Origin of the sequence: Klebsiella sp. MISC125 (assembly GCF_051131775.1) — a bacterium.
Taxonomy (GTDB): Bacteria; Pseudomonadota; Gammaproteobacteria; order Enterobacterales; family Enterobacteriaceae; genus Klebsiella.
The window spans coordinates 5,045,747-5,102,961 of record NZ_CP180448.1 but is presented as its reverse complement, the minus strand read 5'-3'; the positions used below and the strand labels follow the sequence as shown (position 1 = coordinate 5,102,961).

Sequence of the window (57,215 nt, the reverse complement as noted above, 5' to 3'; positions counted from 1 at the left end):
CTGCTGCGGCTCCGGCGAAAGCGGAAGCTGCTCCGGCAGCGGCTGCACCGGCGGCTTCCGGGTCTAAAGAAGTTAACGTACCGGATATCGGCGGCGACGAAGTTGAAGTCACTGAAGTGATGGTTAAAGTGGGCGATAAAATTGCCGCTGAGCAGTCACTGATCACCGTTGAAGGCGACAAAGCTTCGATGGAAGTTCCGGCACCGTTCGCGGGCACCGTGAAAGAGATCAAAATCAGCACTGGCGACAAAGTGTCTACCGGCTCCCTGATCATGGTCTTCGAAGTAGAAGGCGCAGCGCCTGCTGCTGCTCCGGCGGCTGCTGCTGCTCCAGCACCTGCTGCTGCACCGGCTCAGGCTGCTAAACCTGTTGCAGCTCCTGCGGCTAAAGCAGAAGGCAAATCTGAGTTTGCTGAAAACGACGCTTACGTTCACGCAACTCCGCTGATTCGCCGCCTGGCGCGCGAATTTGGCGTTAACCTGGCGAAAGTGAAAGGTTCTGGTCGTAAAGGCCGTATCCTGCGCGAAGACGTTCAGGCTTACGTGAAAGAAGCGGTTAAACGCGCTGAAGCGGCACCGGCTGCTGCCACCGGCGGCGGTATCCCGGGCATGCTGCCATGGCCGAAAGTGGACTTCAGCAAGTTTGGTGAAATCGAAGAAGTGGAACTGGGTCGCATCCAGAAAATCTCAGGCGCTAACCTGAGCCGTAACTGGGTGATGATCCCGCACGTTACCCACTTCGACAAAACCGATATCACCGATCTGGAAGCGTTCCGTAAACAGCAGAACGCCGAAGCTGAGAAGCGTAAACTGGATGTGAAATTCACTCCAGTAGTCTTCATCATGAAAGCCGTTGCCGCTGCGCTTGAGCAGATGCCGCGCTTCAACAGCTCGCTGTCTGAAGATGCACAGCGCCTGACGCTGAAGAAATACATCAACATCGGTGTGGCGGTTGATACCCCGAATGGTCTGGTTGTTCCGGTCTTTAAAGACGTGAACAAGAAGAGCATTACCGAGCTGTCTCGCGAACTGACTGTGATCTCCAAGAAAGCGCGTGATGGTAAGCTGACTGCTGGTGAAATGCAGGGCGGTTGCTTCACTATCTCCAGCATCGGCGGCCTGGGTACCACCCATTTCGCACCGATTGTGAACGCGCCGGAAGTGGCCATCCTTGGTGTGTCTAAGTCCGCGATGGAACCGGTGTGGAATGGTAAAGAGTTTGTTCCGCGTCTGATGATGCCGATCTCTCTGTCCTTCGACCACCGCGTTATCGACGGTGCTGATGGTGCGCGCTTTATTACCATCATCAACAACACCCTGAGCGATATTCGCCGCCTGGTGATGTAAGCGAAAAGCCGGCCTGACGGCCGGCTTTTTTCTGGTAATCTCTTCTGCGTTTTGAAGTTACCAGCAATAAAGGACAAAATCGTTTGCCGTTTGTTGTTTCAAAATTGTTAACAATTTTGTAAAATGCTTGCGGATAGAACGTCCCGGTGGACATGGGCGTAAAAACAATAGCGTCAGACCCGCCGGAAATAAATTACAGAGGTCATGATGAGTACTGAAATCAAAACTCAGGTCGTGGTACTTGGGGCAGGCCCCGCAGGTTATTCTGCTGCCTTCCGTTGCGCTGATTTAGGTCTGGAAACCGTAATCGTAGAACGTTACAACACCCTGGGCGGTGTTTGTCTGAACGTCGGCTGTATCCCTTCTAAAGCACTGCTGCACGTTGCGAAAGTTATCGAAGAAGCGAAAGCGCTGGCCGAACACGGCATCGTTTTTGGTGAGCCGAAAACTGACATCGATAAAATTCGTACCTGGAAAGAAAAAGTTATCACTCAGCTGACCGGTGGTCTGGCTGGTATGGCCAAAGGCCGTAAAGTAAAAGTGGTTAACGGTCTGGGTAAATTTACTGGTGCTAACACCCTGGAAGTCGAAGGCGAAAACGGCAAAACCGTGATCAACTTTGACAACGCGATCATCGCGGCGGGTTCCCGTCCGATTGAATTGCCGTTCATTCCGCATGAAGACCCGCGCGTATGGGATTCCACCGACGCTCTGGAACTGAAAACCGTACCAAAACGCCTGCTGGTTATGGGGGGCGGTATTATCGGTCTGGAAATGGGTACCGTGTACCATGCGCTGGGTTCAGAGATTGACGTGGTTGAAATGTTCGACCAGGTGATCCCGGCTGCCGACAAAGACGTGGTAAAAGTCTTTACCAAACGCATTAGCAAGAAGTTCAACCTGATGCTGGAAACCAAAGTTACTGCCGTTGAAGCGAAAGAAGACGGTATCTACGTTTCCATGGAAGGCAAAAAAGCGCCGGCTGAAGCGCAGCGTTACGACGCCGTACTGGTGGCTATCGGTCGCGTGCCGAACGGTAAAAACCTCGATGCCGGCCAGGCAGGCGTTGAAGTTGACGAGCGTGGCTTTATCCGCGTTGACAAACAGTTGCGTACCAACGTGCCGCACATCTTTGCTATCGGCGATATCGTTGGTCAGCCGATGCTGGCGCACAAAGGTGTTCACGAAGGCCACGTTGCCGCCGAAGTTATCTCCGGCATGAAGCACTACTTCGATCCGAAAGTGATCCCGTCCATCGCCTACACTGAGCCAGAAGTTGCCTGGGTTGGTCTGACTGAGAAAGAAGCGAAAGAGAAAGGCATCAGCTACGAAACCGCCACCTTCCCGTGGGCTGCTTCTGGCCGTGCTATCGCTTCCGATTGCGCAGACGGTATGACCAAACTGATTTTCGACAAAGAATCTCACCGCGTTATCGGCGGGGCGATTGTCGGTACCAACGGCGGCGAGCTGCTGGGTGAAATCGGTCTGGCTATCGAAATGGGTTGCGACGCTGAAGACATCGCACTGACCATCCATGCTCACCCGACTCTGCATGAGTCCGTTGGCCTGGCGGCAGAAGTCTTCGAAGGTAGCATCACCGACCTGCCGAACGCGAAAGCGAAGAAAAAGTAAGTTTTTCTTTCAGGCAAAAAGTAGAAGCGGCTCTGTGAGCCGCTTTTTTTATGCCTGATGTTTAGAACTGTGTCGTCGGCAATGAAATTGCATACCTTATTAATAATTGAAAAATAATCACGATATAAACTTATAGGTAGTTAACTATATGTGAGGTGTGTGATGAAACGACTTTTAACGACGACGCTGTTGGCCGCAACCCTGGTTTCCGGTATGGCTTGTGCAGCAGATGCTTCTATCCCATGGGCAGATAACAGCGGCGGCACGGAAAGCACCCATATTGCGGCCATGGGCCAAAATCTGAATATGCAGCATCAGCAGGTGACAAAAACCAGCGAAGGAGTATGGGCGACGAATTCCGGTAGCATCAGCTCCGATGAAGCCGATCTGACCAGCAACAAACCTCCGTTTGCTGGAGATCCGTCGCTGATGCCTCATCAGGGCTAAGTAAAAGATGGTAATGCCCGGCAGCGTAATCGCGTGCCGGGCATTTTTTTATTGATTGACGACCTGCCAGGCTGAATCAGGAGAAAATGCGGTGATTGCCTGTGCTTTGCTTTGCGTTTCCTCACCTAAGTTAGCCTGCCAGACCTGGTCATTTTGGTTAACCATAAAGCTCATTACACCAGTTTGCCCCCATTCTACAGGCCATGCCAGTAGGGCAACTTCCTGATTTTCACCATCTTTAATAATGCGGAAACGGTAGCCGTGATAGCCTTCTCCGGGTTCTATCGGGCTAAAAGCTGGCCCTAACGGACTGGGCGCTTCTCCAGGAGTCGCAGGCCAGTAGAGGCCATCTTTCTTGCCATCACTGCTGATAATCTTCTGCGCCCAGACGTGATTTAACTGATAGAAATCCTGTTGGGCATCAACATAAGCATGCATCGCCTGAATCGCTGAGAGCTCATTGCGGCCAATAGCGCGGGTGAGAATTTCATCTTCTGCGGCAGCCATATCAAAATGCCAGCCATCATCTCCCTTGATGATGGGAATGGGCAGTCGCCACTCTTCCTGGCCGACGTCCAGCCACGCGCTATTGTCCTGGCGAACGATATTATGTTTGACTTGCCAGTCGCGCTGAAAACGGTCTACCGCATCAGGCGCAATGCCGTCCGGCGGTAAGAACTGCTGCCAATTGTCACCGAGCAGCGTATCCAGCGCAGATTCATCATGCCGACTGATTGCTTCAGCCAGCGCGCTTGCAGCTTGCTCAGGCGTGGAGAATTGTTGCTGTGCCAGAGCCATCATCGGTGTCATGATCAGCGCCAGCAGCGTCATTTGTAGGTGCTTTTTCATCTTCTTATCCTCAGCGGCGACGCAATTCACGATGTTCGGAAAGATGTTCTCTGGCCGCGCTGCGCTGCTCGCTGTTTAAACCTGAGATATGACGACTCTGTTGCCCTCGCTCTTGTTGAGATTGCCAGGAGGGGGAGCGGCTGTCGTTACCGCTTAGCGCATTGGCATGCAGGTTACCGAGCTTCTGCTGACGCTGTTCAGGCGTTGCCGACTGGAACTGTTCACGGCGCTGTTGTTGCTGCGCAGTGGGGTGCTGAACCTGCGCTTTCACCGTATCCCGATGCTGCTGCTGTTGGGCTGTCGGGTGTTGAAGCTGGTTTTTGGCTGCTTCCCGACGCTGCTGCGTGGCGCTATTTTTTACCGCAGGCGTATTGTCATAGCCACGATAGTTATTACGCTGGGTGACCTGGTGTAGCTGCTGTGAGGCGGCCTGGCGCTGCGCGTCGCGGGAAGGGGAGTGCGTTGCCAGATTACCCGCCGTTGCCGTGGTACCAGTGCGCTGCTGCAACTGGGTCATTGCCGCCTGACGCTGCTCATTACGATCGACCGGTGGATGCTGGGTGGCGCTAAGCCCGCTTGGAACACTGGTCTGATGGAAATGCTGCGTGACGGTGTTATTCGGGTAAGGAATATTGCCGCGATAGGCCGGGTTATGCTGCCAGTTGGCATTATTACCCGGCAAGTTTTGTCCCGTTATGTGATTGAAGTTGTTTACATTGATGTTGATGTTATCACCGTTATGTGAGTAGCCGTCATGATGGTCATCATCGTGATGGTGATAGTCATCGTCATGGTGGTGATCGTCATCATCCCAATCGATGTTGCTGAATAGCGCGTACGTTGTGGCAACGCCAAGGCTGTAACCAAAACCTTTGACGAAGCTATCGGCGAACTGCTCCCCCGGAGGCGGCGGTAAATAGACCGGTGGATAGGCGGTGTTGGCCCAGGTACCGTAAACGACGGCTGGATTGTAGTTGGGAACATAGACAACCTGCGGATCGGCGGATTCTATTTTGATGACCGTCGGAGCCGGTGGAGCCGTCGAAACGACCGTTACCCCATTCTTGGTTTGGGCGCGCGGTGGTGGGACATTTTTCACGCTGGTACTGACTTTCTGCTGCGGTGTCGATTTCAACGTTCCGGTTTGCTGGGCGATAGCGCGCAAGCGCTGTACCGAATCCATCACATCCTGCGGTTGGGCGAGAAACGCGTTACCCAGATTCTCCACCCATGGCGGGTTTTCTCCCATTAACGCTAGCAGCGATGGGAAGGCGACCAGCGATTTTACGCTGGGATCCCAGGGTTGATTGGCCACCGCCTGTACCGCCGGATCGCCTTTCATGGTGGGATTATCCTGCGACCACTGCACCGCCTGTATTACGTTGCCTGGGTAGGTGGAGGCCATCAGCACCTGTGACAATAGGTTGTCCGGATACAGCGCGATTGGCGCCACCCACTGATCGATCTGCGCTGGGGTATAAGTGGTCGTCACTGGTTGAGCAGCGGCTGGCACAGGCGCGGCCTGCGCCACGACCGGAGGTTCGGGAACGGATTGTGGTTCCCGGCTTTTAATATAGAGCGTACCCGCGGCGGCTAATAACCCGGCGCTGCAAAGCAGTGCGAGCACATGGGGTTTGAAAGGCAGCGTCATGATGACTCCTGGCACAGAAGTTGGCCCGTTTCGACATAGTATTGTCGAAATACGGGGGATTGCCTGAGTATAAAGAGACCCTATTTGCGTTTTTGATTTTTGTTGGGATTTTGGTCAGCGATGTGTAACAGAATTAATTTTATATTCCAGTAAACTGACAGAAAACCTGCAATATTCTGCCCTTAACGATTCAGCTAATTTTTAATGTTGCTTTTTTGTAAACAGATTAACACCTCCCTAAAATCCTGCTATGCTGCCGACGCGGTATCGGGCATTTACCCTACAAACTGCTGTCTCACAGGAGCGTGAAGAGATCGCCGACCGCATATGACAATGAGAGCGAGGAGATACCGTCGTGCTAAAAGAATATCGTGAGCACGTAGCTGAGCGTGCCGCCGAAGGGATTGTTGCAAAACCCTTAGATGCAACCCAAATGGCCGGCTTGGTTGAGCTGCTGAAGAATCCGCCTGCTGGCGAAGAAGAATTCCTGTTAGATCTGTTAATTAACCGCGTACCGCCGGGCGTCGACGAAGCCGCCTATGTTAAAGCCGGATTCCTTGCCGCCATCGCCAAAGGCGAAGCGACTTCCCCGCTGGTTACCCCTGAAAAAGCCATCGAACTGCTGGGCACCATGCAGGGCGGTTACAACATTCATCCGCTGATTGACGCGCTGGACGACGCAAAGCTGGCGCCGATTGCCGCGAAAGCGCTGTCCCATACCCTGCTGATGTTCGATAACTTCTACGACGTAGAAGAGAAAGCCAAAGCGGGCAATGAATATGCACAGCAGGTCATGCAATCCTGGGCCGACGCCGAGTGGTTCCTGAACCGCCCGCAGCTGGCTGACAAAATCACCGTCACCGTTTTTAAAGTCACCGGCGAAACCAACACTGATGACCTGTCTCCGGCCCCTGATGCCTGGTCCCGCCCGGATATCCCGCTGCACGCTCTGGCGATGCTGAAAAACGCCCGTGAAGGAATCGACCCGGATCAGCCGGGCGTTGTTGGTCCGATCAAACAGATCGAAGCGTTACAGCAGAAAGGTTTTCCGCTGGCCTACGTTGGCGACGTGGTGGGGACCGGTTCTTCCCGCAAATCGGCCACCAACTCGGTGCTGTGGTTTATGGGCGATGACATTCCGAACGTGCCGAACAAGCGCGGCGGCGGTCTGTGCCTCGGTGGTAAAATTGCCCCTATCTTCTTCAACACCATGGAAGATGCGGGCGCGCTGCCGATTGAAGTGGACGTCAACAAACTGAACATGGGTGACGTGATTGACGTTTATCCGTTCAAAGGTGAAGTGCGTAACCACGAAACCAACGAACTGCTGGCTAACTTCGAACTGAAAACCGACGTGCTGGTCGACGAAGTGCGTGCCGGTGGCCGTATTCCGCTGATTATCGGTCGCGGCCTGACCACTAAAGCGCGTGAGGCGCTGGGCCTGCCGCACAGCGACGTTTTCCGTCAGGCGAAAGACGTTGCGGAAAGTAGCCGTGGTTACTCTCTGGCGCAGAAAATGGTCGGTCGTGCCTGCGGCGTGGCCGGTATTCGTCCGGGTGCTTACTGCGAGCCGAAGATGACCTCCGTCGGTTCTCAGGACACCACCGGTCCAATGACCCGTGATGAACTGAAAGATCTGGCGTGCCTGGGCTTCTCGTCTGACCTGGTGATGCAGTCCTTCTGCCACACGGCGGCGTATCCGAAGCCGGTTGATGTCACCACACACCACACGCTGCCGGACTTCATCATGAACCGTGGCGGCGTATCGCTGCGTCCGGGCGATGGCGTTATCCACTCCTGGCTGAACCGTATGCTGCTGCCGGATACCGTGGGTACCGGTGGTGACTCCCATACCCGTTTCCCGATTGGCATTTCCTTCCCGGCGGGCTCGGGTCTGGTGGCGTTTGCTGCCGCGACCGGCGTGATGCCGCTGGATATGCCGGAATCCGTTTTAGTTCGTTTCAAAGGCAAGATGCAGCCGGGTATCACCCTGCGTGACCTCGTTCATGCGATCCCGCTGTACGCGATTCTCCAGGGCCTGCTGACCGTTGAGAAGAAAGGTAAGAAAAACATCTTCTCCGGCCGCATCCTGGAAATCGAGGGTCTGCCGGATCTGAAAGTCGAGCAGGCGTTTGAACTGACCGATGCTTCCGCCGAACGTTCTGCTGCCGGTTGTACCATCAAACTGAACAAAGAGCCGATCGTTGAGTACCTGACCTCCAACATCGTGCTGCTGAAGTGGATGATCGCAGAAGGCTACGGCGATCGTCGTACCCTGGAACGTCGCGTGCAGGGCATGGAAAAATGGCTGGCGGAACCTGAACTGCTGGAAGGTGATGCGGATGCTGAATATGCGGCAGTGATCGACATCGATCTGGCTGATATTAAAGAGCCCATCCTGTGCGCGCCTAACGATCCGGACGATGCGCGTCTGCTGTCTGACGTGCAGGGCGAGAAGATCGACGAAGTGTTTATCGGCTCCTGCATGACCAACATCGGCCACTTCCGCGCTGCCGGTAAGCTGCTGGACAGCCACAAAGGGCAGCTGCCAACCCGCCTGTGGGTGGCACCGCCAACCCGTATGGACGCAGCGCAGCTGACCGAAGAAGGCTACTACAGCGTGTTTGGTAAGAGCGGTGCGCGTATTGAAATCCCGGGTTGTTCCCTGTGTATGGGTAACCAGGCGCGGGTAGCGGACGGTGCGACGGTGGTTTCCACCTCAACCCGTAACTTCCCGAACCGTTTAGGTACCGGTGCGAACGTCTTCCTGGCTTCTGCGGAGCTGGCGGCAGTGGCGGCGCTTATCGGTAAGCTGCCGACGCCGGAAGAGTACCAGACCTATGTTGCGCAGGTAGAGAAGACGGCGGCAGACACCTACCGCTATCTGAACTTCGATCAGTTGGGTCAGTACACGGAAAAAGCGGACGGCGTGATTTTCCAGACAGCGGTGTAATGCGATAAGTCTATTTCGTACATAAACCCTTCAATGCCCGGTGAACTTTGCATCACCGGGCATTTTTATTTCCAATCCCTCCGCTCGCTACGCTTTTTTTCTCTCTTACTGCTGCGATAATTACCTTATGGGTACAGTGCAGCGGTGACGCATTGCCCTTGCAGAGGAAAAGACTATGGATTACGAATTTCTGCGCGATATTACCGGAGTGGTAAAGGTGCGAATGTCGATGGACCATGAAGTGATAGGCCACTGGTTCAATGAAGAGGTTAAAGATAACCTCGCCCTGCTGGATGAAGTGGAGCAGGCCGCGCGCACCGTCAAAGGCAGTGAACGATCCTGGCAACGTACTGGTCATGAATACACATTATGGCTGGATGGTGAAGAAGTGATGATCCGCGCTAATCAGCTGGATTTTTCTGGCGATGAGATGGAGGAGGGGATGAGCTATTATGACGAAGAAAGCCTCTCTCTGTGCGGCGTTGAGGATTTTTTACAGGTCGTTGCCGCATACCGTGAGTTCATGCAGCAGCGTTGATGACCGCCTCCCAATCGGGAGGCGGTTTTCGTTTAGTGGGTGAAGGTAAGATGAAACAGCCTGGCGGTCAGTTTCTCCGGTAGTGAAATCATCAATTCATGTTTGTTGAATTCAGGCAGACAGAGCGCTTTGGCAAAGCGCGGGTAAACGCAGCTGGCTTGTGAGACGTCATCAAGCGGCAGCGTGATTGAGCCCTGTTCACTTTCCATTCGCCAGACCGCCAGCCAGGCTTCATTTTCGTTACGCAGGCCGAATGCCAGCCATGGTGAAGCGAAAGAGGGCATTCCTAGCGGCCAAAAAGGCTCCAGGTGGGGGATTTGCTGGCGAAACGATTTATACAGTGCGATTCCTTCCTGAACCAATGTGAAACGCTCTTCGCTCAGTTCCGCCAGATGCCCGCTTTGATGAACCCGCAGCAGCATGCTGTTAACCATGTTCATCACCACTTCTTCACGGTCGCCTTCACGTAAGGGATAAGACCAAATGGCGGCCTGTTCAGGCGTGACCGCCGAGGCTGCCGCGGCGGCGATAGATGCCATTAAGCGGTAATCAGTCTGATCGGTTACGGATTGAATGCTGTGCTGCTGCAAAAGCGCGTAATCCATGCGCAATCCGCCGCTGCCGCAGTTTTCAATCACCAGTTGCGGGTAGCGAGCCATGGTGTTTTTCAGCCAGCTAAGATAAGCCCTATTGTGCTGTAGCAATCCGTCGCCGGGGCTATCGGCGGCGTAGTCGGTCCCGCTGCCCGCATTGATGTTGTAATCCATTTTGATATAGCTGATGCCATACTCCTCGACCAGGCGGAAAATAACCCGGTCGGCATGCTCCAGCACTAAAGGGTGGCGAAAATCCAGCTGATAGCGCTGGTGATCAATGACCCGTTTGCCGTGGCGCAGGAAAAAACACTCATCAGGTAAGGATTGCGCCAGCGGACAGGCAATTCCCATCACTTCCAGTTCCAGCCACAACCCTGATTTCATGCCTTTGGCGGTAATATAATCGAGCGGTTCGCGGATCCCTCCAGGGAAGCGCATTGGTGCGGGGAGCCATTCGCCGACACCATCCCACCATTCACCGTCAGAGTACCAGCCGCAGTCGATACAAAAGTATTCACATCCCGCCTTCGCGGCGGCATCAATCAACGGCAGCAGTTTCGCGGTAGTCGGATCGCCGGACAGACAGTTCATGTAGTCATTGAATATCACCGGGAGCCGCTGGTTATCCGCCGACGGGCGCACTATTTTTCGCCGATAACGAGTGATTTCCTGTAGCGCTTCTTGTAATCCCCCCCGGACCAGCGCAACGGCGATCGGCACGGAAGTGAAGGTTTCCCCCGGTGCAAGATTTTTCCACCAGTGGCTTTCATTCTCGGTTGGTCCGCTGACCTGCAAATAGAGTCGATCGCGGAAATCGCCAATTTCCCACTGCCATGAGCCGCTATGTTCAATCTGCCACAGTAGCGTGGTGCCTGCTGAGGTATCCTCAAAAGCGGCGCAGGGTAAATAACCGATGCTGGACCAGGTGCCGGTGTTTTCTATCGAGAGACGATCGAGTGAAAAATGGTTTACCTTATCCAACCCGAGTTCCGGGAGCGTGCGGCTCTTCCATTGAACTTCGCCATACCAGTTATTGTGCGGTAAGTGCAGAAGCGTGGTTTTTTCCCACGGCTTGCTGTCAATGGCAAACAGCGTTAAGGAGCTGACATATTCCAGGCCGATGTGTTCCGGGGAGTCATTGCGTACATCGCTCCAGACTCGCACCGAGTGCGTGTCGCGAAAATGCTGAAGATGCCAGCAGACGCCGATCGCTTCACCGCTAAGGCTGATTTCAAGCTTCTTGCCCAGCTTATTATCGCTAAAACGATGGGACTGGTAGCGTAACGATGAACCCGGCTCGCTACCGGTATGCTTCCGGGCATGGTGATCGTTTTGGTTGTAGCCGCTGGCATGTACCTGTACCAGCGGAAACTCTCCGTGCGCTGCAGAATCCGAGGTTGTTGAAAACCGGCTAATATAAATTTGCTGTTTTTCATTAAGTGAAAAAGAAATATACAAATTATCTTCAGTAAATTCTATAAAACTCATGTCCGATACTCCCTTTTATCATCGGCCAATGTTGCGTAATTTTTTTCCTGCCATTAGATTCTGTTCGATTTTTTCTAGTGAAATGTTTTTTGTTTCAGGAACAAAGAAATAAATAATGATAATGGCTGTAAGGTTTAATAAAGCATATAAGTAGAACGTATGAGCGCTACCTAATGTATTGAGTAGCGACAGGAAGGTCGCACTGACAATCATCCCGGCGATATGGCAGGTAAACGTGGAACAGGTAATACCAAATTCACGCCCTTTTAATGGCTGAATTTCGGAGCACAATAACCAGATTAACGGGCCTGCTGACATAGAAAAACCGACGATAAACAGCAGTAACATGGTGACGGTAACGCCTTTCTCCAGAGTTGATAATGCGTCACCGCCCAGTAGTGAACCAACCACGCTCATCGCAATACCCATGGTGATAAAACCGATATACAGCATAGGTTTACGTCCCCAACGGTCGACGAAGCCGACGGCGATAAAGGTAGCGATAGTCATCACCAGGCCAACGATTACCGTTCCCCACATTTGGTCTGCCGTGGAGCTAAAGCCAATTTCGTGGAAGATGCGTGGCGCGTAGTACATCATCACATTGACGCCGGAAAACTGTTGCATGATTTGCAGGACGACCCCTAATCCGACGCTACGGCGAAAGTGTTTATTTTCTTTAAATAAATGCCAGCCGTGTTGTTTAACTTTAAGCTGTTCTTTAATTTCCTGCAGCTCGCTTTCAACCTCTTCGCGGCTGTTGCGCAGGCGCAGCAATACGGCTCTGGCATCCTCTTCTCTGCCATGCATCATCAGCCAGCGTGGGCTGCGAGGCAGGAACAAAGCGCCAAAAAGGAAAATCAGTGATGGGATAGCCACAACCAACAGCATTCCACGCCAGTTGCCGCTATAGCTAAACGCGGTATTGGTCAGAAAGACGATTAAAATTCCGAGAGCAATCATTAACTGATAAGCGGAAATCATCGCGCCGCGGATATTTTTTGGCGTAATTTCAGAGAGATACAGAGGCGTTGCGTAAGATGCGACCCCGAGTCCTACGCCGAGAATCAGGCGCCCGGCGATTAACATATCCGCGCTGACGGCACAGGTGCAAATAATGGCACCGATACAGAATGAGCCAGCGGCAATTAACAGGGCATATTTACGTCCTAAGCGATAAGCTAGAAAACCGCTGCATAGGGTCGCTGCTGCTGCACCGACCATCATTGAACTGACGATCCATTCTTGTTGGTTATCAAGCAGATGATATTCTTTGGCGATAAGCGGGAGCGCGCCGGAGATGACGCCGATATCCAGGCCGAATAACAAACCGGCGAGGGCTGCCAGCAGACAAATCCAGATCACCTGCGGCCGTGTTTTATTGACGGATGCCGCAACAGGAAGCGGGCTATCTAATTGCATAGGGATTACCTTTGTTAGTTTTGTTTATACCCGTCATACTTCAAGCCGCATCTTTGTTGGCTGCCTGCGCTTACCCCGGTCACGTACTATTTGTACGTTCCCAGGGATGCGCTTAGTTGCCGCCGTGATGCAACTCGAATTATTTAGGCTATAGAGATATCTAATAAAAATACTTAATCGATTTCGTATTATTTTATGCTAGATCTGAAAAATATCGATGGCAATGGTTTTGTCTGCGTAAATGTGATCTCGGCAACATTATGATGTCGTGTTAAAACGCTTTTTTATTGTCATCGGAAAATTAATGGTTTAGATTGGCAAGAATATCCTTGTCTGAAGCAATTTAGTCCATAAAGAAAAATGAATATTAAAGAACTGGCTGAGTTTCTGAATCTTTCGACAGCGACGGTCTCGAAAGCGTTGAATAACAAAAGCGATATCAGTAGCCATACGCGTAAAAAGGTCCTTGAGGCAGCGGAAAAACTGGGGTATCGGCCAAATGCTTCCGCTCGCTATCTGCGTAGCGGTAAAGTTGGTGTCGTGGCGTTGCTGCTGCCTGCCGCCGATGGTGGAAATATTCATACCGCATCCTTCTTTATGCGTATTGCCAGAGGGTTACAATCCAGTCTTAAAGAGAGCGGTATTGACCCTGTTATCCACATCACCACGGATCGGCAGGGCGAGCACCTGCTGTTGCAAAAAATCATTGAGCAAAACCGTGCTGATGCGGTCATCCTGACGGATACGCGTATTGATGATGAGCGTATTTTGCTGCTGAACGATCTGCGGTTTCCTTTCGTCACGATGGGACAAAGTCGGGCGCTGAACGGTCATTTTAATTGGGTTGATTTTCATCATGAAGAAATGGGGCGTCAGTGCGTCCGCTATGCATTGCGCCAGGGAGCAAAGCGTATTGCTATTGCGACGCTAGGCGCTGACAGCATGCACGGGCAGCAGTTTCTTGATGGGTGCTTACAGGAGTTACATCTGCAGGGTCAACAACCTGACGATGGGCTGATCTTTTTTGGCGCGGTGACCGAGCAGTCTGGTGAAGAGGCTGCCAGACAGTTTATGCATCAGGCTGAAAAGCCGGATTTTATTATCTTCATCAACGATTTTCTTCTGATGGGGGCCAGTCATTATCTGGCGGCATTGCCTGATTGTGGGCTGACGGATAAATCAATGCTTTGCGCTGCGGCGAGCAGTGATTTCTCGGGCAAGCTGTCATCGACAACCTGCATGTTTACCGTCGATCATGAAGAGATCGGCCGTCAGCTTGGCGAGGCGGTGCTGCGAGTGACTGAGGGAAACAACGAAGCAAGGGCGGTTTTATTAGACCTGCAGGTTAATATTTGATAAGCGGAGCTTCCCTGCTCCATCAGAGATTTATACCGTCGGAATATTTCTGGCGTAGTAAATTTCGCGCATCTCTTTCCAAAGCTGGTCGGTAATGACCTTGCGCTCTTCTTCTGTTAAATCTTCCGGTTTAGTGTGGAACATATAGTGTTTAAGGTCGAATTCCTTAAGCAACATCTTGGTGTGGAAGATATTTTCCTGATAAACGTTCACGTCCACCATGTCATACAGGGACTTAATATCGTCAGACATGAAGTTCTGAATGGAGTTGATTTCATGATCGATGAAATGCTTCATGCCGTTCACATCGCGGGTAAAACCACGAACCCGATAATCGATGGTGACGATGTCTGATTCAAGCTGATGAATCAGATAATTCAGGGCCTTTAGCGGCGAGATGACCCCACAGGTGGAGACTTCAATATCGGCACGGAAGGTACACAATCCACCTTCAGGGTGGCTTTCCGGGTAGGTATGAACGCAAATATGGCTTTTATCGAGGTGCGCGACAACGGTTTCCGGCAGCGGACCCGGGTGTTCGGTTTGATCGATAAGCTGCGGATCAATCGGCTCTTCGCTGACCAGTATCGTTACGCTTGCGCCCTGAGGCTCATAATCCTGACGCGCAATGTTAAGAATATTTGCGCCGATAATGGAACAGGTCTCTGACAAAATTTCAGTCAGACGGTTGGCATTATAGAGTTCGTCGATATAGGCGATGTAACCATCACGCTCCTCTGCCGTTTTCGCGTAGCAGATATCATAAATGCAAAAACTCAGGCTCTTGGTCAGGTTGTTAAAGCCGTGCAGCTTCAATTTTTTCAATTTAGATCACCCCCTTACTTAACGGTGGACAGCGCATCCTGTAGATATTGCGGTAAAGCAAATGCCGCCGCATGAATTGCCGGATTGTAATAACGGCACTTCAGATTCAATTTATGAAAGCGCGCCTGGATGATTTCACTGGAGAGGTGGCGCAGGGCTTCGTTATCCGTGGCCCATGCGAAGGTCATAATGCCGCCGTAATAGGTTGGAATCGCCGCCTGGTAGAAGCTCACATCGCTAAAGTAATGGCTCAGCTTGCGGTGGCTACCGATAGCTTCATCTTGCTGTAAGAAGCAGACGCCGTTCTGAGCAACGAAGATCCCACCAGGGTTCAGGCAACGCTTACAGCCTTCATAAAATGCGGAGGTGAATAAGCTCTCACCAGGACCAATAGGATCGGTGCAATCGGAGATAATAACGTCAAACGTTTGCGTCGTCTGATTAACAAAATTGACGCCATCATCAATAACCAGTGTAAAACGCGGGTCGTCATATGTGCCTGCGTTGTGGTTAGGGAGATATTGACGACAGAATGAAACGACTCCAGCATCGATTTCCACCATAGTGATGGTTTTGATATTGCGATGACGGGAGACCTCTCGCAGCATAGCGCCGTCGCCGCCGCCAATAATCAGCACATGTTCCGCCTGGCCGTGGGCCATCAGAGGAACATGGGTCATCATTTCATGATAGATAAATTCATCGCGCTCGGTGGTTTGCACCACGCCATCCAGTGCCATCACGCGGCCAAAGGCGGCGTTTTCGAAAATGATCAAATCCTGATGATCGGTTTTTTCATGATACAGCACGTTATCAACGCTGAAATACTGACCAAAATGGTCGTGCAACGTTTCATGCCACAGATTGTTATCGGCCACAGGCAGATCCTCCTTTGTTAACATCTGTTACACCCATAAAAAATGAGCGCAACATCATAGCCAACTATACATGAGGATGCACGATGGATGTTTCAGCAGATGAAGTATGACGTATGTTGCCATTCAGAAAGTGGGGGAAACGCCTCCTCTAACAGGAGGCGTCGGGATCAGGGTTTTTTAGCCTGGGGTTCCGCCGCAGTAGCATCAACGATTCTGACCGAATAAATCATAGTCGCTCCCGGTGGGATTTTGGGTGGCCTGCCTTCACTACCGTAAGCCAGGTCTGGAGGGATCACTACCGTAATCGAACCATGATTACCCAAGCGCTTTATTGGCCCGAGGAATATGGGGGGATAGGATTTTAGCGTCTGGGACCAGACTTTGCCTTCCGCTTCCATATCGTTAATGACGGTTCCGTCTATGAGTGTTTCCTTGATAGTTACGGTGACGGTATCGCTGTCGAGAATCCTGCCTTCGCCAGCATAATCAATCCGACTGTAGACGCCATCTTTGAATACAACCCCTTTTTGTTTAGCGAACTTCTGCTGATATTTTTTTCCGTCGCTAATGGTTTGTTGTTCGATCTTGTTCAGATTTTGAAAGACTTTTTTAGAAGCATCGAACAAAGCTTTATTGCGAGTTTTCTCATCAATGGCAATTTTTCCTGAAAATGAATCCAGAATGCCTTGTAGTACGGTGTTTTTGTCGATTTTGATGCCTTGGGTATTTCGGGTGGACAAAACCTTGAGCGCTTCATCACCCATTGATACACCGATAGAGTAAGCCTGCTGCTGGGGCTCTTTAGCAAGATCGATAGTCGTAGATTTCTTATCCGGTTTATTCTCAGCATCAGCCAGCCTGCTCTTTAGCTGGTTAATTTCATCTAAGCTGGTTTGCAGTAGGGCTTTATCTTTTTCAGCCTGAAGGCGAGAAGAGTCCTCGTCACGAATTGACTGCTGTTTGCTGATGGTCAATGAATCCAGTTTTGCCGTGAGCGCCTGTTTTTCTGTTGTCGCCGCCGCTAGTTTGCCAGCCAAATCTTGTTTTTCTGCTGTACTGGCGGTGAGTTGAGTTGTCATCTCTTTCTGAGTAGTTTCAGCGGTGTCCAGCTTAGTTTTCAGCACCTGCTGTGCTGCATCTGTTACTGCGAGTTTTGTCGTTAGAGCTTGTCTGGCTGTTTCAGCGGCGGCCAGTTTCGCTTTCAGCGCTTGCTGCGCTGCGTCCGCAGCCGCGAGTTTCGTTGTCAAAGCCTGCTGGGATGTCTCTGCTGCAGCCAGTTTTGTTGCGAACGCTTGTTTATCCGGGGCTGAGCTCGCTAATTTCTCTGCAAGTACTTGTCTTTCTTTTGTCTCAGCGGTGAGCTTTGTCATGAGCGCTTGTGTCTCTGATATAGCCGTCGCGAATTTTTTTGCCGTATTTTGCTTTTCTGTTTCTGCAACAGTAAGTTTCTTTACCAGCGTCTGTTTTTCAGTGGTAACTTCAGCCAGCAGAACCTCGAGCTTTTGTTTTGCTGATTCTGCTGAAGTCAGCCTTTGCTCTTGCAGCAGGATTTTATTTTCTGCAGCATCAAGTTTTGATGTGCTCTTTTTTTCTTCAGCGACAACAGAGCGTTCTTTATCTATTAGTTTTTGTTTTTCTGTTACAGCAACTGTTAATTCTGCCTGAAGCTGATTAATTTTATTTGTCAGCTCTTCTTGATTGCCTGGTACAGCGCTAATCGTTGCTGGTTTAGCATCAAGTTGCTGCCGGAGTTGGCGGATAGTTTTATCTTTTTGAGCAATTATTGCAGCCTGACGGGAAGCTTCATTGGTTTTCTGGATGTTTTTTTTATTCGTTGTTTTCGTATTATTGTTTTTGTCCTCAGTGACTTTAACAGACTCATTATTTTTCTGAGACTGCTGTTCTTTAGCATAGTTCAAAAAAGCAGGACCTGAATCGTCACTATTTGAACTGGCCGTGACGTTTATCAGTGCGTCTTTCTCTGCATATGCATCAGGTGATGATAGCGCCAGCACAAGCACTGCTGCCAACGGTATCGCTTTGAAACGCCAAGCCATTATCCTGTTCATGGTTGAACATTTTCGCCGCGTTTAACAAGGCTATCGATCAGTTCTTTTTCAATGTCAGCGCACAGCTTGATTGATTTGAACTGATACATCGAATCGATCCCCTGCTTTGTGGGTTCTGCAACTTTACTACGTACAGAGTTATATTGAGACGCGGCGCTAATGAGGGCCGTAAAATCATTACTGAGTTTCGCAGCCTGCTTTGGATTTACTTCTTTCAACGATTCCAGTGCCTGGCGGCAGGCATCAATACGCTGTTGTTCCTCAGCGATTCTTTGTTGTTCCGTTTGTTGCTGACTTGATGTCGCTTCTGGTAATGGTTTCATTAATCTGGATTGTCGAGATTGAGTTGAATTACACCCAACCAATAAAATGACGGCCAGAGGCGCTATGCGTGTAAATAAGGATATGTTCAAGGTTTCATTCCATTGATTGATAAAAATGTCGTTATCGAGCGATAATAGTGCGCAAAAAAAGAGAATGCAATAATAGAGTCGTTGTTTTTTTAATGGGCTTTTAATATTCGATTTATTAATTAGCTAAACATTTAATGAATTAATTGAATTGAGATGTGAATTAGTGATGGTTGTTAAATGAATAACTATTATGGCAAAACATCATAGCCGTATTCGAACGGCTATTTATTTTTAGACAGACGAAGGGGTTATTTCACGTACGCAAGCAGGCTAAGTGAGTCACGCGCCAGTGCTTTGCATTTTTTGGTCGTTGGGATTTTGATTCCGCTGAGATCGCGATAGCTATCTTCGCCCAGCGCTTTCATATTGAAGCTATCGTAATTGCTTAAATCCCACTGATTCTGCTGAGCAAAGAAGACCAGCGCGCGGCGGATTTGAGTATTTGGTAAATTTTGATAACCACAGTCATTTTTCAGAAAGACAAATACTGCTGTTAAATCAGCCATATCTTCCGCTTCGGACTCGCTTAATGCATAGCTATTGGCGGATAGAGTAAGCAGGCTGCCAAGCACTATTGTTCTGAAAAGCGTCTTCATTTTCTCTACCATTGAATCACGGACAAACAACGTTAGCATACTTCTTTACACTACGCCGAGCTTTATTCTTACTCTTCTGCTTGACCTTCCCGTTGGTGGAAGGTTTAAGCTCAAATATTCGCCAGCAGAATAAAAAGGATGTGAAAATGCAACGTCGTGAATTTCTCAAATTAACCGCTGCGGTCAGCGCGGCCAGTGCCTTGCCGCTATGGAGTCGCTCGGTTTTTGCCGCCAGTCGTCCGGTATTGCCCATACCGGAGCTGCTGACTGCCGACGCACGTAATCGCATCACCTTAACTATCCAGGCAGGCAAAACACAATTCGGTTCCCACCTGGCTACCACCTGGGGCTATAACGGCAATTTGTTGGGGCCCGCGCTACAGCTTAAGCAGGGAGAAACGACAACTGTTGATATCCATAACCGCCTTGCGGAGGAGACTACCGTACACTGGCATGGTCTGGAAGTTTCCGGCGAGGTCGATGGAGGTCCGCAGGGAGTGATTGCGCCTGGTGGTTCGCGTACGGTGAGTTTTACTCCCACACAGCGAGCGGCAACCTGCTGGTTCCACCCTCACCAACATGGGAAAACGGGTCGTCAGGTTGCGATGGGACTGGCTGGATTGGTACTGATTTCCGATAAGGAGAGCGAAAAACTGCTGCTGCCAAAGCAGTGGGGAATCGATGATGTACCGGTGATTGTGCAGGATAAGAAATTTACCCCAGCAGGAGAGATTGATTATCAACTCGATATCATGAGTGCAGCCGTTGGCTGGTTTGGCGATACGCTGTTGACTAATGGATCGCTTTACCCCGAGCATGCTGCGCCTCGCGGATGGTTGCGTTTGCGCCTGCTTAACGGCTGCAATGCCCGCTCTTTGAATTTCTCAACCAGTGATAATCGGCCCATGTACGTAGTAGCCAGTGATGGTGGCTTGCTGGCTGAACCTGTGAAACTTAATGAGCTACCGGTGTTAATGGGGGAGCGTTTTGAAGTCCTGGTGGATACGACGGACGGTAAACCTTTTGATCTGATAACGCTGCCGGTGAATCAGATGGGAATGGCGATTACCCCGTTCGATAAGCTGCAGCCGGTATTGCGTATTCAACCGCTGACTATTCAGGCCTCCGGCAAACTGCCTGATGTTCTGGCCGCGATGCCAGCGCTACCCTCTCTGCAAGGGCTAACTCAACGTACGCTGCAGCTCTCTATGGATCCGATGCTTGATATGATGGGCATGCAGGCGCTGATGCAAAAATATGGCGACCAGGCGATGTCCGGAATGGACCATGGGATGATGAATCATGGTGCGATGGGAAATATGAATAATATGAACCACGGTGACATGAGTCAGATGAATCATGGCGGTATGGCGCAAATGAAGCATAGCGATAAAGGCTTTGATTTCCATAATGCTAACCGGATTAACGGAAAAGCATTTGATATGAATGTTCCCATGTTTACTGCGACAAAAGGGCAATATGAGCGGTGGGTTATTTCCGGTAAAGGTGACATGATGCTCCACCCGTTCCATATACACGGTACTCAGTTCCGTATTTTGTTGGAAAACGGCAAAGCACCAGCAGCGCATCGTAGCGGCTGGAAAGATACTGTACGAGTTGAGGGCGATGTCAGTGAAGTGTTGGTGAAATTTGACCATGATGCACCGAAAGAGCATGCCTATATGGCGCACTGTCATCTGCTGGAGCATGAAGATACGGGAATGATGTTGGCTTTTACCACCGTGTGATGTGATACCCCAGCCTGCTCGTCCGTGGGGGGAGCAGGTGCTTTTCCTAAATACCTTTCTGTTTGTATTGTTTAAAAAAAACGAGAATATACTGGCGTGGTTATTTAACAATCACGAGGTTGAAATGGATATTTTCCGCAAAGTCATTGCCGCATCGCTGGCACTATTTGTTACGCTTTCCGCGCATGCCGGAATGACGATGGATCGCAAGGATGTACCTGAATTAAAACTGAGTATCGAAGTTCCACAGGGGTTGACCCCGATGTCTGAAGAGATGGCGAAGATAAAATATCCTTCAGAAAATCGTCCTCAGGTGATTTATTGTGGGGAGGTAATTAATTCTGCACAACAATGACGGACGAAAAAATTAACGGGAAGCCTTGCGCGGTGCGGCATGGCGGGGAATTAATAGGTTTTGCACTGATTCAAAAAAAATGCGAAAAAATGATAATTTTTGATTTAATTTTGCATTAAAACGAGATGGGATTGATCGTTTTTAAAAGGATTTTAAACATTTCCGAGAACAAGGAAATAAATTGATCAAAATCATAAAGTTACATATTTAAAAGGAAGGTGGGCGCTTTTCATGTGATTCTTATCGCTGCTAAATATGCAGGCCTTTTCCTGACGAAATAAAAGGAACATTAATTCCGATAGTCCCTTTCGGATCCTTTCCTCTAACCTCATGAAAATGATCTTGTTTTTTCGGTTATAAGCCAATGATGGATACAGAAAATAGGAACTAATATGGGGGAACATTGGCTAAATAACCCGCAACGTAAACTACGTTAAGGGTTGCATTCGAGTTATAAAGAGGAACTGGGATGAAAGAGGATTTGCATTCAACTCCATCCGACACCCTATAACACCATGTAAAATCTGATGTTTTCATATTCATCATCAGTGATGCATCCAAGTTAAGGATGGATGAACTGACCGTTCATCTTTATGTGATTCGCTTTCAGGTTGCAATGCCCGTATCCGAACATTTAACACGTTTGATTCTACTTTTTCATGTTCAGATTAAGTATATGCTTTTAAAAGGAAACAACTCACAATCAATCTACTCACCAACAAAACCACCCGAAAAAGAGCCTTATGAGATTGATTTCAGGTTCGTCTGTGCCAACACCATCCGCTGCCAGTTAATTTCATATCAGTGATTCGTAGTTTTGATGCCCTTCTCACATTGAAACAGACATCGAAAGGATGAAGTGTGTTTTGATGATATGGCATAACAAGCGTATAAAACTACCATCATCCGTAAAGCCTTTGGCGGCATTACTACTTTACAGGCGAGTAATGCCGTCAGGGGGATTTTAATTAATCCTTCAATACCCGCCGTCTTTTTTCTTTTCTTAGTTTCTGTTCACAGGCATCTAAAACCCATGCGGAAAAGTTGGCGCTAGGATTTTCTATTTTTTCCTGCTCAAGGAAAGTTTCTATCTCCTCAATAATTTCGTGAGGGAACCTGATATTTTTCTTTGCTGATTTATTATTAATGTTGCCGCTAGACATCATTTTTACCTGATAACCAATCACTTGTATGTGCGCACAGAGTACACTAAAAAAAGTAGTCTGTTAAGCCTTGACCTGTGCGCACACAAAGGGGTAATCTGTGCGCACAGTAGTATTGATTGACCCCAACAATAGCGAAGCCCGCTGGTGCTACCAACACCAACGGGCTTCTAACCAAAAACCGTTACATGGGATAACAGTTATGGCTACAAACAAGCATACCGAAATTCAGCCGCAATTTACATGGCGCTTTATGGCCTTGAATGCGGATAGTGGAAAAATGATTCACATCATCGCCACTACAGAGCGTGATGCTCGCCAGATGGTGCCTCGTGGCATGGTGGCAATCTTTATGGCCCGCCTTCCTGTGATGGAGGTGGCGTTATGATTAATTCCTCAATTCAGAGTCTTCTCCAGCAGGCGATCAGTTCCGGCGATGAGGCGCATGATTTGCGCCTGGTTAAATCTGATGCTGACCTTATCAAGGGGGCGCTGCTGGGTGGTATCTCCTTTCTGGGGCGGGAACTGGACGAAAGCGCCGCCCAGTCAAAAGTGGGCAGAGGTTATGGCCCGGCAGACCTGGCCGATCTCGGCAGATTCCTGAACAGTTCTGTTGAGCTAATAAAAATGATGGATGCCGTGATTGATGGGTGTAACGATACGACAGTCGGTAATAACTGACACTGTTCAGTTACCAGAACCGAAGTGGATGTGAAATTATGAGGTTGTTGAGCAGCAATCCTTGTTGTGTGTTAGTAAAGTAGTACGGGTGTTCAAAGGCTGTCGGGCTTATGTCTGACAGCCTTTTTTTATTTCTGTATTGGTGCTGACACTCTTCAGTATGTTTATTAAAAGTGCAACATGACATTCTTCAGTTTCTTCAACATCCAATCACATCACTAACACGAGGAATTAAAAATGATTATCAACAAACAGAATCTTAGCACTATTTATATCGGAGTTAAGGCTGCATTTAATAAGCGATTAGGTGAAGCGACCCCTCTTTATCCACAAATTTCCACTAAAATTCCTTCTTCAACGAAATCTAATGTTTATCCGTTCCTGGGTTCATTCCCAAGTTTAAAAGAATGGGTGGGCGAACGAACTGTTAAAGGTATCTCTGCTCATAGTTTTTCAATTGATAACCGTAAGTTTGAATCAACGATCAGCATTTCGCGTGAGGATGTAGAAGACGACAATATCGGAATGCTGGCTACCATGGTTTCCGACATGGCTGATGCGGCAGCTAATCATCCTGATGAATTAGTATTTGAGTTGATCAAAAAAGGGTTCCATGAAAAATGTTATGATGGAAAACCTTTCTTTTCTCCTGATCATGTGGTTACCGCAGGTACGGAAGATACTGTTGTTTCCAATGTGCAACTCCCTGCTGATGAGGCCAATGAAAAACCTTTATGGATTTTGCTGGACACTACCCGTCCTATCAATCCATTTATCTGGCAGGAGCGCATTCCTTATGAACTTCAGCAACTGACAGATGAAGATAAGGAAATTTCGTTCATGACGGATGAATTCTTTTACGGCATTCGTGCTCGCGGAAATATGGGTTATGGATTCTGGCAAATGGCTTTCGCCAGCAAGCAGGACTTAACTACGGAAAACTTTAACGACCTGTATGACCGTATGTGTTCGCAGAAAAATGATTCAGGACGACCGTTACGTATTAAACCTTCAATTCTGCTGGTCGGTATGAAAAATCGTGAGCAGGCCTTTAATATCGCGAAGGCACAGACTCTCGATAACATGAAGCCTAACCCGAACTATGGCCTTGTTGAGGTGATTGTCACGCCGTTCCTTGACTGATATCGCGTTATGCACGGCCGGGCGTAAATGCTCGTTATATATTTCTCGCCCGGAACACATTTGATAATAAAAGCAGCGTGGTATCACGATGAACGCGCTGCGCCATGTGGATAAATAAAATGGAAAAGCACTCACTGTTATACGGCATTAAAGTTGGTGATAAAGTTCATTTCGATTTTCAGGTACGTATGCCTGTGGTCAGGGACACTATCGAAGCGCTGAGCCGCACGTATGAAAAGTACGGCACTACTGAGGGCGCTGTAGCGGCGACCTATTACCGCATCGCAGTCGTTGCACAGGTTATTACTGCACTCGGCGATTTACCTGAAGATGAAATCACCGTTGATCTGCTGCTGAACGAACTCAATGAAGATGACTTCGATTTCATTGATGCGCAGATCGAAGCCATTAAAAAAAAGCGGCTGCTCTCGAACGCCAGTTCTCAGGCTACCGAATCCTAGTACTTGCACTTGGGCGGTATGGTATCAGCGAACAACAAATTGGCCGCATGAGTCGCGCCGAACTCGACGGTTATACAGATGCCCTTGCCCGGTTACATGGTCACAAGACCGGGCAAACCGCCTCCCGCAGCGCCAGTACCGTTAAATCCTTACGCAGGAATAAAGGCGGAAAAAAAAGATAAACCGTGGGGCACATTCTACATCTGTTACGCGACAAATTATTTGCCCGCGAAATTGCCCCATAAACTCAAAAACAGTATGCGCGGGATATCTTCCTCTATGCCACCCATGAAGGCTTCAGACTCTCGCTATGTGGGGTACGTCATTTTCTCCGTTTGAATTAAATCTGGCGCGATTTAAAAGGGGTTTAAAAATGGTTACAGAGCCAGTTACGCACATCAAAGTGACTTCAGGCGCATTCCGCCATTTCCTGATATTCAACACCTGCCCCTTCATGCGCCAGATGAAGGTTCGTAATGGAGCTATTTCATGTCTAAAAATTTAGCACTCACGTTAAGCCTGATCGCCAAGGACGCTGGTTCGAAAGTTCTTCGCGACGCAATGCAGCAGACCAGCAGGCAAGCCAAACAGCTTGAAAAAGAGCAGCAACGATCAAGTGAATCCGGAATCCGAGCATCAAAAGCACTGGCTGATGAATACCGACGTTCTTCGGAGGCCCGCTCTGTTCTTGGCATTCGTTCAGAGCGCCAGATCCAAAGGGAAATCCAGCAGACCACGGCAGCATATAACCGGCTAACACGTACCGGCCTTATGTCTGCAAGTGAGCAGGCTCGAGCCTTTGATGCAATGAGGCAAAAGGTAGCCGGACTGCGAGGGGAGCTAACCAGTACCTCAGAAACGATGTCACGCATGAGTAAAGCCAGGGTTCTTGGGGGTAATGTTGCCGCTATTGCCGGGGGGATTACTGCTGCCGGTGCGGTTATTGCTCAGCCAGTCCGAGAGCAAATGAATTACAGTCAGCGTCTGGCAAGCATTACGAATACAGCCTACAACCAGTTACCCGCAGAGGAGAGAATTGCGGCCAAGGGGCAATTAAGTAATGCGATCAAAGGGGCAGTCAGGAAAGGTGGTGGGACGGCCGACACTGCTGCCAATGCACTCGGCGTATTAATGTCGAAAGGTGGCGTGGATGATAAAACAGCTATGTCTGTGCTGGGTGATGTTATGTATACCTCCACGGCTACCGGTTCTAATCCAGAAGAAATTGCACAACTCGCCGTTACCGCTTTGAATAACTTTAAAATTAAAAAAGAAGAGCTCCCCTTATTCTTTGATAAACTTACTCGCTCAGGTGAACTTGGTGGTTTCGAACTATCCAATATGGCAAAAGAACTCCCCACAATAATGACGAACTATTCTAAATTGGGTATGGGTGGAATCGAAGCGCTTGATTTACTTCTTGCGAACCTTCAGGCTAACTCTGAAACGTCAGGAAATAACGATACCGCTGCTAATAATTACAGTCAGCTTTTACTTAAAATTACCAGCGCGGATACTATTAACAATATGAAGAACAGAAAATTCAGAGTGTCTGGTGGTAAACCAATGTCATATTCTGAGTTTCTTGTTTCTCAAAGGGCGAAGGGTTACAACACTTATGAGTCATTTAATAATGCTATCGATGCGATAATTTCAGATGACAAGGGGTACAAAAAGCTCACGGCTGATATAGGACGCAATAAAGGGACAAGTAAAGAAAAAGACCTGCTGGCGGCAAGAGATGTACTTGTTTCTACCATTATCGCGTCGATTATCCCTGACTCTCAAGCTCAAATGGCACTGACTACAGCTTTTTTAAAGAAAGACTACATTAAGGAACAAGTAGCGGGAACGCGTAAAGCTAATGGCGCTGTTAATTCATCTTTTCAGGTTGTAGCAAGTGAACCTCTTTTTAAATTTAACCAACTGGCTAATGAGAGATTTTTCGCAGATGGTGATGTATTCGGCAAGTTTAATAAAATACTTGGCGATACTGCCATTACAATCGCTGATTACGCTAAGGAATATCCAGAGCTGACAGTTGCTATAAACGGAGCAACGCAGGGAATAAAAGCCATGACCGCAGCAGCATATGTTTTTGCGGGTCTCAGACTTCTACAGGGCGGCTTTGGTTCAGACTCCGTTCCCGGAGGTACTGCACGAACAGGGGGTAAACTTGCTGGTGCATTATCAATAACCACACCAGCGATTGCCATTACAGCCGGTTCTGTAGCATTGGGCATGATGCAGGATAAGCTGAGAGAAGATTTTGATAAGAAAACAATGCCTGAAAAAGTTAAATCCATTCAGGATGGTACCTCAGGTTATAGCTTTGTTGATGTTGCCTGGGCGGTATTAAAAAGCAAGTTTGGCCAGGATAAACGCTCGTCAGCAATTGACATCCCCCGCCTACCCGATGGAGGCGTTGACATAGCCCCTCAGCTCGATCATGATGGCGTCAATTTCGGCGTACCTGCTTATTTGCAGCGCAATAATAAGAGCAGCTACTCTGGCGGTGCGTCATCCGAAAACAAACAACCACTCATTATCAAAAATCAAATCATTCTTGACGAGAAAGTCCTTGCTGAGGCTGTAAATAACGTCAATGGTGAACAGGCTAACAGGGGCCCGAGAGGGCTGTACTAAAAGGTGATTGCTATGACCGGCGTATCCAATGAAAAAAACGATGTCTTTTTGAATAGAATTTCTGATATTACAACTAAAATGAGTGCGTCTGTTGATACCTTACTTCAATTGACTGATGGGAAAGTAAAATATTTCAGCGAAGATAATGAAAAAATTATCCGTGATGTAATTGATGATATCACCCGAGCGACATCCCTCATCTTAACTGACGCTATCAATGCAGCCTCTCCTGAAGAACTGGAGAAGATGCAAACCCACGAACCAGAAAAAATTTATGATAATGAGCTAATGAGTAAGCTACCTGATGTCGCCGTGGAAATTGTTTCGCAGATTGGGATCAATTCCGCCATGAAATTATTTAAAGCTTTTGGCGGAACAACCTTTCCAATAGGGAAAGGATTACGCTCTTTTGGTGCTACACGCGCCAGATTATTGCAATCGATTCTTAATGATGAAGAAATTAAAAAGCTGTCATTTTATTTTTCCGGTACGCCGGTTTACATTCCTCGTTGTGATAATGTTTTGCGGGAGATTAGAAACCGCGAATTTCTAAACGAGCTTACAATCATGCGCCAGAATGGAACCTCTACACTAATAGCGATGACGCTTCTTTGTCCTAAGTATGGGTTTAGTGACCGTACTGGATGGAGATTGCTTAAAGATGAAGGGGATGCACAAGCATCCCGAAAATTCGATAACAGCACAGGCGATTAATTTTGCATTATGCAAAATACGATAAAATCCCCGCCCCGCTTGTGCAAAATTAAATGCGTATCTGTGCAAAAGAATTCACCTCGCTACATTATGGGGATGAAAAAGGCAAAGCCTCTTTGGGGATCACTGCCGGTCGTAACCCGCTACCAGCTGATAAGCTTGATGTTTTCAAAGATATGATGCTTAAGATGCTGGAAAGTTTAAAACCGCAGGCTGAGGCCGTTACCGTGGATGGTCATAAAGGCTGGCTACTCACTTTCCGCTCGCAGACACCGGATTCCGAAATTCTCAATATGATGTTAATCACATCCCAGGATGAAAAAGCGGTGCAGATGACGTTTAACATGACTACAGATTTGATCGAGCAGTATCAGGAAGCGGCAAAAGCCTCTTTGCTGTCCCTCAAGTTTGATAAATAACGTCAATTTCTGATGAAAAAACGGGAGTGTTAGAAATTCTGTGTCATTCCAGTAATATACAATCAAAAAGGAATGACACATGTCCCAGCCCTTCGATTTCGACAAAGCGCTTAAAGCACTCCAGTCCGGTCAGGCATTAACCGGCAAAGATGGGATCTTAACGCCTTTAATCAAACAGTTAACCGAAGCTGCTCTTTCTGCAGAGCTTGACTCCCATCTGGCTCAGGATGTTGAAGCCAACCGTAAAAACGGCACAGGCAAAAAGACCATTAAAGCCCCGACCGGCCCCTTCGAGCTGACGACTCCGCGTGATCGTAATGGCACTTTTGAGCCTCAGCTAGTGAAAAAGCATCAGACCACGCTGTCTGATGAGATAGAGCGTAAGATCATTCGCCTGTTCGCGCTGGGGATGAGCTACCAGGACATCAGCCGGGAGATTGAAGATCTTTATGCTTTCAGTGTTTCCAGCGCAACTATCAGCGCCGTCACCGATAAAATCATTCCTGAGCTAAAACAATGGCAGCAGCGCCCGCTGGAGAAGGTTTATCCCTTCGTCTGGCTGGACGCCATTCACTATAAAATCCGGGAGGATGGTCGTTATCAGAGCAAAGCGGTTTATACCGTGCTGGCGCTTAATCTGGAAGGCAAAAAAGAAGTTCTGGGTCTGTATCTGTCAGAAAGTGAGGGCGCGAACTTCTGGCTGTCGGTTTTAAGCGACCTGCAAAATCGTGGGGTTGAAGATATTCTGATTGCCTGCGTGGATGGATTGACCGGTTTTCCGGAAGCGATAAACAGTATTTATCCGCAGACGGAAGTTCAGCTATGTATTATTCATCAGATACGTAACTCGATTAAATATGTGGCGTCAAAACATCATAGAGCGTTCATGGCTGACCTGAAGCCAGTCTATCGCGCGGTATCGAAAGAAGCGGCAGAAACGGCGCTGGATGAGCTGGAAGCAAAATGGGGCCAGCAATATCCGGTGGTGCTCCAGTCGTGGCGGCGCAAGTGGGAAAACTTGTCAGCGTACTTCCGCTATCCGGCAAATATCCGCAAGGTCATTTACACCACGAATGCGATTGAATCGGTACATCGCCAGTTCAGAAAGCTGACCAAAACCAAAGGCGCTTTCCCGAATGAAAACAGCCTGTTGAAGCTGCTTTATCTGGGTCTGATGAATGCCCAGGAAAAATGGACAATGCCCATCCAAAGCTGGAATTTGACATTGTCGCAGTTAGCCATTTATTTTGATGGGCGACTGAATGAAGTGATGACGCTGTAGAATTTTTAACGTGACACAGAATTCTGAACGCTCTCGAAAAAACGCCCGCGAAGGGCGTTTTTTATGGCCTCTCCTAAACGAAGAGAGGTTATTTTTTACTTCGCGTCGTCAGGCAAAGCGTAAGCAACGATATAGTCCCCCATCTTCGTGCCAAACGAACCGTGACCGCCTGCGGAGATGACAACATACTGCTTGCCATTCACTTCATAGGTCATCGGCGTCGCCTGACCGCCTGCTGGCAAGCGTGCCTGCCATAGTTTCTCACCGTTGCTCATATTATATGCGCGCAGGTAGTTATCCGCAGTTGCACCAATAAACAGCACATTACCCGCTGTGGAAATTGGGCCGCCCAGCATCGGCATACCCATCGTGAACGGCAGCTTAATCGGCATCGGGAACGGCAGGCTATCCTGCGGTGTACCGATGCGTTTTTTCCATACCACTTCATTGGTCTTCAGATCCAGTGCGGAGATATAGCCCCAGGCAGGCTGTTTGCACGGCAGGCCAAACGGCGACAGGAACGGATTTAGCGTAACGCCGTAAGGGACGCCGTACTGCGGCTGAATACCGGCTTCGGTACCAGAACCTTTGGCGTCCTTCGGCTGCTCCATCGGATTACCGGGGCCGCGAGGGATCAGTTTTGATACAAACGGCAGCGCCATTGGGTTAGCAATTGCTACCTGACGATTTGGATCGACGGAGATGCCGCCCCATTCGAACATCCCTAAGTTACCCGGGAAGACTAGCGTACCTTGCTCTGATGGCGGTGTGAAAATACCTTCATAGCGCAATTTATGGAAAATAACGCGGCACACCAGTTGGTCGAACATGGTGGCGCCCCACATATCGGCACCGGTCAGATCTTTCTTCGGTCGGAAACTCAGGTCGGAGAACGGCTGAGTTTTCGAGACGTAATCACCTTTGGCAGCACCTTGTGGGACCGGTTTTTCTGGCGCCGGGACAACCAGTTCGCCAGTACGACGGTCGAGGACAAAAATGTTGCCGGTTTTCGCCGGGGCGTAGATAACCGGAACGGTTTTGCCGTTAACATCGATATCCGCCAGCGTCGGCTGTGACGGCATATCCATATCCCACAGATCGTGGTGAACGGTCTGATAGCTCCACGCCAGTTTCCCGGTTGTCGCATTCAGCGCCACGATGGAACTGGCATAGCGTTCCTGCTCTGGCGTACGGTTGCCGCCCCAGATATCTGGGGTGGTCACGCCCATGGGCAGATAGACCAGGTCCAGCTTCGCGTCGTAGGCAGCAGGCGCCCAGGAGTTTGGTGAATTGAGTGTAAAATGATGCTCATCATTCGGGATAGCATTCGGATCTTTCGCGCCCGGATCGAATGCCCACAGCAGTTTACCGGTATTGACATCAAAACCACGGATAACGCCAGAGGGTTCGCGGGTTGAGAAGTTATCGGTGACGGCTCCGGCGATAACGATCGTTGTATCGGTAATAATCGGCGGTGAAGTGGGTTCATACATGCCAGGAGTGGTGACAGGCATATTGGTTTGTAAGTTGAGAATGCCTTTGTTGGCAAAGGATTCACATAGCTTACCGTTGTCGGCGTTGATAGCGAGCAGGCGACCATCGTTGACCGGTAGAATGATACGGCGCGGGCAATCTGCAACCACATCCGCCGGTGCGTTATCCGCTCGGGCTTCGTGATAAGAAACACCGCGGCAGGTCACGTGCTGGAAGGACGGATCCGAGTTAAGCTGCGGATCGAAGTGCCATTTCTCTTTACCCGTCGCAGCATCAAGCGCAAACAAACGCTGGTGGGCAGTACACAGATAGAGCGTGTCGCCAACTTTAATTGGCGTCACTTCATTGGTGATTTCACCCGGATCGTTAGGTTGCTTGAGATCGCCAGTGCGGAAGACCCAGGCTTCTTTCAGATCCTTCACGTTGTCAGCATTAATCTGCTTCAGAGGTGAGTAGCGTTGGCCTTCCTGATTACGGCCATATGCTGGCCAGTCGCTGTCGGCAACGGTAGAAATTGGTGCGGCAGACATGGCATCGGCGCTCAGCGTGCCGTTGACTTCCTGCGGGTCGTTGAAACCAGCCCAAGTCAGAATACCACCACTGATAAGCAGAGCGACAACCAATCCGGCAACCGCACCACCAGATGGGATTGGCAGACGACGCCAGACAAAAGGCAAAATAAGCCAGATGCCGAAGAAGACCAGGATGTCGCTACGAGGCGTCAGCGCCCAGAAATCGAAACCAACTTCCCATACTCCCCAGATCATAGTGGCAAGCAGCAGTGCGGCATACAGCCAAAGCGCAGAACGCTTGCCGCGCAAGAGCATGACGGTGACGCCCAGCATCACCAGACCGGCGATAGGGTAGTACCATGAGCCGCCAATCGCGACCAGCCAGGCTCCGCCCACTAAAAGATACAAGCCACAGAACGCCGCAAAAAGAGCTGTCAGCGTCACGAGTAGCCGTGATTGTTGAGATTTTGTTTCTGCCATAGAAAGATACTCGTTTGTTTGTTAATTTTTTAAATGCAATTAATTATAGGATTTAACAAGTGTGATCGGAATCACAAAATTGGCTTTATTAATCCCTGCACCGCAGATTTCTTTTTGCTGGTATACTTTATGGCTTGCCGGTCAACGTCGGTGCTACCGCAGCGGCTTTGATGATTTACATTAAGAATCAAATGGTTAGTTTTATGAAACATACTGTAGAAGTGATGATCCCGGAAACCGAGATCAAAGCCCGTATTGCCGAGTTAGGTCGTCAAATCAACGAACATTACAAAGATAGCGGCAGCGAAATGGTGCTGGTGGGGCTGTTGCGTGGGTCATTTATGTTTATGGCCGACCTTTGCCGCGAGGTTCAGGTGCCGCATGAAGTCGATTTCATGACCGCCTCCAGCTACGGCAGCGGCATGTCCACCACTCGCGATGTCAAAATCCTCAAAGATCTTGATGAAGATATCCGTGGTAAAGATGTACTGATCGTGGAAGACATCATCGATTCCGGCAATACGTTGTCGAAAGTGCGCGAAATTCTGAGCCTGCGCGAACCTAAATCCCTGGCGATTTGTACGCTGCTCGATAAACCAAGCCGTCGTGAAGTTAACGTCCCGGTTGAGTTTGTTGGTTTTGCGATCCCGGATGAGTTCGTGGTGGGTTACGGCATTGATTACGCTCAGCGCTATCGTCACCTGCCGTATGTTGGCAAAGTGATTTTGCTGGACGAGTAAACTTTGGCGATATATCCCGGATAGCGATGCGGTATAACGCGTCTTATCCGGGATAAAAAGTGAGTGCGTCGGTTACTTGTGATTGGCGTGCTTACTTTTAAGGTTGGAAATTCCCTGGCGATAACGCTGCTCCAGCGTTTCGCGGCTGACGGCGGTTACGTCGAGATCGCGTAACATGCCATCGTGGATACCGTAAGCCCAGCCGTGGATAGTCACTTTCTGCCCGCGTTTCCACGCTGACTGCATGATAGTTGAATGACCAAGGTTGTAGACTTGCTCCATCACATTCAGTTCACACAAAGTATCAAGGCGACGCTCTTCCGGCATTTCGCCAAGCAGCGAGCTGTGCTTAAACCAGATATCACGAATATGCAGCAGCCAGTTATCGATAAGGCCGAGCTCGGTATTTTCAATCGCTGACTGCACGCCGCCGCAGCCATAGTGACCGCAGATGATAATATGCTCGACTTCCAGTACGTCAACGGCATACTGCACAACGGAAAGACAGTTCAGGTCGGTGTGAATCACCAGGTTTGCGACGTTACGGTGCACGAAAAGTTCGCCAGGCTCCAGGCCGGTCAAGCGCTCAGCGGGGACGCGGCTATCAGAACATCCAATCCACAGAAAGCGCGGCTTCTGCGCTTGCGCCAGTTTTTCAAAAAAACCGGGGTCTTCCTCCACCAGCATTTTTGACCATAGTGCATTATTGCTGATGAGTGTATCTATATCGTTCATGGATGTTTACGGGCCTGTAACCAAGTAAGTGCGTTGCGCTAATATAGGTTAACCTCACATTTTTTAAAACAACCCATCGCGTGTCACGACGTGAGAAGAGACATTTAATGACCATTGCTCTGGAACTAAAACAGCTCAAGAAAACCTACCCCGGCGGGGTTCAGGCGCTGCGTGGAATCGATCTGCAAGTTGAAGCGGGCGACTTTTATGCGCTCCTCGGGCCAAACGGTGCGGGTAAATCGACCACTATCGGTATTATAAGTTCGCTGGTGAATAAAACCTCCGGCGAGGTCAACGTGTTTGGCTATGATCTGCAAAAAGATGTGGTGAATGCCAAGCGCCAGCTCGGCCTGGTGCCGCAGGAGTTCAACTTTAACCCCTTTGAAACCGTACAACAGATTGTGGTGAATCAGGCGGGTTACTATGGCGTTGAGCGCAAAGAAGCGATTATTCGTAGCGAAAAATACCTTAAACAGCTCGATCTTTGGGGAAAGCGCAATGAACGTGCGCGGATGCTCTCCGGTGGGATGAAGCGCCGCCTGATGATTGCGCGCGCGTTAATGCATGAGCCAAAATTGCTGATCCTCGATGAGCCGACCGCAGGGGTGGATATTGAACTCCGTCGTTCGATGTGGGGGTTCCTGAAAGATTTAAACGATAAAGGCACCACGATTATCCTGACTACCCACTATCTGGAAGAGGCCGAAATGCTATGCCGCAATATCGGCATTATTCAGAGCGGCGAGCTGGTGGAAAATACCTCGATGAAAGAGCTGCTTTCCAAGCTGAAATCAGAAACCTTTATTCTCGATCTGGCGCCGAAAAGCCCGTTACCGGTGCTGGAAGGTTACCAGTATCGCCTGGTGGATACGTCAACGCTGGAAGTGGAAGTGCTGCGTGAGCAGGGAATTAATAGCGTGTTTAGCCAACTGAGCGCGCAGGGAGTACAGGTTTTAAGTATGCGTAACAAAGCTAACCGTCTTGAAGAGCTGTTTGTCACGCTGGTACATGACCGGAAAGGAGAGTCAGCATGATGCAGCTTTATTGGGTTGCGCTGAAAAGCATCTGGACCAAAGAGATCCACCGTTTTATGCGTATCTGGATCCAGACTCTGGTCCCGCCAGTGATTACCATGACGCTCTATTTTGTCATTTTCGGCAACCTTATCGGCTCGCGCATCGGTGAAATGCACGGTTTTACCTATATGCAGTTTATCGTGCCGGGCCTGATCATGATGGCGGTGATCACCAACGCCTATGCCAACGTGGCCTCATCTTTCTTCAGCGCGAAATTTCAGCGTAATATAGAAGAGCTGCTGGTAGCGCCGGTCCCCACGCACGTGGTGATTGTCGGGTATGTCGGTGGTGGGGTTGCACGCGGCCTGTTCGTAGGGATTCTGGTGACGGCAATTTCGTTATTTTTTGTCCCGTTCCAGGTTCACTCCTGGCTGTTCGTCGCCCTGACGCTGATACTGACCGCGATACTGTTTTCGCTGGCGGGCCTGCTGAATGCGGTGTTTGCTAAAACCTTTGATGATATCAGCCTGATTCCTACCTTTGTTCTGACGCCGCTGACCTACCTCGGTGGGGTGTTTTATTCTCTGACCTTGCTGCCGCCGTTCTGGCAGGCGCTGTCGCACCTGAATCCGATTGTTTATATGATCAGCGGCTTCCGCTACGGTTTCCTGGGGATTAACGATGTTCCGCTTGTCACCACTTTCGGCGTGCTGGTGGTATTTATTACCGCGTTTTATCTGCTGTGTTGGTATTTGATCCAACGCGGGCGCGGCCTGCGTAGCTAAGCGAGGAGGGCGACGATGTCGCCCTTTTTTACCGAATCTGAAGTTCCAGCGTTGCTGTAGCTTCATATTCTCCGGTATGTGGAATGTTCCCGGTAGTATTAACGGGGGCGGCGGTGAATTGACTACTGCCTGTGCCGTCAACATAGGAAGGGACAGGAATATAGCTACTACCGTTGGGGGCAATGATATTTTGGTCAATATCGGTGATTTTTATTCCAATATCGTCGTTAGTCGTCTTCAGGTAATTGCTATTGTTCGGATCGTTTTCCCCATAAAGGGCGATAGATAAATTAGTTCCATTGGCAACATTGCTGCAGGTAAACGCAAATTTTGTGGTTTTCTGCGTTGGGCTATCACCGAGGTGACTAATGTCCTTGCCTAAAATATCATCTAGTTTAACTTCAATAACCTGACCCGCTTCGATGGTACAGGACTGTGGGACAGTTATCGTGCCGGACATCGTCACGTGTGCTACTGGGGGGACTGACGGGGGGATGTTATCTCCACTGCCGGTAGCTACTTTTGATAGATACAGATTCATGATCGTTGTTTCGGGTATGACTATCTGGCCGACGAGTGGATGAGTAACGTAAATTCTGACCGTGCCTCTATTCCCTGCCGTCATCGATTTCATTTCAGCCCCGGTACAGCCGCCAGCGGAAGAATCATTATTACTTTTAGATGAAAAGGGGACGGGAACATACTGGCCTAATTGCCCGGCAATATAGACTTCGGTACCAATTTCCAGTTTATCTGACACCAGCACATAGTAGTCCATATGACCGTAGTAGCGTGATTCGCTGAATGTACCTTTCTGCGTCAAACTGCCAGTCGTCGCGGTGAAGTAATTTGGGCCGCGAAAATCCGTGTTGTCACAATCACATTGAGCAGCGTATTCACCGCTACCACTCCAACTCTGCTCAATAATTTTGCCCGTTTTATTTTCATCAGTAGTAGTGATGGTCTGATTAAAACTAAAAGGATAGTCATGCGTTCCTGATGACGGCTGACACCAGCCGCTCCCATTACCTATGCTGTCTGCCAGCGCATGACCTGAAATTAGCGTAAGTGCCAGTAACATATATTTAATGCAGCGATTATTCATTGTTTCCTTCATTGGCAGGTGCTCTGCGCTATTATGATTCCATTCATATTTTTGCTGGTATCCAGATGATAAGCCGCGTGACAAGTGGTATTTGCATTTCCGCCCCATTGCACCAGCAGATTCCCTTCTTCCGTCAGTCCGCTGAGGAATGCCTTTCCGTTGTCGCCGATAATATTAGCCTGACCACCTTCTTTCTCACTCGTACTGACCGTCGCCCCGAAGGGAATATTGTCGCCGTTGCTGCGCGTTAAGGTCATGAGTACGCGATAGCCCTTATGGGTATCGTAGGTAGCGCGGACCAGCGCATTGCGCGTGGGGTACACAGTTTGGTTGTTGATGGGGATATCGATGTTATCAGCAAAAGTTTGCCCATCCAGCGAGATATCGTAGCGGTAATAAGGCGTAACGTTGGGGATAACCGTATAACCGCGGTAGTCTGTAGTGACGCCGGCTTGATTTTCGATAGCAACATCCGCAGCGCCTGGGGCTTTAACCAAAATGGCCGAACCGGTGATGGGCTGACTTAGCGTGATACCATTTTCATGGGCCACCATTCCGCCTTCGATGCCGTAACTTATTTGATGAGAATCCGGGGATTGGCTATAGCCTGCGTTCAAATTAGCGTATGTACCTTTATAGCTACCGCTCAGCCCACCGGAGTCACCCTCCGTAGTGCTGTGGCTTTGTTGTACCGACCAGTTCAGATTTTGCCCGCGCAGCGCGCTCCCGCTCAATGTTGTGCTGTTCACCGTGGCATCGCCCTTGCGCGCATTAAGCATATAGCTGGCGTACATTCTTGAATCGAATAAAGAAAATGGCACATTAATCGAGAGGGTAAAAAGGCTATCGTTTTGCTGATAGCGATCGTCGTCATCTTGATTGTCAGAAGAGTAGCGTTGATAAGTATTGTGGTTATAGCTGTAGTTCAGCGCATAGCTAACTGCTCCCCAGCTATTGTTATAGCCAACGCTCATGGATTGCATTTCTTGCGGGCTATGCCAGTAGTTTTCTTTGACCCAACTTAAGGTAATGGAGCCCAGATTGCTGCTCAGCCGCTGGTTTATAGACGCTTCAAAGCGATTGTGTCGTTTGCCGTAATAGTTGTAGTCATCATCATCCGGGTTAAGTGCATCTTCAAGCGTATTATAATTTTCACTGGCATAGCGATAACCGGCAATCGATAGCGTAGTACCGGTGCTGACCACCCCTTTGCTGTAGCGTATGCGCCAGGATTGGCCGGTTTCAGTACGATCGTCAAATTTTGCATGTGACCAGGTGCCATCAACGGAAATCGCGCCCAGCATTCGCATGTTTTGTCCAAGTCCAAGAGCCACAGACTGGTATTTATCACTGGCAACCTGGCTGCCTCCGTAGGCGGTGAGCCCCCACGGCAGGCCATACAGCAACGTCGCCTGGGTAAAGTTGTCCCGGGTATGGTTGTCATTATCACGATACTTTCCAACGATAATATTGTATTTAGCTCTTCCTTCTCGTTGTAAAAGAGGAAGTGAGGCGTAGGGGACGACATAGTGTTGTTCGCTGCCGTCAGCTTCTTTAATGGTGACGTCGTAATCGCCATTACTGCCGGTCGGGAACATATCGTTAATATCAAACTCGCCGGGAGGCACGGTTGTCTGGTATGCAATGCGACCGTTTTGACGGATAGTCACCTGAGCATTGCTTCTGGCGACACCGTGAATTGACGGGGCATAGCCCCGTTGGCTGTCAGGCAACATCTGCTCATCGGAGGCAAGCTGTAGCCCACGAAATGCCATGCTGTCGAAAATGTCTGATGGCGTGTTGCTATCCCATACGGTGAGCTGACTTTTTAGCGGAATAATATCGCGTTGTAGGTAGTTATAGACGGTGCTCCAGCGAGCGCTGCTGCTGGTATCGCTCGACTGTGAATTCCAGGTCGTGTAATTGCGTAATCGCCATGGCCCTACGTTGAGTCCTGGCTGCAGTGCCAGAAACTTTGACGCCATATCGTCTTCATTATTGTTAGAACTGTAGTCTTTGTAGCCATTAAAGCTATAGTTCATCAGTAGCGCCGGGATGCCTTCATCCCACATTTCTGGTGGAACGTAGCCTCGGGCGCTGGAAGCGATATAAATCTGTGGAATGCTGACAAATAACTTCTGTTCCTGAAAATCAAATTTCTGGCTGGCTCCGGGAATTTGTGAGAGATCGGCGCAGTTTTGTTCTGTATTCAGTTTAGGGAAGAGATCGGTTTTAACGCCAACCATTTTGAGTTCATCGATGTGCAAACAGCCTTCGAGCGCCTGCAGTTCGCTGTTTTGCTTAACCTGTTGAAACTTGACACTACGCGTTCCTGCGGGAGTTGTATTGACATAAATATCAACATAGTAATTTCCAGGAAGCTGGCTCTGGTCGGTAGCGAAGACTGAAAGATCGGTCGTCGCGTTTTTATGTTGGCCACGGCTTTCCAGGAAAGCAGGATCAAAATAATCTCGCGCCTGAGCCGTATGCAGAATTGCGCTGACTAACAGTGTTAATACCACAGTTTGTCTTAAAAATAGCCGCATCCTTTGCTCTTTCCTTGAGTTCATTCTGCATCCTGATGTTATTTATTGGCTTTGTTTGTGTATCGGACCTGCACCGCCATAATCATTAATAATTGACCAACTGACTGTCCCGTTAATATTGGTAGGGACTTTATAATTACTTGAACTGAATGGCGCAACATATTGCGGCGCTGTTAGTTTTTTGCTACCAACGATAATATCGGCGAAATTCATATAATAGGGCGTGGGGTTATTGACGGTTAAGATTTCGCCTTTGCGAGTCCACTTTAGCTGAGATGTTACTTTCTCTGGCGTTTGTGTTAATCCCTGTGGGCGATAAATTAACTTAAACTCAGTTTTTACTGCTAACTTAATCTTACTGCCTTTACTATCTGGGTTACTACTTGGGATGGATTTAATATCCAGCCAGAATATCGATTCTCGATCTTCAGGTAAATTGCCACCAGTGCGGATAACGCGCAGTACGTTTTTTTGCCCGGCGTTGAGGCGAAATAAAGGCGGTGTGACCATAAAAGGAGCATCGCCGATAGTACCGTCTGTGCTAATAGACTGTGCCCACGATTGGATTAAATAGGGTTCTTTATCGCCATTGATCACTGGAACGGAAGCTTCTTTATCATTCCCATGATAAATAACCCGAGTCAGGCCGATCGTGACGCCAGCTTGCGTCAGCGCGCTCCATAGAGTACAGAGTAGTAAACTTGCCTGAATATACTTTTTCATAATGAGCCGTTATCCCCTGACCAGCCCGAATCCGGGCTGGCAGGTATCAACATTAGTTATATTGTAGGTAGAACGTTGCTGTGGCATCTACGGTACCCGCCACCAAATCAGCTTGTGCTTTGGTGGAGATGTACTGTGCGGTAAATGGAATTGAATTCGTTCCATCTGCTATTTTGGTATTCGTTGACCAGGAGCTCTGATCGTTAAACGTCATTGGGCTGCCCGCCTCCAGGATTTGCAGGCCAAAACCTGTTGCATCCCCACCGGTATTTTTTAGGACGGTAGTGCCAGCATCATCATCCGTAGTACCTTCGAAACGAACTTTTACATTCGTGTAGGTGCTGACATCACAATCTTTCAGTCTGATATTGAATGATTGATTGGCAGCCGTATCGCCAACGTTAACAAAGTTAACCTTGTTAACATCCATGAGCTCTACGTCAAAAGTTGTACCTTCGTCGCCATCGACAACGCAGGCGTTTTGAATAACAGTCCCTGATATATGTACCTGACCATCACTAGTGGCATTTGCAGCAAATACCGTCGGAATTATCGAAACGCTAGCCATTGCAAAAACAATTGCATTTAAAGTCAATTTCATGATTATCATCCTTAATAAAAATAATACTGTGCGATGGGAGTATTATTCCTTTTTTTGTTTTTAGTAAATACTAAACCCTTAAAATATCCACTGTGACATGTAGTTTAGGAATAAATAAATACCATCCATGAATATATAGGCTTTGATTTATTGTCATATATGTATGTGGCTAATATATTATACGTAGTATGTGTTGAGATTTTGCTCATTTATGCTATTTATAACGATGTCGTTGTTATTTATAATGTAATTGGTGAGGTCAGAGGGCGGTCTAAGGTTAAATAAATTTTTATCAAAAAATACGTTATGTCACAAAGTTTTGATTAACATTGCTTTAGCATGTAACTCCTCAAGGAGAAAATGCATATGTTAGGTTGGGTGATTACCTGTCATGATGAGCTGGCGCAGGAGATGCTGGATCGTCTGGAGAAAAAGTTTGGGCCGCTGGCGCAATGTCGGGCGGTAAACTATTGGCGTAATCTCAGCAGTAATATGCTGAGCCGCATGATGTGCAACGCGATGCATGAGGTGGACAGCGGTGAAGGCGTTATTTTTCTGACGGATAAAACCGGGGCGGCACCTTATCGCGTGGCCTCGCTGATGAGCCATAAACATACCCATTGCGAAGTGATTTCCGGGATTAGCTATCCATTACTGGAGAGTATGTATCTTTTGCGTCAGACGCTGAGCAGCGAAGCTTTCCGTAATACGATAGTCAGCACCGGAGGTCCCGCGGTGAGCAGCCTCTGGCATCAGCAGCAAAAAAATCCGCCTTTTCGACTGTTGCATGAGCCGTACGGGAATTAAGCATTGGTATTGATACCGCTTTTGTTACAATAACGGCAGGTTTGTCTATCGGCTTGATGCGCATGTTTGCCCGAATTTTCGTTTTACTCCTCCTCCTGATGTCTCTCAGCGCTTCCGCCAGTCTGTTAAGCCAGCAGGGCGTGTTTGCGCATTATATGCAGACTACCGAAGACGCCGATATTTGGGCGCAAGTGGGTAATCAGGTCGTCAGCGTTGGCAACGTGCGGGCAGGGCAAATTCTCGCGGTAGTGCCAACGGCGGCGGATTACTATGAGTTCAATTTTGGTTTTGGCACCGGTTTTATTGATAAGGGCCATCTGGAGTCGGTACAGGGCAAGCAGCGGGTTGAGGATAACCTGGGCGACCTGAATAAGCCGCTGAGTAATCAAAATCTCATTACCTGGAAAGATACGCCGGTTTATGACGCGCCTTCCGTCGGCAGCGCCCCGTTCGGCACGCTGACGAGTAATCTGCGCTATCCCATTATCAGCAAGCTCAAAGACCGGCTTAATCAAACCTGGTTTCAAATCCGCATTGGCAATCGCCTGGCGTGGGTGAGCAGTCTGGATGCGCAGGAAGATAACGGTATTCCGATTCTGACTTATCACCATATTCTGCGTGATGAAGAAAATACCCGCTTTCGCCACACCTCAACCACCACTTCCGTCCGCGCCTTCAGCAATCAGATGACCTGGCTTCGTGACCAGGGTTATACGACTCTGAGTATGTATCAACTGGAAGGCTATCTGCGCAATAAAGTGAATCTTCCTGCGCGTTCAGTGGTTATCACCTTTGATGACGGCCTGAAGTCGGTCAATCGCTATGCGTATCCGATTCTTAAGCAGTATGGTTTTCACGCCACGGCTTTTATTATCTCGTCGCGCATTAAGCGCCATCCGCAGAAATGGGCACCGAAATCGCTGCAGTTTATGAGTATTTCCGAACTCAAGCAGATTCAGGACGTCTTTGACGTGCAGTCGCATACTCATTTTCTGCATCGGGTGGATGCTTATCGTCATCCGATTCTTCTGAGCCGCAGCTACCACAACATTTTGTTTGATTTTGAGCGTTCGCGGCGGGATCTAGCGCAATTTAATCCGCACGTGTTGTACCTTTCCTATCCCTTTGGCGGCTATAACGCGACGGCGATTAAGGCGGCGGACGATGCCGGTTTTCATCTGGCGGTGACGACGGTAAGAGGGAAGGTAAAACCGGGAGATAACCCGTTCTTATTGAAAAGACTCTATATTTTAAGAACAGATTCGCTGGAGACGATGTCGCGGCTGATTAGCAATCAGCCGCAGGGGTAATATCACGCCACCTGTACCGGAATGGCTTTGGCCTGGCGTTTCATTTCGTTGTCGCCTTCAAAATAGGCCACTTTCGGCTGCCAGGTGCGGGCTTCTTCATCTGGCATCATAACGAAGCTGGCGATAATTAAAATGTCGCCGACGTTTGCACAGTGCGCTGCGGCGCCGTTAACGGAAATAATTCTGGAACCGCGCTCTGCGGCGATGGCGTAGGTGGAGAAACGATTACCGTTGGTGACATTCCACAGGTGAATAGCTTCATTCTCCAGAATACCGGATGCATCAAGAAAATCCTGATCAATAGCGCAGGAGCCTTCGTAGTGCAGGTCGGCCTGCGTGACTTTAACGCGGTGTAGTTTGCCCTGCAGCATATTACGAATCATAACGTTTTACCTTTGAAGCTTAACGATAACGAAGCGGATGTAACGTCCGCTTTGAGGAAATTCCAGGCAGTATTGCCTTATTTTTAACCGATGTCTACTGTGCGAGCACGACGCTTTGATTGTCGATCAAACGCGCCTGGCCGAGCCATGCCGCCATCAGAATCACCGCGCGCTGACTGTTTTCCGTGAGTTCAAGCAGCGTATCCGCATCGCGAATTTGAATATCGTCGGCGCGGAAGCCTTTCTCGTTCAGTTCCTGGGCGGCAATAGCGATAACTTCGTCCAGATTGCGTTCACCAGCCACCAGCTTCTCCGCCACGCGACTCATCACCTTATACAGCCCCGGTGCAATTTTACGCTGATCGGCAGTGAGATAACCGTTGCGCGAGCTGAGGGCCAGACCATCTTTGGCGCGCATAATCGGCACGCCAATAATTTCGATGTCGTAGCCCATATCTGCCACCATCTTGCGAATCAATGCCAACTGCTGGAAATCTTTCTCGCCAAAACAGGCGACATCCGGCTGCACGAGGTTAAACAGCTTGCTGACGATAGTGGAGACGCCGCGGAAGTGGCCCGGACGGCTGGCGCCTTCGAGCATCGTCGACAGACCCGGCACATCAACATAAGTCTGGCTTTCGATACCCTGTGGGTAGATTTCCGCCGTAGCTGGAGCAAAGACAAAATCGACTTTGCGTTTGTTTAGTTTCTCACAATCGTCCTGCAGCGTGCGCGGGTAGCGCGCCAGATCCTCGGGGCGGTCAAACTGCATCGGGTTGACGAAGATACTGACCACCACGATATCCGCGCTGGCTTTCGCTGCATCAACCAGCTTCATATGACCATCATGCAGGTTGCCCATGGTGGGAACCAGCGCGATGCGTTTACCTTCCTGACGTAAACGACGGATATGCTGGCGCAACAGCGGCAGGGTTTCAATAATCAGCACAACAACACTCCTTAATGGAAACTGTGTTCTTCGCCCGGATAGACGCCGGACTCCACTTCGGCAACATACTGACGCACTGCGGCGCGCATGTCGCCTGCCGTGCTAAGGAAATTTTTGGCAAATTTGGGAATATGGCCGCCGGTAATACCGAAGGCATCATGCATCACGAGGATCTGCCCGTCGGTGACGTTGCCTGCGCCAATGCCGATCACCGGAATAGTTAAGGCTTCGGTAACGCGTTTTGCCAGCTCAACCGGCACGCACTCCAGCACCAGCAGCTGCGCGCCAGCCGCTTCTAACGCCAGCGCATCATCAAGCAGAATTTGCCCGGCGTCGCCGCGGCCCTGAATTTTATAACCGCCGAAGACGTTCACCGACTGAGGGGTCAGGCCCAGATGTCCGCACACCGGTACCGCGCGTTCGGCAAGCATTTTTACGGTATCCGCCAGCCACGCACCGCCTTCGATTTTGACCATATTGGCCCCCGCGCGCATCACGATGGCAGCGTTCTCGAAGGTTTGTTCTGGCGTGGCATAAGCCATAAACGGCAGGTCGGCGAGCAGCAGGCAGTTCGGCGCACCGCGACGCACGGCGCGAGTGTGGTAGGCGATGTCTTCTACGGTGACCGGTAGAGTGGAGTCGTGGCCCTGTACCGTCATGCCCAGCGAGTCGCCGACCAGCAGCACGTTGATGCCTTCGTCGGCAAACAGTTTGGCGAAGCTGTAGTCGTAGGCAGTGATGGTGGCGAAGCGCTTCTTCTCTTGCTTACATTTTTGCAGCAGGGAGATAGTGGTCGGTTTCATAACGTTTCCTGATGATGAAAGTCATATTAATCGGCATTCTAACAGCAGCATTCAGGGGGGCAATGGTTTTGGGCAATCGATTACCACGATCGCCGTAATTGCTAAAATACGAAAGGATATTACCAGATGGCGGGTTTATCTGCGGCGAGGTTCGCCAGCACAGTACGTAATGCTATCCCGTCAGGGAAATGCAGCTCCGGGGCGACTTCAAACAGCGGCCACAGCATAAAACCGCGGTTTTTCATATCGTAGTGCGGTACGGTCAGGCGCGGAGTATTTATCACTTCATCGCCAAATAGCATGATGTCGAGATCCAGCGTGCGCGGTCCCCAGCGTTCAGCTTTACGCGTGCGGCCCTGCTGCAGTTCGATGCGCTGAGTGTGATCAAGCAGCTCTTCAGGCGCGAGCGAAGTTTCCAGCGCCACGGCGGCGTTGAGGTAATCAGGCTGATCCTGCGGCCCCAGCGGCGGTGTGCGATAGAAAGAAGAAACGCTTATCACCCGGCTGTCAGGAATTTCACCAAGCGCGCTAACGGCAGCGTTCACCTGCTCAAGCGGAGAGGCCAGATTGCTGCCGATGGCGATATAGACTAACGTCATGCGCTGCCTTCGCGGCGCGGCGCGCGCTTGCGTGGACGACGGTGACGGCGGCGCGGGGCCGGATCGTCGCCCAGATCGTCAAGCATATCTTTCTGATCTGGCGGCATGGCCACCTGGAACTCGCCCCACCATTTGGTCAGACGCAGAAGCTCGCCGTTATTCTCCGCACCCGCGCGCAGTTCGAGAAGATCGTAGGCGGCGCGGAATTTCGGATGCTCCATCAGCTTCCACGCGCGTTTGCCCTGACGGCGAGACATCCGCAGCTGAAGCTGCCAGATATCGCGCACCAGCGTGGTAATGCGCTTAGGGATTGCCAGCGTGCGGCAGGCTTCATCCAGGACGTCGTTCATCGCCAGCGCGAAGGCATCGTGGTAGGCCAGACCGCTCTCCTGGGCAATTTTTTGCGCCATCTCAAGCAGCGGATACCAGAACATTACCGCGAACAGGAACGCCGGATTAACGCGCATATCGTTACGGATGCGGTTATCGGTATTCTTCAGCACCTGGCTGATAATGCGCTCCATCGGGCTATCACCGCGCTCGGTAAAGTAGCGGGTGATGGTCGGGAACAGCGGCTGGAATAGATTGTATTCGCGCAGCAGCATGTAGGTTTGATAGCCATCACCCGCTTGCAGCAGCTTCAGGACTTCTTCAAACAGACGCGCCGGAGGTACGTCGTGCAGCAACGTTGCCAGGCGTGGGATTGGCTCGGCGGTCTCTTCGCTGATGCTCATATTGAGCTTCGCTGCAAAACGCACCGCGCGCAGCATGCGCACCGGATCTTCGCGATAGCGGGTTTCCGGATCGCCAATCAGACGGATAACTCCATCCTGCAGATCCTTCATGCCGCCGACGTAGTCGCGCACGGTGAAATCAGCGACGCTGTAATAAAGGCTGTTGATGGTGAAGTCGCGGCGTTGGGCATCTTCTTCAATCGAACCGAAGATGTTGTCGCGCAGCAGCATGCCGTTCTGGCCAAGCTGCGAGGTGACGCGATCGGTGGTATGCCCTTCGTGATGACCACGGAAGGTGGCGACTTCAATAATTTCTGGCCCGAACATCACGTGCGCCAGGCGGAAGCGACGGCCGACCAGACGGCAGTTGCGGAACAGCTTGCGTACTTGCTCCGGAGTTGCATTGGTCGTGACATCGAAATCTTTCGGCTTTTTGCCCAGCAGCAGGTCGCGTACGCCGCCGCCGACAAGCCACGATTCGTAGCCCGCCTTATTGAGTCTGTACATGACCTTGAGGGCATTTTCACTGATATCTTTGCGGGAAATTGCATGCTGATCACGCGGGATAACCGTCATATGTCGTTGTTCGACGGCGGCTTCTGCCTCGCGCTCTTCACGGCTTAGCACCTTACGGCAAAAATTAGCGACTCGGGTAAAAATGGTACACCTCGTAGTGTCAGACGGACTTCAGGACAAAAAAATAGCGGCTAATCATAGCTCAGCGGAACGCATTTGAGAATGCTGGATTTTCTCCGGCTGCCAGTTCACTACCGCATGCTTGAGTAAATCGTCAATATTCAGCTCTCGCCATTCCTGAATGACATCCTGGTTAAGAAACGTTAACGCTCGCACAATTTCCGGGCGTGGATCGCCTTGCGATAGCGCTGGAGCATGATTTTGCTTCGACAGTTTATTTCCCTGAGCATTTAGCGCCAGAGGTAGATGAATATAGTCTGGCGGCTGCCAGCCAAAATGCTGATACAACGAAATCTGCCGCACCGTGGGTTCAATCAGATCTGCACCGCGGACAATTTCGCTGATGCCCTGGAAATGATCGTCCACCACGACCGCAAGATTATAGGCGAACAGCCCATCGCGACGATGAATAATGAAATCTTCACGCGCCAGCGGTTCATCCGCGACGAGAGTACCGCGCAGTCGATCGTAAAACTCGAGAACCGGCCGCGTTTGCCGCAGGCGCAGGGCTGCGTTTTGCGCACCGAGCTGTAAATCCCGGCAGTGGCCGTCGTAAAGACCGCCGACGGCATGAATGCGCGCGCGGGTACAGGTGCAGTAATAGCAGAGTCCCTGCTCGAGCAGCCAGGCCAGACGCTCACGATAGGCTTCGTGACGCTGCGATTGCCAAAGCACTTCACCGTCCCAGTGCAGGCCGTAATGTTCTAATTGACGCAGAATAGTTGCGCCGGCGCCGGGGACTTCACGCGGCGGATCGATATCTTCAATGCGCACGCGCCAGATACCGCCCTGCGCCCGAGCTTGCAGATAGCTGCCAAGCGCGGCAATCAGTGAGCCGAAGTGGAGTTCGCCAGAAGGTGAGGGGGCAAAGCGCCCAATATAGTGTGAGTCTTTCATGATGTGACTGATAAAGCATCAAGGCGGGAGCGAACTCCCGCCGGAGATACACCAGCGAAGTGGATTAGCCTGCCATCTGTTTTTCGCGAATTTCCGCCAGCGTTTTGCAATCAATGCACAGGTCAGCGGTCGGACGCGCTTCCAGACGACGGATGCCAATCTCGACGCCACAGGATTCACAGTAGCCGAAATCTTCGTCTTCGACTTTTTTCAGGGTTTTTTCGATCTTTTTGATCAGTTTACGTTCACGATCGCGGTTACGCAGCTCCAGGCTGAACTCTTCTTCCTGGGCGGCACGGTCTACCGGGTCCGGGAAGTTGGCAGCTTCATCCTGCATGTGCGACACGGTGCGATCCACTTCATCCCTAAGTTGATTACGCCACGCTTCAAGGATGCGCCTGAAGTGCGCCAACTGGGCTTCGTTCATGTACTCTTCGCCCGGTTTTACTTGGTACGGCTCCACCCCTGCGATGGAGAGAATACTCAGGGACGATGTTTTACGGTTTTGCCCTTCTTGCATGTTGCTTCTCCTTAACACGCACTATCGATCCCCGTGTAGGGGGAAAAATCAGGCCGCTATAAATAGCAGATGCTTTTCCGGATAGCAATTATCTAAACGTTACACTTGACAACCCTGTGAGGAAAAGCGTATTTGCGCTCGCGACCAGAATACTATTTAGCCGTTTATTTACCGGGGGTTAACACCACGGTAATCGGCTTATTCAGAGTCATTGTTTCGGTAGAAAGTTCCGCCTTGTATGCGAGAATTTCTACCCCCTTGGTTTGCGCCTCAATCAATAGCTGTGCGTATCTGGCATCAATATGATGCGCGGGTGAGAAACGGTCGATCGCCGAATGCAGTACGGCGAACAAAATTACCGCCCGATCGCCCGCCGCTGCTACGCTCATCAGCTCCCGCAGGTGCTTCTGACCGCGCTCGGTGACCGCATCGGGGAAGTAACCGTATTCTTTCTCCGCCAACGTAACCGATTTCACTTCAATATAGCAGTTTTGTTGGTAATCTGCCTGTAACAGAATATCAATGCGGCTACTTTCAGAACCATACTTCACTTCACTTTTCAGCGTGTTATAACCTAAAAGTTCAGGAATGTTTCCTGCCAGAATCGCCTCTTTCGCCAACGTATTAGCGCGTAAAGTATTAACACAAATTATTGCGCCTTGTACGGTTTCAGTTAATTCCCAAGTGTGCGCATATTTGCGCTTAGGATTATCCGATGTGGAATACCAGACGGTATCGCCCGGCGCGGCGCAACCGGTCATTGCGCCAGTGTTGGGGCAGTGCAGAGTTAGCTCACGGCCATCGGGGGTGACAACATCGGCAAGAAACCGTTTGTAACGTTTAATTAAGATGGCGGACTGTAGCGGAGGAGTGAACTGCATCAGCTTTCCTTGTCGAAAGGGTAACGTTCCAGAGCGGTGTAGCGGGTGCGCCCGCGGCTAAAGCTGGACTCGTAGAGGACAAATTCGTTGACCGCAAACGCCCAGTTGAAGCCGGGCGGCGGAATAGGCACCGCATGGCGCGCATCGCGCAGCAGGGTGATATGCGGATGAAACGGCTGCGGGCTTTGATAGCAGCCGCTGCGGGCCGCCTGAGCGCGCAGCATATTCGCCAGCTGAAGCACCCCGCGCGGTGGCTGGCGGGTGCCCAGCCATACGACGCGTGAACGCAGCCATTGTCCGGCGTCATCAAGCGTTAAAGTAAAGCCCGGCTGGCGAATACGCCCGGCCATCGCTGACAGCGCGCGCTGTTTCTCCGTGCTCACCTCGCCGAGAAACGCCAGCGTCAGATGGAGATTATCCGCCGCCACCGGTCGACCCGCATCGTCGGGAAAGCTGGCGGCGCGCCAGTGAACAATTTGCCGCTGAACCTCTTTAGGCAGCTCAAGGGCGAAAAACAGCCTTTTCGGCTCGGACATGATAGAGACTCGGTAATGAATTATCAGGATGCTACAATGCTTGCCCTCAAATGTTAACCTCCGGAGCCCTTCGTGTCCTCATTGCCGGTTGCCGCCGTTCTTCCTGAACTTCTCACTGCCCTGCAGCATGCGCCGCAGGTTCTGCTCAATGCGCCAACCGGTGCCGGGAAATCCACCTGGCTGCCGTTGCAAATTCTCGCGGAAGGTAAAATCAACGGACGCATTATTCTGCTGGAGCCGCGGCGGCTGGCTGCACGCAACGTGGCGCAAAGGCTGGCGGAGCTGCTGGGGGAGAAACCCGGCGAGACCGTGGGCTATCGCATGCGCGCCGAGACCTGCGTCGGGCCGAAGACGCGCCTCGAAGTCGTCACGGAAGGTATTTTGACGCGGATGATCCAGCGCGATCCCGAACTGACCGACGTTGGGCTGGTGATCCTCGATGAATTTCACGAACGCAGCCTGCAGGCGGATCTGGCGCTGGCGCTGCTGCTCGATGTGCAGCAGGGATTGCGCGACGATCTCAAGCTGCTGATCATGTCGGCGACGCTGGATAACGAGCGTTTGCAACAGTTGCTGCCGGACGCGCCAACGGTGACATCCGCAGGGCGCGCGTTTCCGGTTGAACGGCGTTTTTTGCCGCTGCCAACGCATCAGCGATTTGACGAGGCGGTGGCGATTGCCGCCGCAGAACTGCTGCGCAGCGAAAGCGGCTCGATGCTGCTGTTTCTGCCCGGCGTTGGGGAGATTCAGCGGGTGCAGGAGCGGCTGGCGGAGCGCGTGGCGAACGATGTGGTTCTCTGTCCGCTATATGGCGCGCTGCCGCTGAACGAGCAGCGCAAGGCGATACTGCCTGCGCCGGCCGGGATGCGCAAAGTGGTGCTGGCGACCAATATTGCCGAAACCAGTTTAACCATTGAGGGCATTCGCCTGGTGGTGGATAGCGCCCAGGAGCGCGTCGCCCGCTTTGACGTTCGCACGGGATTGACTCGCCTGATCACGCAGCGCATTAGCCAGGCCTCGATGACCCAGCGCGCCGGGCGTGCCGGACGTCTGGAACCGGGGATCTGTTTACATTTGATCGGTAAAGAGCAGGCTGAACGCGCGGCGGCGCAGGGCGATGCGGAAATCCTGCAAAGCGATCTGTCGGCGCTGTTGCTGGAGCTTTTGCAGTGGGGATGCCAGGACCCGTCCCAGCTTAGCTGGCTGGATCTGCCGCCTGCGACTAACCTGGCGGCGGCTCGCCGCCTGCTGACAGCGCTGTCGGCGCTGGAAGGCGAGCGACTCTCGGCGCACGGGCGCAAAATGGCCGCGTTGGGTAACGACCCGCGCCTGGCGGCGATGCTGACCGCGACGGAAGATGCTGATGGTGTCGCGACGGCGGCTAAGCTGGCGGCGATCCTTGAAGAGCCGCCGCGCGGCGGTAATAGCGACCTTAGCTCGGCGTTTGCCCGTCAACAGACCAACTGGCAGCAGCGAGCGCAGCAGTTGATGAAACGGCTGGCGACCCGCGGTGGCCAGCCTGATGCTGAGCAAATGGCGCCGCTGTTGGCAACGGCTTTTGCCGACCGCATTGCCTATCGTCGTGGCCAGGAGGGGCGCTACCAGCTGGCGAACGGGATGGGGGCGATGCTTGACGCTGACGATGCGCTGGGCCGTCACGAGTGGCTGATTGCGCCGCTATTATTGCAGGGTAGTTCGTCGCCGGATGCGCGGATTTTACTGGCGCTGCCGGTGGAAATTCATGCGCTGATTGAGCAGTGTCCGGCGTTGGCTCAGCGTTCTGATACCGTCGAGTGGGACGAAGCGCTGGGCACCCTGAAGGCCTGGCGACGCACCTGCATCGGGCAACTGGTGATCAAGACCCAGCCGCTGGCGAAGCCTTCGGAAGAGGAGCTGCATCAGGCGATGCTCAACGGCATCCGGGATAAGGGCCTGAGCGTGCTCAACTGGACGTCGGAAGCGGAACAACTGCGCCTGAGACTGCACTGTGCCGCGCAGTGGCTGCCGGAAGAGGCGTGGCCCGCCGTTGATGAAACATCGCTGCTGGAGTCGCTTGAGGAGTGGCTGTTGCCGCAGATGACGGGCGTTCACTCGCTGCGCGCGCTCAAGGTGCTGGACGTGCGTCAGGCGCTGCAAAACTGGCTACCGTGGTCGCTTCGTCAGAAGCTGGATAGCGAACTGCCCACACATTACACGGTGCCGACCGGCAGCCGCATCGCCATTCGCTATCATGATGAAAATCCGCCTGCGCTGGCGGTGCGGATGCAGGAGATGTTTGGCGAGGCGACGACCCCGGTTATAGCTCAGGGGCGCGTGGCGCTGGTGCTGGAGCTGCTATCGCCCGCCCAACGACCGCTGCAAATCACCCGCGATTTAGGCGCGTTCTGGCAGGGGAGCTATCGTGAGGTGCAAAAAGAGATGAAAGGGCGCTATCCGAAGCACGTCTGGCCGGACGATCCGGCCAATACCGCCCCGACCCGGCGTACCAAGAAGTATTCGTAATCTCCGGACAGGCCCACAGTTTGCAGCGGACCCGTAGCCCGGTCAGCGCACCGGGAAGATAATCTGAAGCCGCATTGCGCGCTGTTTCCCCGGAGGCGGTGCTTGACGCACCTGTCCGGGCTACCAGACCGGCACTGTACCCGTAGCCCGGTCAGCGCAGCGCCACCGGGAAGATTGATGTGGTTATATCTGATTCCACAAAAAGATCCCGCCGCCAGCCAGTGCCAGCCAGGGGCCGAAGGCCAGCGGTTGTTGTAGCGATTGCCGGGTCACCAGCCGCTGCAACAGCGTCCAGACCAGGCCGCTGGCAGAGGCCAGCAGCAGCGTTTGTGGTAGCACCTGCCAGCCGCACCATGCCCCGAGCGCCGCCAGCAGCTTAAAATCACCGTAGCCCAGCGCCTCCTTACCGGTTAGCAGACGAAATACCCAAAACACCGTCCAGAGCGACAAATACCCGACCATCGCGCCAATGACCGCATCCGCCAGCGGCACGAAGGTATCGTTAAGATTAAACAACAACCCTCCCCATAGCAGCGGTAGGGTCAGCCGGTCAGGCAGCAGTTGCGTTTGCGCGTCGATGGCGGCAAGGATTAGCAGAACCGACAGCAGAAGCAGGCCGCCCAGCAGCGGTATCCCCGGAGGCATCAGGTATCCGACCAACGCAAACAGCATGCAGGTCGCCAGCTCTACCAGCGGATATCGACGCGATATCGGTAGTCCGCAGCAGCGTGAATGCCCCTTCAGCCACAGAAAGCTCAGAAGGGGAATATTATCTCGCCAGGCGATGGACTGACGGCACTGCGGGCAGAACGACGCAGGAAAGCAGAGATTAACGGTCTCGGTTTGCTCCATCATCAGCGGTAAGCGGTGAATAACGACGTTAAAAAAGCTGCCGAACGTCAGACCGAAAAGGAGTAAAAAACCGCTCCAGACGAGTGGGAATTGTGCGGCAAACTCCTCCAGCCGCGTGATATTTTCTATCATCATCGTGTCTCCTGCGATAACCACTGCCCTTGCCACTGCCACGGCGTGCGCCCCTGCTCATCTTTACGCGCATTTTGTGCCGCCAACAGGCTGAGCAGCGCCGGGGCCACCTGGCGGGTTTGCCATGTCCCGCTAAACGTATAGCGACCGTCTGGCGTGAAAGAACCTTGTCCGCTGAGGCTAAGCTGATGAGAATCCTGGGTTAGAGCAATACCCAGCGCGCCCGCTGGGGTACAGCTTAATTTGCCGTCTACGCGAGCCAGTTCAAGCGCTCCTGCCGGGGAGTTGAGCGCCGCATCCCGCCACTGTATATTGCCGCCGGTAATCTGCTGGCAGCCGCTGGCGTTAAAGCTGGCTTCAGGTAATGTCAGCACCACCTGACCGCTGGCTTCCTGCGGTATTCCGAACGCTAATCGCTGGCTGATAAAACGGGCCGGGACCGTGAGACGCCCCTCGTGTACCACAAATTCGTTCAGACCGTGCAGCCAGGCCTGGCCGCGCAGCCCGGACGGGTCGTTAAAACGGATATGCCAGCCGGGAAGCCAGAACGAGAAGCCAAACTCCCAGCGCAAATAGGCCAGCTCGATACCGCGCCAGCTGGCCTGCCGGGCTTCCCCTTGCCATAGGGTGCCTGAGGTTTCAGAGAGCCGTGCGCCTTCCGGCAGCGCCAGAGTCAGCAGCCGCGCCGGAGCGCTCAGCAAGAGCCAGAAGAGATAGACCACCACCAGCAGCAGGCCAATGATAAGTTTATTTTTCATTACTACGCTCCAGCACCAGCGCATTGACGGTAACCCAGCCGGGCTGCTGTGCTACGGCTGCGACAGCCAGCGTGGCGGTTGTCATCCCCGACTGTCCCAGCGCATCCAGCCATAACATCAGCGACTGGAAATCGGCGGGCTGCACGGTGAGGCTCAGGCGAGCCCCTTGCGGCTGCAGGCGAACGATGGTGATGCCGTGGCGGGCGGCCTCGCGCATAATCACCGTCGATGGCTCTTCTTGCGCCATAGGCGGTTTCTGCTGGCTAAGCTGCCGGAGAAGCGGCGTTTGCTGACGCATCCACTGCAGATTAGCCTGCTCTCTGGCTAGCGTTTGCCGCCATTGCGCCTCGCGGTTTTGCCACGGCTGCCATAGCGCGTAATACACCAGGCCGATAAGCAGCATCACGCCCATCCCCAGCAGCAGATGCTGTTCACGACGCGTACGTTGTTGCCATAAGGCGAGCAGGTCAGGCATCGTTACCCTCCAGTGTCAGACGTCCTTCGATACCGTCGGCGCGCGGCTTCATCTCGCCGGTCTGCACGCGGAATCCCGTTCGTGCGCGATTGCTGAACTGCTCCAGAGCCTGTGATGAAACTGCAGATATCTCCAACTGTAGCGTGTTGCGTGCGGCGTCAAAGCTCAGGGAGCGCAAGCGGATGCCCGGCGTCTCAGCGATGATTTTTTGCAACGCGCCGAGCCGGGAAATAAGCGCTGGTTGCCCCCCTGAGCTTTCCAGTTGGCGCAGATGCTGTTGCATTTGCAGCCTTGGGTTGATGACGTTTTTTTCCGCCTTAAACCACTGGCGGTAAAAATCGCGGCTGGCCTGCACGGCGGCATCGGCCTGTCGCCCCAGGGCGAGGTGATCGTCCAGGCTGTTTCCGCCCCACAACAGCAGTAGCGCCAGCGCTGCGGCGATCGCTGGACGCCAGCGCCGGGGCGTCGGCTGACGGCGGCGTTTAGCGGCAAAATTGCCCTGGCGTAAACAGATCTTGCGGGCATCCGGATTGGTCGCCGCCAGTTGGAGCAGGTCCTGCGGCGGGAGAGGCTGCCACGGTGCGGCGATATCCGGCGGCGGCGAATAGCACGCGATCGGCGCGACGTTTTGCCAGTGGGCCAGCAGCCCCTCGAGCCACGTGGTTTCCACCGCCATTCCGTTCCATGTATCACAGCGAAACAGCCACTGCTCGCCGCACTGTACGGCGCTCCAGCCGGTTGGGCTTTGCGGCAGTGCGAGGACATCCGGAGTCAGAGCCAGTACGTTCAGCCCAATCTCCTCGCACCAGGTCTGCCAGGCGCGCATCTTTTCTTGTCCGACCACCGCCACGGCGCAGTCGGTTTTGTCCTGATGAAGCAGGGCAAAGTGACTCTCTTCGACCTCCGTCGCCAGCTGTTCTTCGAGTAAAAACGCCAGCGCCTGCTGTGGTCGCCTGATGGCTCCGGCGGGCAGAGTGACGCGGTGAAAAGCGCAGTCGCTGGCCGGTACCAGCACCCAGGCCGGATAGCGCTGCGCCAGCAGGCTAAGCGTCCGGTCGCCATCATCAGGATGCCATTCTCCGGTCTGTGCCGCTTCTCCCGGCGCGACCAGCCGCCATATTGCCGTGGAGGTATCAGGATTGAGGCGAATAATCAGCACGGCGGCGGAAGAGGTCTGGTGGTTATTCATCGGCTACCCAATAGATTCCGTAGCGCCGTTGAACGACGCTGAAGGTTCGCCCCTGTTTTTGCAGGAGGCTACGTTGTTGATAGCGGGCGTTGCCCATCACCACGCTGAAGGTGGCGATAAAGCGTTCACTGTGTACCGCCAGCCACGGACGCGCGGCGGCGGTATCGGTTTTTTGTAATGTCGGTTGCGACAGGAAGGCGGCGACGCTGCTCCAGCCCGTCGACGCGCGGGTTTGCAGCAGTTGCTGTACCTCGGGGACGGTGAGTTCCGATGGGAATAGTGCCGCCAGCAGCGCCGCCTGAGCAGGTTTCAGGGTGTTGACGTTCACCTGTAGCACGTCGTCCGTCAGGGCGCAGACGTAGGGCAACAGGCGCTGATAGAGCGCAGCGTCCATCCCGACCAGCAGGCGCAGTTCGCTAACATCCTGCAGCGGCTGATTCCCGGTCAGATAGCCGGGCGATTGCGCCATATAGACTTCGTCCTCCGCGCCGTTCAGCAGCGGCTCACGATTGCTGTCTACCCAGTCGCGCAGGGCAGCGGTGAGCTGTAGCGCCCGCAAGGGTTCGCTGCCGAGGTTTTCCAGCAGCCGGGTAAAAACCTGCGCGGGATAAGGCATTTCGGCGTTCTCGTCGCCGTTGAGCTGGTTAATGGCGTTAAGATTGAAGCAGGCCTGGGCGTCGGTAATCGTGGCGTAAATCTCGCCGTCATTAACCGTAAAACGGCGATCCTGCTGGGCCCAGTTCTGCGCCAGATGGGTTTGGTTTGGCGAGTCGAGCGCGTCGCGTTGCAGCAGCGCCGCCGCCATGGTTTCCGCCCCCAGCGCGTACCATTTGGCCTGTAGATTATCGAGGGTGGTGGCGGTTTGCTGGTACATCTGCGCAGTGCGTTCGGTCATGGCGCTCGCCAGCACCATCATCAGGGCAAGGATCAGCAGCACCATCAGCAGGGCGACCCCGCGCTGGCGGTTGTTCATTGGCTGCCTCCTGGCGTGAGCAGAAACAGTCGCTTGATCTCGCCGTATGGTTCCAGACTTAGGGTGACTTCCAGCCCCTGCGGCAGCGTCTGCGACTGCTGCCATTCATCCTGCCAGCGGCCGCTGGCATAAAAGCGCAGACGGAACGCCTGAACGCCGCGCTGGACTACGGTGATGGTGGGCTGGCTGCCGGGCAACGGGTCCTGCTGCTCATAGCTCAGACGCTCCAGTTGGCCCTCACGCAGGCGATAGCTGACGTTCTGAATTTCCGAACGCGGCAGCATCCCCAGCGGGTTGGGCCAGCCGTTGCGGCTAAAGGCCATCGCCCAGTCATCGCTGCTCAATTGAAAGCGTCCGGCAAAAAACAGGCTCGCGCTGTCGCGGCTGCGGCGGGGAATGATGTGGCTGAAATCCGCCGCCATCTGGCTGAAGGTTTGCTGTAACGCCTGCATGCGCCCGCTCTTATCACGGGTGAGCGTATCGGCGCGCATCACGTTTTGCAGCACCGTTATGGCAGCGACGCTGAGCGCGGCGAGGATCGCCAGCGCCAGCAGCATTTCGACGAGGGTGAAGCCGCGCGAGCGTTGAGTCATAGCTGGGTGACATAGGTGCGTAGCGAAGAGACCGGTGTCTTGTCGCTTTTATTGTGACGGACTTCGACATCCAGCGCCCGCAGTTGCGGAAGGTCAGTCTCCACTCCCTGCCAGCGAATATGCCAGCTGACGCCCGCCGCCTGCACGGTGGTTTCTGACCAGCTCAGCGCCGGAAAGCGATTCTCCAGCCGTAGCTGCACCAGCTGATTATCCGCCAG

55 protein-coding genes (2 of these 55 running past the window's edge) are annotated in these 57,215 nt (G+C 51.5%); 23 read left to right on the top strand and 32 right to left on the bottom strand.

Going from position 1 to position 57,215, the window contains the following annotated elements; genetic code table 11:
- The 3 genes from aceF to ACMYSL_RS23920 form a co-directional block, all read left to right on the top strand.
- A protein-coding gene (aceF, locus tag ACMYSL_RS23930; protein ID WP_434660116.1) for a pyruvate dehydrogenase complex dihydrolipoyllysine-residue acetyltransferase crosses the window boundary here: on the top strand, nt 1-1,346 show its 3' portion. Its footprint begins 547 nt before the window's first position; the window shows 1,346 of its 1,893 coding nt (coding positions 548-1,893); its start codon lies off the left edge, out of view; the stop codon is at nt 1,344-1,346.
- Nucleotides 1,347-1,553: 207 nt separating this feature from the next.
- A complete protein-coding gene (gene lpdA, locus ACMYSL_RS23925) occupies nt 1,554-2,978 on the top strand; it encodes a dihydrolipoyl dehydrogenase (protein ID WP_110272779.1) in 1,425 nt (474 codons plus the stop codon).
- Nucleotides 2,979-3,140: 162 nt separating this feature from the next.
- A complete protein-coding gene (locus ACMYSL_RS23920; RefSeq protein ID WP_110272533.1) occupies nt 3,141-3,425 on the top strand; it encodes a hypothetical protein in 285 nt (94 codons plus the stop codon).
- Between the two features lie 48 nt (nt 3,426-3,473).
- On the opposite strand, the gene ACMYSL_RS23915 is transcribed toward ACMYSL_RS23920, so the two are convergent.
- Nucleotides 3,474-4,274 (bottom strand): DUF2950 family protein, encoded by an 801-nt coding sequence (locus ACMYSL_RS23915; RefSeq protein WP_434660115.1) that lies wholly within the window; start codon nt 4,272-4,274, stop codon nt 3,474-3,476.
- 10 nt (nt 4,275-4,284) lie between these two features.
- The gene (locus ACMYSL_RS23910; protein ID WP_434660114.1) at nt 4,285-5,925 is read right to left on the bottom strand and encodes a DUF3300 domain-containing protein; all 1,641 of its coding nucleotides are present in this window, start codon (nt 5,923-5,925) and stop codon (nt 4,285-4,287) included.
- Nucleotides 5,926-6,280: 355 nt separating this feature from the next.
- Between ACMYSL_RS23910 and acnB the strand changes: the two genes are divergently transcribed.
- Nucleotides 6,281-8,878 carry a bifunctional aconitate hydratase 2/2-methylisocitrate dehydratase gene (gene acnB / locus ACMYSL_RS23905; RefSeq protein WP_434660113.1) on the top strand — a complete coding sequence of 866 codons (2,598 nt, stop codon included), beginning with the start codon at nt 6,281-6,283 and terminating at the stop codon, nt 8,876-8,878.
- 175 nt (nt 8,879-9,053) lie between these two features.
- Nucleotides 9,054-9,416 carry a protein YacL gene (gene yacL, locus ACMYSL_RS23900; RefSeq protein ID WP_110272529.1) on the top strand — a complete coding sequence of 121 codons (363 nt, stop codon included), beginning with the start codon at nt 9,054-9,056 and terminating at the stop codon, nt 9,414-9,416.
- Between the two features lie 32 nt (nt 9,417-9,448).
- Here the strand turns inward: yacL and ACMYSL_RS23895 are convergent, their stop codons facing one another.
- Together ACMYSL_RS23895 and ACMYSL_RS23890 are read right to left on the bottom strand one after the other, a co-directional pair.
- The gene (locus ACMYSL_RS23895; protein WP_434660112.1) at nt 9,449-11,500 is read right to left on the bottom strand and encodes a glycoside hydrolase family 36 protein; all 2,052 of its coding nucleotides are present in this window, start codon (nt 11,498-11,500) and stop codon (nt 9,449-9,451) included.
- Between the two features lie 18 nt (nt 11,501-11,518).
- On the bottom strand, nt 11,519-12,922 hold the full coding sequence (locus tag ACMYSL_RS23890; protein ID WP_434660111.1) for a sugar porter family MFS transporter: 1,404 nt from the start codon (nt 12,920-12,922) through the stop codon (nt 11,519-11,521).
- Between the two features lie 360 nt (nt 12,923-13,282).
- Here ACMYSL_RS23890 and ACMYSL_RS23885 point away from each other — a divergent pair, with 360 nt between their 5' ends.
- Nucleotides 13,283-14,278, top strand: a complete 996-nt coding sequence (locus ACMYSL_RS23885; protein WP_434660110.1) for a LacI family DNA-binding transcriptional regulator — start codon at nt 13,283-13,285, stop codon at nt 14,276-14,278.
- Between the two features lie 30 nt (nt 14,279-14,308).
- Here the strand turns inward: ACMYSL_RS23885 and speD are convergent, their stop codons facing one another.
- From speD to ACMYSL_RS23860, 5 genes are all read right to left on the bottom strand, one after another.
- Nucleotides 14,309-15,103 carry an adenosylmethionine decarboxylase gene (gene speD, locus ACMYSL_RS23880; RefSeq protein WP_181483551.1) on the bottom strand — a complete coding sequence of 265 codons (795 nt, stop codon included), beginning with the start codon at nt 15,101-15,103 and terminating at the stop codon, nt 14,309-14,311.
- Nucleotides 15,104-15,117: 14 nt separating this feature from the next.
- Complete coding sequence (gene speE, locus ACMYSL_RS23875; RefSeq protein ID WP_434660109.1) at nt 15,118-15,981, bottom strand: polyamine aminopropyltransferase; 864 nt, start codon at nt 15,979-15,981, stop codon at nt 15,118-15,120.
- Between the two features lie 167 nt (nt 15,982-16,148).
- Nucleotides 16,149-18,050 (bottom strand): FKBP-type peptidyl-prolyl cis-trans isomerase N-terminal domain-containing protein, encoded by a 1,902-nt coding sequence (locus ACMYSL_RS23870; RefSeq protein WP_434660108.1) that lies wholly within the window; start codon nt 18,048-18,050, stop codon nt 16,149-16,151.
- Nucleotides 18,047-18,463 carry a permease gene (locus ACMYSL_RS23865; RefSeq protein ID WP_434660107.1) on the bottom strand — a complete coding sequence of 139 codons (417 nt, stop codon included), beginning with the start codon at nt 18,461-18,463 and terminating at the stop codon, nt 18,047-18,049. Before ACMYSL_RS23865 ends, ACMYSL_RS23870 begins: the two co-directional genes overlap by 4 nt.
- A 248-nt stretch (nt 18,464-18,711) precedes the next feature.
- On the bottom strand, nt 18,712-19,059 hold the full coding sequence (locus ACMYSL_RS23860) for a YacC family pilotin-like protein (RefSeq protein ID WP_004872121.1): 348 nt from the start codon (nt 19,057-19,059) through the stop codon (nt 18,712-18,714).
- Between the two features lie 146 nt (nt 19,060-19,205).
- Here ACMYSL_RS23860 and cueO point away from each other — a divergent pair, with 146 nt between their 5' ends.
- Both cueO and ACMYSL_RS23850 read left to right on the top strand, forming a co-directional pair.
- Nucleotides 19,206-20,807, top strand: a complete 1,602-nt coding sequence (gene cueO, locus ACMYSL_RS23855) for a multicopper oxidase CueO (RefSeq protein ID WP_434660106.1) — start codon at nt 19,206-19,208, stop codon at nt 20,805-20,807.
- A gap of 124 nt (nt 20,808-20,931) precedes the next feature.
- The gene (locus ACMYSL_RS23850) at nt 20,932-21,162 is read left to right on the top strand and encodes a hypothetical protein (RefSeq protein ID WP_434660105.1); all 231 of its coding nucleotides are present in this window, start codon (nt 20,932-20,934) and stop codon (nt 21,160-21,162) included.
- Between the two features lie 968 nt (nt 21,163-22,130).
- Here ACMYSL_RS23850 and ACMYSL_RS23845 read toward each other — a convergent pair.
- On the bottom strand, nt 22,131-22,325 hold the full coding sequence (locus ACMYSL_RS23845; protein WP_434664243.1) for a YlcI/YnfO family protein: 195 nt from the start codon (nt 22,323-22,325) through the stop codon (nt 22,131-22,133).
- A 202-nt stretch (nt 22,326-22,527) separates the two neighbouring features.
- Here ACMYSL_RS23845 and ACMYSL_RS23840 point away from each other — a divergent pair, with 202 nt between their 5' ends.
- From ACMYSL_RS23840 to ACMYSL_RS23805, 8 genes are all read left to right on the top strand, one after another.
- Nucleotides 22,528-22,713, top strand: a complete 186-nt coding sequence (locus ACMYSL_RS23840; RefSeq protein ID WP_215811149.1) for a host cell division inhibitor Icd-like protein — start codon at nt 22,528-22,530, stop codon at nt 22,711-22,713.
- Complete coding sequence (locus tag ACMYSL_RS23835; RefSeq protein ID WP_434660104.1) at nt 22,710-23,006, top strand: hypothetical protein; 297 nt, start codon at nt 22,710-22,712, stop codon at nt 23,004-23,006. Before ACMYSL_RS23840 ends, ACMYSL_RS23835 begins: the two co-directional genes overlap by 4 nt.
- A gap of 237 nt (nt 23,007-23,243) precedes the next feature.
- Entirely contained in the window at nt 23,244-24,149 is a 906-nt protein-coding gene (locus ACMYSL_RS23830; protein WP_434660103.1) for a Mu-like prophage major head subunit gpT family protein, read from the top strand.
- 119 nt (nt 24,150-24,268) lie between these two features.
- A complete protein-coding gene (locus ACMYSL_RS23825; protein ID WP_434660102.1) occupies nt 24,269-24,610 on the top strand; it encodes a hypothetical protein in 342 nt (113 codons plus the stop codon).
- A 489-nt stretch (nt 24,611-25,099) separates the two neighbouring features.
- Nucleotides 25,100-27,256 (top strand): phage tail tape measure protein, encoded by a 2,157-nt coding sequence (locus ACMYSL_RS23820; RefSeq protein WP_434660101.1) that lies wholly within the window; start codon nt 25,100-25,102, stop codon nt 27,254-27,256.
- Between the two features lie 12 nt (nt 27,257-27,268).
- Nucleotides 27,269-27,970 carry a hypothetical protein gene (locus tag ACMYSL_RS23815; RefSeq protein ID WP_434660100.1) on the top strand — a complete coding sequence of 234 codons (702 nt, stop codon included), beginning with the start codon at nt 27,269-27,271 and terminating at the stop codon, nt 27,968-27,970.
- A gap of 53 nt (nt 27,971-28,023) precedes the next feature.
- The gene (locus ACMYSL_RS23810) at nt 28,024-28,389 is read left to right on the top strand and encodes a hypothetical protein (RefSeq protein WP_434660099.1); all 366 of its coding nucleotides are present in this window, start codon (nt 28,024-28,026) and stop codon (nt 28,387-28,389) included.
- 79 nt (nt 28,390-28,468) lie between these two features.
- Nucleotides 28,469-29,671 carry an IS256 family transposase gene (locus ACMYSL_RS23805; protein ID WP_434659316.1) on the top strand — a complete coding sequence of 401 codons (1,203 nt, stop codon included), beginning with the start codon at nt 28,469-28,471 and terminating at the stop codon, nt 29,669-29,671.
- A 95-nt stretch (nt 29,672-29,766) separates the two neighbouring features.
- On the opposite strand, the gene ACMYSL_RS23800 is transcribed toward ACMYSL_RS23805, so the two are convergent.
- Nucleotides 29,767-32,157: a glucose/quinate/shikimate family membrane-bound PQQ-dependent dehydrogenase gene (locus ACMYSL_RS23800; RefSeq protein WP_434660098.1), complete on the bottom strand. Its 2,391-nt coding sequence runs from the start codon at nt 32,155-32,157 to the stop codon at nt 29,767-29,769.
- 79 nt (nt 32,158-32,236) lie between these two features.
- Here ACMYSL_RS23800 and ACMYSL_RS23795 point away from each other — a divergent pair, with 79 nt between their 5' ends.
- Both ACMYSL_RS23795 and hpt read left to right on the top strand, forming a co-directional pair.
- The gene (locus tag ACMYSL_RS23795) at nt 32,237-32,341 is read left to right on the top strand and encodes a hypothetical protein (RefSeq protein ID WP_182240641.1); all 105 of its coding nucleotides are present in this window, start codon (nt 32,237-32,239) and stop codon (nt 32,339-32,341) included.
- A 19-nt stretch (nt 32,342-32,360) separates the two neighbouring features.
- Nucleotides 32,361-32,897, top strand: a complete 537-nt coding sequence (gene hpt, locus ACMYSL_RS23790) for a hypoxanthine phosphoribosyltransferase (RefSeq protein ID WP_110272777.1) — start codon at nt 32,361-32,363, stop codon at nt 32,895-32,897.
- A 72-nt stretch (nt 32,898-32,969) separates the two neighbouring features.
- Here the strand turns inward: hpt and can are convergent, their stop codons facing one another.
- Nucleotides 32,970-33,632 carry a carbonate dehydratase gene (gene can, locus ACMYSL_RS23785; RefSeq protein WP_110272520.1) on the bottom strand — a complete coding sequence of 221 codons (663 nt, stop codon included), beginning with the start codon at nt 33,630-33,632 and terminating at the stop codon, nt 32,970-32,972.
- A gap of 107 nt (nt 33,633-33,739) precedes the next feature.
- On the opposite strand from can, the gene ACMYSL_RS23780 reads away from it, so the two are divergent.
- On the top strand, nt 33,740-34,666 hold the full coding sequence (locus ACMYSL_RS23780) for an ABC transporter ATP-binding protein (protein ID WP_181483545.1): 927 nt from the start codon (nt 33,740-33,742) through the stop codon (nt 34,664-34,666).
- Nucleotides 34,663-35,433: an ABC transporter permease gene (locus ACMYSL_RS23775; RefSeq protein WP_434660097.1), complete on the top strand. Its 771-nt coding sequence runs from the start codon at nt 34,663-34,665 to the stop codon at nt 35,431-35,433. The genes ACMYSL_RS23780 and ACMYSL_RS23775 overlap by 4 nt, the downstream gene beginning before the upstream one ends.
- Before the next feature lie 28 nt (nt 35,434-35,461).
- Here the strand turns inward: ACMYSL_RS23775 and ACMYSL_RS23770 are convergent, their stop codons facing one another.
- Genes ACMYSL_RS23770 through ACMYSL_RS23755 form a run of 4 tightly spaced genes read right to left on the bottom strand, consistent with a single transcriptional unit; the run spans nt 35,462 to nt 40,408 of the window.
- On the bottom strand, nt 35,462-36,538 hold the full coding sequence (locus tag ACMYSL_RS23770; protein ID WP_434660096.1) for a fimbrial protein: 1,077 nt from the start codon (nt 36,536-36,538) through the stop codon (nt 35,462-35,464).
- 8 nt (nt 36,539-36,546) lie between these two features.
- A complete protein-coding gene (locus ACMYSL_RS23765; protein WP_434660095.1) occupies nt 36,547-39,108 on the bottom strand; it encodes a fimbrial outer membrane usher protein in 2,562 nt (853 codons plus the stop codon).
- Nucleotides 39,109-39,126: 18 nt separating this feature from the next.
- Nucleotides 39,127-39,807, bottom strand: coding sequence for a fimbria/pilus periplasmic chaperone (locus ACMYSL_RS23760; protein ID WP_434660094.1), 681 nt, complete (start codon nt 39,805-39,807; stop codon nt 39,127-39,129).
- A gap of 52 nt (nt 39,808-39,859) precedes the next feature.
- Entirely contained in the window at nt 39,860-40,408 is a 549-nt protein-coding gene (locus tag ACMYSL_RS23755; RefSeq protein ID WP_434660093.1) for a fimbrial protein, read from the bottom strand.
- Nucleotides 40,409-40,774: 366 nt separating this feature from the next.
- Here ACMYSL_RS23755 and ACMYSL_RS23750 point away from each other — a divergent pair, with 366 nt between their 5' ends.
- A complete protein-coding gene (locus tag ACMYSL_RS23750) occupies nt 40,775-41,215 on the top strand; it encodes a PTS sugar transporter subunit IIA (protein WP_304256214.1) in 441 nt (146 codons plus the stop codon).
- 56 nt (nt 41,216-41,271) lie between these two features.
- The gene (locus ACMYSL_RS23745; protein WP_434660092.1) at nt 41,272-42,525 is read left to right on the top strand and encodes a polysaccharide deacetylase family protein; all 1,254 of its coding nucleotides are present in this window, start codon (nt 41,272-41,274) and stop codon (nt 42,523-42,525) included.
- Nucleotides 42,526-42,527: 2 nt separating this feature from the next.
- On the opposite strand, the gene panD is transcribed toward ACMYSL_RS23745, so the two are convergent.
- The 9 genes from panD to thpR form a co-directional block, all read right to left on the bottom strand.
- Complete coding sequence (gene panD, locus ACMYSL_RS23740; protein ID WP_181483539.1) at nt 42,528-42,908, bottom strand: aspartate 1-decarboxylase; 381 nt, start codon at nt 42,906-42,908, stop codon at nt 42,528-42,530.
- Between the two features lie 94 nt (nt 42,909-43,002).
- Nucleotides 43,003-43,857, bottom strand: a complete 855-nt coding sequence (gene panC, locus ACMYSL_RS23735) for a pantoate--beta-alanine ligase (RefSeq protein ID WP_434660091.1) — start codon at nt 43,855-43,857, stop codon at nt 43,003-43,005.
- Nucleotides 43,858-43,868: 11 nt separating this feature from the next.
- Nucleotides 43,869-44,660, bottom strand: a complete 792-nt coding sequence (panB, locus tag ACMYSL_RS23730) for a 3-methyl-2-oxobutanoate hydroxymethyltransferase (RefSeq protein ID WP_182236389.1) — start codon at nt 44,658-44,660, stop codon at nt 43,869-43,871.
- Between the two features lie 119 nt (nt 44,661-44,779).
- Complete coding sequence (gene folK, locus ACMYSL_RS23725) at nt 44,780-45,259, bottom strand: 2-amino-4-hydroxy-6-hydroxymethyldihydropteridine diphosphokinase (RefSeq protein WP_434660090.1); 480 nt, start codon at nt 45,257-45,259, stop codon at nt 44,780-44,782.
- Complete coding sequence (gene pcnB / locus ACMYSL_RS23720) at nt 45,256-46,653, bottom strand: polynucleotide adenylyltransferase PcnB (RefSeq protein ID WP_182240643.1); 1,398 nt, start codon at nt 46,651-46,653, stop codon at nt 45,256-45,258. The genes folK and pcnB overlap by 4 nt, the downstream gene beginning before the upstream one ends.
- Nucleotides 46,654-46,704: 51 nt before the next feature.
- On the bottom strand, nt 46,705-47,586 hold the full coding sequence (gene gluQRS / locus ACMYSL_RS23715; protein WP_434660089.1) for a tRNA glutamyl-Q(34) synthetase GluQRS: 882 nt from the start codon (nt 47,584-47,586) through the stop codon (nt 46,705-46,707).
- 64 nt (nt 47,587-47,650) lie between these two features.
- Nucleotides 47,651-48,106 carry an RNA polymerase-binding protein DksA gene (dksA, locus tag ACMYSL_RS23710; protein WP_110272509.1) on the bottom strand — a complete coding sequence of 152 codons (456 nt, stop codon included), beginning with the start codon at nt 48,104-48,106 and terminating at the stop codon, nt 47,651-47,653.
- Between the two features lie 164 nt (nt 48,107-48,270).
- Nucleotides 48,271-48,987 (bottom strand): DNA/RNA nuclease SfsA, encoded by a 717-nt coding sequence (gene sfsA, locus ACMYSL_RS23705; RefSeq protein ID WP_110272508.1) that lies wholly within the window; start codon nt 48,985-48,987, stop codon nt 48,271-48,273.
- A complete protein-coding gene (gene thpR / locus ACMYSL_RS23700) occupies nt 48,987-49,523 on the bottom strand; it encodes an RNA 2',3'-cyclic phosphodiesterase (protein WP_139537010.1) in 537 nt (178 codons plus the stop codon). Before thpR ends, sfsA begins: the two co-directional genes overlap by 1 nt.
- Nucleotides 49,524-49,595: 72 nt before the next feature.
- Between thpR and hrpB the strand changes: the two genes are divergently transcribed.
- A complete protein-coding gene (gene hrpB, locus ACMYSL_RS23695; RefSeq protein ID WP_434660088.1) occupies nt 49,596-52,025 on the top strand; it encodes an ATP-dependent helicase HrpB in 2,430 nt (809 codons plus the stop codon).
- Between the two features lie 183 nt (nt 52,026-52,208).
- Here hrpB and ACMYSL_RS23690 read toward each other — a convergent pair whose 3' ends face one another.
- The 7 genes in view from ACMYSL_RS23690 to gspI are tightly spaced (each overlapping or abutting the next) and all read right to left on the bottom strand, a layout consistent with a single transcriptional unit that may run on beyond the window.
- Nucleotides 52,209-53,009: a prepilin peptidase gene (locus ACMYSL_RS23690; RefSeq protein WP_434664240.1), complete on the bottom strand. Its 801-nt coding sequence runs from the start codon at nt 53,007-53,009 to the stop codon at nt 52,209-52,211.
- Complete coding sequence (locus ACMYSL_RS23685; protein WP_434660087.1) at nt 53,009-53,767, bottom strand: type II secretion system protein N; 759 nt, start codon at nt 53,765-53,767, stop codon at nt 53,009-53,011. Before ACMYSL_RS23685 ends, ACMYSL_RS23690 begins: the two co-directional genes overlap by 1 nt.
- Nucleotides 53,757-54,242 (bottom strand): type II secretion system protein M, encoded by a 486-nt coding sequence (locus ACMYSL_RS23680; RefSeq protein ID WP_434660086.1) that lies wholly within the window; start codon nt 54,240-54,242, stop codon nt 53,757-53,759. Before ACMYSL_RS23680 ends, ACMYSL_RS23685 begins: the two co-directional genes overlap by 11 nt.
- Complete coding sequence (gene gspL, locus ACMYSL_RS23675) at nt 54,235-55,431, bottom strand: type II secretion system protein GspL (protein ID WP_434660085.1); 1,197 nt, start codon at nt 55,429-55,431, stop codon at nt 54,235-54,237. Before gspL ends, ACMYSL_RS23680 begins: the two co-directional genes overlap by 8 nt.
- Complete coding sequence (gene gspK / locus ACMYSL_RS23670) at nt 55,424-56,404, bottom strand: type II secretion system minor pseudopilin GspK (RefSeq protein WP_434660084.1); 981 nt, start codon at nt 56,402-56,404, stop codon at nt 55,424-55,426. Before gspK ends, gspL begins: the two co-directional genes overlap by 8 nt.
- Nucleotides 56,401-56,997, bottom strand: coding sequence for a type II secretion system minor pseudopilin GspJ (gspJ, locus tag ACMYSL_RS23665; RefSeq protein WP_434660083.1), 597 nt, complete (start codon nt 56,995-56,997; stop codon nt 56,401-56,403). The genes gspK and gspJ overlap by 4 nt, the downstream gene beginning before the upstream one ends.
- A protein-coding gene (gspI, locus tag ACMYSL_RS23660; protein ID WP_434660082.1) for a type II secretion system minor pseudopilin GspI crosses the window boundary here: on the bottom strand, nt 56,994-57,215 show its 3' portion. Its footprint extends 144 nt past the window's final position; the window shows 222 of its 366 coding nt (coding positions 145-366); its start codon lies off the right edge, out of view; it ends in the stop codon at nt 56,994-56,996. Before gspI ends, gspJ begins: the two co-directional genes overlap by 4 nt.

Bases quoted from the DNA above. Each gene is read 5' to 3' on its own strand.
- gspJ (WP_434660083.1), bottom strand. From the start codon at position 56,997: ATGACTCAACGCTCGCGCGGCTTCACCCTCGTCGAAATGCTGCTGGCG.
- ACMYSL_RS23755 (WP_434660093.1), bottom strand. From the start codon at position 40,408: ATGAAATTGACTTTAAATGCAATTGTTTTTGCAATGGCTAGCGTTTCG.
- ACMYSL_RS23850 (WP_434660105.1), top strand. From the start codon at position 20,932: ATGGATATTTTCCGCAAAGTCATTGCCGCATCGCTGGCACTATTTGTT.
- ACMYSL_RS23690 (WP_434664240.1), bottom strand. From the start codon at position 53,009: ATGATAGAAAATATCACGCGGCTGGAGGAGTTTGCCGCACAATTCCCA.
- ACMYSL_RS23810 (WP_434660099.1), top strand. From the start codon at position 28,024: ATGCGTATCTGTGCAAAAGAATTCACCTCGCTACATTATGGGGATGAA.
- ACMYSL_RS23765 (WP_434660095.1), bottom strand. From the start codon at position 39,108: ATGAACTCAAGGAAAGAGCAAAGGATGCGGCTATTTTTAAGACAAACT.
- lpdA (WP_110272779.1), top strand. From the start codon at position 1,554: ATGAGTACTGAAATCAAAACTCAGGTCGTGGTACTTGGGGCAGGCCCC.
- ACMYSL_RS23815 (WP_434660100.1), top strand. From the start codon at position 27,269: ATGACCGGCGTATCCAATGAAAAAAACGATGTCTTTTTGAATAGAATT.
- ACMYSL_RS23840 (WP_215811149.1), top strand. From the start codon at position 22,528: ATGGCTACAAACAAGCATACCGAAATTCAGCCGCAATTTACATGGCGC.
- gluQRS (WP_434660089.1), bottom strand. From the start codon at position 47,586: ATGAAAGACTCACACTATATTGGGCGCTTTGCCCCCTCACCTTCTGGC.
- ACMYSL_RS23770 (WP_434660096.1), bottom strand. From the start codon at position 36,538: ATGAATAATCGCTGCATTAAATATATGTTACTGGCACTTACGCTAATT.
- ACMYSL_RS23820 (WP_434660101.1), top strand. From the start codon at position 25,100: ATGTCTAAAAATTTAGCACTCACGTTAAGCCTGATCGCCAAGGACGCT.
- ACMYSL_RS23885 (WP_434660110.1), top strand. From the start codon at position 13,283: ATGAATATTAAAGAACTGGCTGAGTTTCTGAATCTTTCGACAGCGACG.
- ACMYSL_RS23845 (WP_434664243.1), bottom strand. From the start codon at position 22,325: ATGTCTAGCGGCAACATTAATAATAAATCAGCAAAGAAAAATATCAGG.
- ACMYSL_RS23680 (WP_434660086.1), bottom strand. From the start codon at position 54,242: ATGCCTGACCTGCTCGCCTTATGGCAACAACGTACGCGTCGTGAACAG.
- panD (WP_181483539.1), bottom strand. From the start codon at position 42,908: ATGATTCGTAATATGCTGCAGGGCAAACTACACCGCGTTAAAGTCACG.
- ACMYSL_RS23775 (WP_434660097.1), top strand. From the start codon at position 34,663: ATGATGCAGCTTTATTGGGTTGCGCTGAAAAGCATCTGGACCAAAGAG.
- ACMYSL_RS23825 (WP_434660102.1), top strand. From the start codon at position 24,269: ATGGAAAAGCACTCACTGTTATACGGCATTAAAGTTGGTGATAAAGTT.
- ACMYSL_RS23805 (WP_434659316.1), top strand. From the start codon at position 28,469: ATGTCCCAGCCCTTCGATTTCGACAAAGCGCTTAAAGCACTCCAGTCC.
- gspL (WP_434660085.1), bottom strand. From the start codon at position 55,431: ATGAATAACCACCAGACCTCTTCCGCCGCCGTGCTGATTATTCGCCTC.
- ACMYSL_RS23890 (WP_434660111.1), bottom strand. From the start codon at position 12,922: ATGCAATTAGATAGCCCGCTTCCTGTTGCGGCATCCGTCAATAAAACA.
- ACMYSL_RS23870 (WP_434660108.1), bottom strand. From the start codon at position 18,050: ATGAACAGGATAATGGCTTGGCGTTTCAAAGCGATACCGTTGGCAGCA.
- ACMYSL_RS23685 (WP_434660087.1), bottom strand. From the start codon at position 53,767: ATGAAAAATAAACTTATCATTGGCCTGCTGCTGGTGGTGGTCTATCTC.
- folK (WP_434660090.1), bottom strand. From the start codon at position 45,259: ATGACGTTAGTCTATATCGCCATCGGCAGCAATCTGGCCTCTCCGCTT.
- thpR (WP_139537010.1), bottom strand. From the start codon at position 49,523: ATGTCCGAGCCGAAAAGGCTGTTTTTCGCCCTTGAGCTGCCTAAAGAG.
- ACMYSL_RS23745 (WP_434660092.1), top strand. From the start codon at position 41,272: ATGCGCATGTTTGCCCGAATTTTCGTTTTACTCCTCCTCCTGATGTCT.
- ACMYSL_RS23895 (WP_434660112.1), bottom strand. From the start codon at position 11,500: ATGAGTTTTATAGAATTTACTGAAGATAATTTGTATATTTCTTTTTCA.
- cueO (WP_434660106.1), top strand. From the start codon at position 19,206: ATGCAACGTCGTGAATTTCTCAAATTAACCGCTGCGGTCAGCGCGGCC.
- ACMYSL_RS23800 (WP_434660098.1), bottom strand. From the start codon at position 32,157: ATGGCAGAAACAAAATCTCAACAATCACGGCTACTCGTGACGCTGACA.
- gspK (WP_434660084.1), bottom strand. From the start codon at position 56,404: ATGAACAACCGCCAGCGCGGGGTCGCCCTGCTGATGGTGCTGCTGATC.
- yacL (WP_110272529.1), top strand. From the start codon at position 9,054: ATGGATTACGAATTTCTGCGCGATATTACCGGAGTGGTAAAGGTGCGA.
- ACMYSL_RS23780 (WP_181483545.1), top strand. From the start codon at position 33,740: ATGACCATTGCTCTGGAACTAAAACAGCTCAAGAAAACCTACCCCGGC.
- ACMYSL_RS23835 (WP_434660104.1), top strand. From the start codon at position 22,710: ATGATTAATTCCTCAATTCAGAGTCTTCTCCAGCAGGCGATCAGTTCC.
- ACMYSL_RS23760 (WP_434660094.1), bottom strand. From the start codon at position 39,807: ATGAAAAAGTATATTCAGGCAAGTTTACTACTCTGTACTCTATGGAGC.
- dksA (WP_110272509.1), bottom strand. From the start codon at position 48,106: ATGCAAGAAGGGCAAAACCGTAAAACATCGTCCCTGAGTATTCTCTCC.
- hpt (WP_110272777.1), top strand. From the start codon at position 32,361: ATGAAACATACTGTAGAAGTGATGATCCCGGAAACCGAGATCAAAGCC.
- ACMYSL_RS23920 (WP_110272533.1), top strand. From the start codon at position 3,141: ATGAAACGACTTTTAACGACGACGCTGTTGGCCGCAACCCTGGTTTCC.
- panB (WP_182236389.1), bottom strand. From the start codon at position 44,660: ATGAAACCGACCACTATCTCCCTGCTGCAAAAATGTAAGCAAGAGAAG.
- can (WP_110272520.1), bottom strand. From the start codon at position 33,632: ATGAACGATATAGATACACTCATCAGCAATAATGCACTATGGTCAAAA.
- ACMYSL_RS23915 (WP_434660115.1), bottom strand. From the start codon at position 4,274: ATGAAAAAGCACCTACAAATGACGCTGCTGGCGCTGATCATGACACCG.
- ACMYSL_RS23910 (WP_434660114.1), bottom strand. From the start codon at position 5,925: ATGACGCTGCCTTTCAAACCCCATGTGCTCGCACTGCTTTGCAGCGCC.
- sfsA (WP_110272508.1), bottom strand. From the start codon at position 48,987: ATGCAGTTCACTCCTCCGCTACAGTCCGCCATCTTAATTAAACGTTAC.
- ACMYSL_RS23860 (WP_004872121.1), bottom strand. From the start codon at position 19,059: ATGAAGACGCTTTTCAGAACAATAGTGCTTGGCAGCCTGCTTACTCTA.
- ACMYSL_RS23750 (WP_304256214.1), top strand. From the start codon at position 40,775: ATGTTAGGTTGGGTGATTACCTGTCATGATGAGCTGGCGCAGGAGATG.
- ACMYSL_RS23830 (WP_434660103.1), top strand. From the start codon at position 23,244: ATGATTATCAACAAACAGAATCTTAGCACTATTTATATCGGAGTTAAG.